Genomic DNA, 57,671 nt, shown 5'->3' with positions numbered 1-57,671 from the left:
TAGCCTCGCTCAACCGACGCTGCTGAGCTGTTTCGCGCTGCCGCCGCCCGACGCTGAGTGACGTCGCGCCTGAGCAGCAGCGCGATCGCCAGCATGACCAGCAGGCTGCCCGGCAGCCACGTCCAGTCCAGGCGCTGAGGTTCGCGGATGAACAGCAGCAGCATCGACACGAACGGCACCAGGTAGCTGTAGGCGGTTACCGCCCCCGGCGTCAGCACGGCGGTGGCGCGCTGCTGCAGCCAGAAGGTCAGGCCGCTGGAAAACAGCCCCAGATAGACCAGTATCAACGCGTCGCTGGGTGTCATCCGCGCCAGATCCGCACCACCGCCCCGAGCCAGCCCTGCAAGGGCAATCAGCGCCCCGCCCAGCGCCAGGCTCCAGAACGTTCTCACCCCGGCCGAGGTGGACAGCCAGCCACGTTCGAGCCCCCACTTGCTGAGCACCGGATACAGCGCCGAGGCGATGCAGCCGACGAAGAATACCGCCTCGCCGCGGCCGAAGCGCAGGGCCGCCCAGTCGCCGCCGGACTCCGCCCAGGCCAGCGCCAGGGCGCCCAGCGCACCGGTCAGCAGGATCGACGGCAATCGCCAGGCCAGGCGCTCGACGCGCAGCGCCAGGCCCAGGCAGTAAGCCAGCAGCGGCACGCTGACGAACAGCGTCGCCATCGACACCGCCGAGGCGCGATGCGCCGCCCAGAACATCGCCCCGAAGAAGCCGGTCAGGCATAGACCCATCAGCGCATACAGCAGCAACCCCGCGCGGCCGGGACGCAGCGACGGAGCACGGCGGACCAGCGGCCAGAGGGCCAGCGCGGCGATCGTGAAGCGGATCGCGGTCAGCAGCAGCGGCGGCAACCCCTCGCTCATCAGCCCCACGGCAGGAAACGACAGCCCCACCAGCAGCGCCCATAACAACAGGCCGGCGTGGGCACGTGCCGCGCTGCGATCAGACATCGTGGACAGCCTCTACCCGTTACACACAAAGACCCCGGCATGCCAGCACGCCAGGGGCCCAAGTCAGCCAACATCCAACGGGACGGTTACGGCTTCATGTCCTCGAAGAACTTCTTGACGCCATCGAAGAAACTCGACTTCTTGGGCGAGTGATGGCTGTTGCTGCCGTCCAGACTGTCCTGGAACTGGCGCAGCAGGTGCTTCTGCTCGTCGTTGAGCTTGACCGGGGTCTCCACCAGCACCTTGCACAGCAGGTCGCCCGCCGGGCCGCCACGCACCGGCTTGACCCCCCTGCCGCGCAGCCGGAACAGCTTGCCGGTCTGGGTCTCGGGGGGGATCTTGAGCTTGACCCGGCCGTCGAGGGTCGGCACCTCAAGCTCGCCGCCCAGCGCCGCGTCGACGAAGTTGATCGGCACCTCGCAATGCAGGTGACGACCGTCACGCTCGAAGATCGGGTGCGGCTTGATCGCCACCTGAACGTAGAGATCGCCCTCGGGGCCGCCATTGGCGCCAGCCTCGCCTTCGCTGTTGAGGCGGATGCGATCGCCGGTATCGACGCCGGCGGGGATCTTCACCGACAGCGTGCGGGTCTCGCGTACCCGGCCGTCGCCGTGACATTCGCGGCACGGCACCTTGATGCTCTTACCGGCGCCGTGACAGGTCGGGCAGGTCTGCTGCACGGCGAAGAAACCCTGCTGCATGCGCACCTGGCCCATGCCGTGACAGGTCGGGCAGGTCTCCTTGCTGGAGCCCGGCTCGGCGCCGCTGGCATTGCAATGCCCGCAGGGCACGTGCCGCGGCACGCGGATGTCGACGGTGGTGCCGGTGACCGCGTCCTCGAGATCGAGCTCGAGGTTGTAGCGCAGGTCGGCGCCACGCTGCGGCGCGTTGGGATTGCGCCGGCCACCGCCGCCACCGAAGATGTCGCCGAACACGTCGCCGAAGATGTCGCTGAAGCCGCCGGCCCCGGCACCACCGCCGAAGCCGCCGCCGGCCTGGCCGTCGACCCCGGCATGGCCGAACTGGTCGTAGGCGGCCCGCTTCTCGTCGTCGGTCAGCACTTCGTAGGCTTCGGAGACCTCGCGGAACTTCTCTTCCGCGGAATCGTCATCCGGATTGCGGTCCGGATGGTATTTCTGAGCGAGCCGTCGGTAGGCCTTCTTGATCTCTTTCTGATCGGCCCCGCGCTCGACGCCCAGTACCTCGTAATAATCGCGCTTGGACATGGATCTAGTCCGCCTCCGTGTCGGTCACGGAAACAGCAACGCGGGAGTCATGCCCCCGCGCCGCCGTGGTCCGTAGTGTCAGACGTGGTTACTGCTTCTTCTGATCGTCGTTGACTTCTTCATACTCGGCGTCGACCACGTCATCTTCCGGCTTCTTGGCGTCGCCTTCGGCCTGCTCGCCCTGGCCTGCTTCGGCCTGCTCGGCGTACATCTTCTGGGCCAGACCGCCGGAGGCTTCGGTGAGCGCGTCCAGCTTGGCCTGGATGGCCTCCTGGTCGTCGCCCTTGAGCGCCTCCTCAAGTTCGCTGATCGCGCTCTCGATCTTCTGCTTCTCCTCGCCGCTGGCCTTGTCGCCGGCCTCGTCGAGGGTCTTGCGCGCGGCGTGGATCATGCCGTCGGCCTGGTTGCGCAGCTGAACCAGTTCCTCGAACTTCTTGTCCTCGGCGGCGTGCGCCTCGGCGTCCTGGACCATCTTTTCGATCTCTTCATCGGTCAGGCCGCTGGAGGCCTTGATGACGATCGACTGCTCCTTGCCGGTGGCCTTGTCCTTGGCGGACACGTTGAGGATGCCGTTGGCGTCGAGATCGAAGGCGACCTCGATCTGCGGCACGCCGCGCGGCGCCGGCGGTATGTCGGCCAGGTCGAAACGGCCCAGCGACTTGTTCTGGCCGGACTGCTTGCGCTCGCCCTGCAGCACGTGAATGGTCACCGCCGTCTGGTTGTCATCCGCGGTCGAGAAGGTCTGGGTCTTCTTGGTCGGGATGGTGGTGTTCTTCTCGATCAGCGGGGTCATCACGCCACCCAGCGTCTCGATGCCCAGCGTCAGCGGAGTCACGTCGAGCAGCAGCACGTCCTTGACGTTACCGCCGAGCACGCCGCCCTGAATCGCCGCACCCACGGCCACGGCCTCGTCCGGGTTGACGTCCTTGCGAGCGTCCTTGCCGAAGAACTCGGCGACCTTGGCCTGGACCATCGGCATGCGCGTCTGGCCACCGACCAGGATCACGTCGTCGATCTCGGAATTGGACAGCCCGGCGTCGGCCAGCGCGGTCTTGCACGGCCCCAGCGACTGCTTGACCAGCTCCTCGACCAGCGACTCGAGCTTGGCCCGGGTGATCTTGACGTTGAGATGCTTGGGCCCGGTGTTGTCGGCGGTGATGTACGGCAGATTGACTTCGGTCTGCTGTGCGGCCGAAAGCTCGATCTTGGCTTTCTCGGCAGCTTCCTTGAGGCGCTGCATGGCCAGGTTGTCGCCGGACAGGTCGATGCCGCTGTCGGCCTTGAACTGATCGACCAGATAGTTGATCAGCTTGAGATCGAAATCCTCGCCGCCCAGGAAGGTGTCGCCGTTGGTGGCCAGCACCTCGAACTGGGTCTCGCCGTCGACATCGGCCACTTCGATAATCGAGATATCGAAGGTGCCGCCACCCAGGTCGTAGACGGCGATGGTCTTGTCGCCGCGCGCCTTGTCCATGCCGTAGGCCAGCGCGGCCGCGGTCGGCTCGTTGATGATGCGCTTGACCTCGAGCCCGGCGATGCGTCCGGCGTCCTTGGTCGCCTGGCGCTGGGAATCATTGAAGTAGGCCGGCACGGTGATCACCGCTTCGGTCACTTCCTCGCCGAGATAGTCCTCGGCGGTCTTCTTCATCTTCTTCAGCACCTCGGCGCTGACCTGCGGCGGTGCCAGCTTCTTGCCGTTGACCTCGACCCACGCATCGCCGTTGTCGGCTTCGGCGATCTTGTAGGGCACCATCTTGATGTCCTTCTGGACCACGTCGTCCTTGAAGCGACGACCGATCAAACGCTTGATGGCGTACAGCGTGTTGTTCGGGTTGGTGACCGCCTGGCGCTTGGCCGCCTGGCCGACCAGCGTTTCGCCGTCATCGGTATAGGCGATGATCGACGGCGTGGTACGTGCGCCTTCGGCGTTCTCGATGACTTTGGGCTTGTCGCCGTCGAGCACGGCGACACAAGAGTTGGTGGTCCCCAGGTCAATACCTATGATGCGTCCCATGTAAAACACCTCGAAGAATCGTTGCTTGCCAATCCGTGCGGCAGCGATGCCGCGTCTTTGTCGTCTATGTGGGGGCTCGACCGCGCCTTTCAAGGGCTAGCGGCGATTCATCCGCCGTTCGCCGCCTGGCTGACCACCACCATGGCCGGACGCACCAGGCGACCGTTGAGCAGATACCCCTTCTGCATCACGTCGATGACCGAGTTCGGCTCGACGTCGGGGTTGGGCACCATGGCCATGGCTTCGTGATACTGCGGATCGAACGGCTCGCCCTGCGGCTCGATCGCCTCGACGCCGAACTTGCCCAGCGTGTCGAGTTGCAGCTTGAGGGTCATCGAGACCCCTTCGCGATGCACTTCGCTGGCATCCTCGCCCATCGACTCGAGGGCCTTCTCCAGGCTGTCGACCACCGGCAGCAGTTCCTTGACGAACTTTTCTAGCGCGAACTTGCGCGCCTTGTCGATATCCTGCTCGGCGCGCCGACGCACGTTCTGCGCCTCGGCGGCCTCGCGCAGCGCCTGATCCTTGGCGTCGCTGAGCGCCTGCTCGAGTTCCTCGACCTTGGCCGCCAGCACATCGGCTTCGGGATCGGCCATGGCCTCGGCATCGACAGCCGCCTCGTCGTCCACGGCTAGCTCGCTGGCATCCGCTTCGTCGAGCTGGCCCTCGAGCGGCTCCTGCTGAGGTTCGGCGTCCCGCTCGGCGCGTTCGAGTTCTTCATCCAGCGGCGTCTGGGGATCTTTGGCCATGTCGCTCTCCTGAAATCGACCGCGGCACGCTGGCCGCGGCATTGTCGGTTTGCTCACCTATATGGGGATGTCGCGGACGATCTCAAGGCATGCGGGACACTCGGCCGAGGATTGCAGCTTCCTCGCAAGATACTGTATAAACACACAGACTCGTTCACCTACGCGGCGAACCCCATCCGGAGGTGGCCATGCTGGTACAACTCGCCATTCGCGACTTCGCCATCGTCGACACGCTCGATCTCGACCTGCACGCCGGCATGACCGCCATCACCGGCGAGACCGGCGCGGGCAAGTCGATCCTGCTCGATGCGCTGGGGCTGTGCCTCGGCGAACGCGCCGACGTCGGCAGCGTGCGCCACGGCGCCAAGCGCGCCGATCTCAGCGCGCGCTTCGATATCGCCCGCCTGCCCGAGGCGCAGGCCTGGCTCGAGGAGCGCGAGCTGCCCGGCGAAGACTGCCTGCTGCGTCGCGTGGTCACCGCCAGCGGCCGCTCCAAGGCGTGGATCAACGGCCAGCCCTGCACCATCGGCGATCTCAAGGCGCTCGGCGATCACCTGATCGAGATCCACGGCCAGCATGCCCATCAGGCGCTGTTGCGTGAGGACACGCATCGTCGTCTGCTTGACGACTTCGCCGGGCTGACCGACGCGGTCGGTGAACTGGGCGCCACCTATCGCCACTGGCAGGCCCTGCGCCGTCGGCTCAAGCGCCTGGCCGACACCAGCGACGAACTGCAGGCGCGTCGCCAGCTGTTGCGCTATCAGGTCGAAGAACTCGATCAGCTGGCGTTGGCAGAAGATGAGCTGCAAACCCTGGAGCGCGACCAGGAAGAACTCGCCCACGCCGAACAGACGCTGAGCGACACCCAGTTCGCCGTCGACTGCTGCGAAAACGACGAGGGCGGCGCCCTGCATCTGCTGCATCAGGCACTGGCGCGCCTCGATGTCCTGCCCGGCGCCGAGCGTGGCGCACTGGCCGAGGCCCGCGGCATGCTCGGTGAGGCACGCATCCAGATCGAGGAAGCCGCCCGCGAGTTGCGTCACTTCGCCGATAAGACCGAACTCGACCCCGAGCGCCTGGCGCATGTCGAGGGGCGTCTCGGCGAAGTTCATCGTATCGCTCGCAAGCACCACGCCATGCCTGATGAGTTGACTGCCCTGCACGCCCGTCTGCGCGACGAGCTGGCCGCCCTGGAAGGCGGCGATCACGACCTGGACGCCTTGACCGCCGACATGGCCGAGGTGCGCGAGCACTATCGCACCCAGGCTCGCACCATCGGCGAAGCCCGCCGCCAGGCGGCGACGGCCTTCGCCGAGGAAGTCCAGGCGCAGTTGGGCTTTCTGGCGATGGGCAAGGCGCGTTTCGAGGCCGAGGTCGATACCCGGGTGTCGCCGCAGCCCGACGGCATGGAGACGGTGCATTTCCTGATCAGCGCCAATCCCGGTCAGCCGCCGCGCCCGCTCACCAAGGTCGCCTCGGGGGGCGAGCTGTCACGCATCAGCCTGGCGATTCAGGTGGTCGCCGCCAGTCACAGCACCATCCCCTCGCTGGTCTTCGATGAGGTGGATGTCGGCGTATCGGGGGCCACCGCCGAAATCGTCGGCCAGTTGCTGCGTCGCCTTGGCGAGAACGGCCAGGTGATGACCGTCACCCACCTGCCGCAGGTCGCGGCCCAAGCGCATCATCACCTGCATATCGAGAAGCAGGCCGAGGAAGACACCACCCAGACCCAGATGGTGCTGCTCGACAGTGCCGGCCGGGTTCGCGAACTGGCGCGCATGCTGGGGGGCGTCAAGCTCTCCGATCGCACTCTCGCCCACGCCCGCGAAATGCTCGACGCCAGTCAGCAAGCCCGCCACTAGATTCACGATCCTGGATTTGCTTGTCTTGCTTCCATCGCGCGCCATGCCTGGCGCACCACAAAAAAAGCCGCTCCGAAGAGCGGCCTGAATGACGTGACGGCGGCTGGGCTCAAAGGCTCAGCACCTTGTCGCCGCGGGAGATGCCCGACACCCCGGTGCGCGCCACCTCGAGGATGCCGATCGGCGCCATCGCCTGCAAAAAAGCGTCGAGCTTGCCGGCATCGCCGGTGATCTGCACGGTGTACACGCTTGGCGTCACGTCGACGACCTGCGCGCGGAAGATATCCGCGGTGCGCTTGACCTCGTCGCGCGCCGCACCCAGCGCCTTGACCTTGACCAGCATCAGTTCGCGCTCGATGTGGTTGCCCTCGGTCAGATCGACCAGCTTGACCACGTCGATCAGCTTGTTGAGGTGCTTGGTGATCTGCTCGATCACCCGATCGTCGCCCACCGTGGTCACGGTCAGCCGCGATAGGGTGGCATCGTCGGTCGGCGCCACGTTCAGCGACTCGATGTTGAAGTTGCGCTGCGAGAACAGCCCCACCACGCGTGACAGGGCGCCGGGTTCGTTTTCCATCAGGATCGAGATGATATGGCGCATCAGGTCCGCTCCGTCTTCGAAAGCAGCATGTCACGCATGGAACCCAAGGGCACATGCATCGGATAGACGTGCTCGCGCGGGTCGACGTAGATGTCGAGGAACACCAGTTCATCCTTGTCGGCGAAGGCCCGCTCGAGCGCCGGCTCGAGATCCTCCTGACGCTCCACTTTGATCGCGGTGAAGCCGTAGGCACCGATCAGCTGCTGGAAATCGGGTAGCGACTCCATGTAGGAGTGCGCATGACGCGACTTGTAGTTCAAATCCTGCCACTGACGCACCATGCCCAGCGACCCGTTGTTGAGATTGACGATCTTGACGCCGATCCCGTACTGCTTACAGGTCGACAGCTCCTGCATCATCATCTGGAAGCTGCCCTCGCCGGTGATGCACACCACGTCGTCGTCGGGGTAGCTCTGCTTGATACCCATCGCCGCCGGGAAACCGAAGCCCATGGTGCCGAGCCCGCCTGAAGTAATGAAGCGGTTGGGCTTGTCGAACTTGTAGTACTGGGCGGCGAACATCTGGTGCTGGCCGACGTCGGTGGTCACGAAGGCCTCGCCGCGGGTCGCCCGACAGATCGCCTCGATCACCGTCTGCGGCTTGAGTGGCTCGCCCGAGGCGGCCGGGTCGAACAGCTTGCCGCGACGCTCGTCGCGCCAGCCGTCGATCTTCTGCCACCATTCCGCGAGCGCCTCGGGATTGGCCGGCTCGCGGCCCTGCACCAGGCTGATCATCTCGTTGATCACGCTGCCCGCCGGACCGACGATCGGCACGTCGGCGCGCACCGTCTTGGAGATCGAACTGGGGTCGATATCCACATGCACGATCTTGGCGGTGGGGCAGAACTTCGAGGTGTTGTTGGTCACCCGGTCGTCGAAGCGTGCACCGACGGCAACGATCAGATCGGCATGGTGCATCGCCATGTTCGACTCGAACGAGCCGTGCATGCCCAGCCAGCCGAGCGACTGACGATCGCTCTGCGGGTAGGCGCCGATCCCCATCAGGGTAGTGGTGATCGGGTAGCCCAGCCGCTGTACAAGGTCGGTCAACGCCTCGCTGGCCCGCCCGGTAACCACCCCGCCGCCGGTATAGAATACCGGGCGGCGCGCCTTGAGCATCATCTCCACGGCTTTCTTGATCTGGCCGGCATGGCCGCGTGTCACCGGGTTGTAGGAGCGCAGCTTGACCTTCTTGGGATAGACGTATTCGTAGCGCTCGGTGGGCGCGGTCATATCCTTGGGAATATCGATGACCACCGGCCCGGGGCGCCCGGACGAGGCCAGGTAATAGGCCTTCTTGAGCACCGTGGGGATCTCCGACGGGTGCTTGATCGTGAAGCTGTGCTTCACGATCGGCCGGGTCACGCCGATGATGTCGGTCTCCTGGAAGGCGTCCTCGCCGATCAGGTGGCTGGCGACCTGGCCGCACAGCACCACCATCGGAATCGAGTCCATGTAGGCGGTGGCGATCCCGGTCACGGCATTGGTCGCCCCCGGGCCGGAGGTGACCAGCACCGTGCCCGGCTTGCCCGAGGCCCGCGCGTAGCCGTCGGCGGCGTGGGTCGCGCCCTGTTCGTGACGCACGAGGATGTGTTTGACGGCATCCTGGCGGAACAGCGCATCGTAGATATGCAGCGCCGCGCCACCCGGATAGCCATAGATATATTCGACGCCCTCATCCTGAAGGAAGCGGGCGATCATATCGGCGCCGGAAAGCAGTTCCACTGTGTTTCTCCCCTGGAGGTCTCGAGTGCGGTCTCGCGGCCCGGCATGGATCGCGAAAGTCGAGTGCGGCGGTATGCCGCTGCCGGTCAAGCCGGCACCTGATGCCAAACCCTGGCGTTGTTCGGCCCGGATGGGGCCTGCACTCTTCATCGCGACGGATCGCCGCGTCGGGGGTTGGGCCAGGCCAGGCGGTTAGCCCGCGCCCGGAAATCCGTTCAAGGCGGGTAAAGGCCCTGCAGCCTACCCGTCACGCAGCGCTCGGGGATCACCCGTCGATGCCACGCCCATAAATCAGGAACCGACAAGATTCCAATAGCGCCACGGGGCTGTCAACCGTCAGCCGAGATGAGATAGGCGCCGCAAGGGGTTGCCAGCCACCGGGCGCGACCAAAGTTGAAGCCCGCGAGTCATCATGAGCCCACTCCAGAGGGCGTACTCGGGCTTGCCGGTGAGGTGATGATTGATGCCGGCGCGTGCCATGACGAAAACCGCCCATCAGGAAGCCTGATGGGCGGTTTGCCCGTCGAGCTGACGCTTGACACAGCCGGTGCAGGGCGGAACTTTTGCGTTTCAGGCTATAACTTCAGGACAACAGGTTCGGCAGCCACAGCGAGATCGCCGGCACATAGGTAATCAATATCAAAAAGCCGAGCAGCAGACCCAGCCACGGCAGGCAGGCCTTGATCACCCAGCCGATCGAGCGCCCGGTGATCCCCGCGGTGACGAACAGGTTGAGCCCCACCGGCGGGGTCAGCATGCCGATCTCCATGTTGACCACCATGATGATGCCCAGATGGATCGGATCGATGCCCAACTGCGTGGCGATGGGGAACAGGATCGGCGCCATGATCAGCAGGATCGCCGAGGGTTCCATGAAGTTGCCCGCCGCCAGCAGCAGCAGGTTCATGATGATCAGAAAGCCCCATGCCGGTAGCCCCCAGGAGACGATCGCCTCGGCGATGGCATGCGGAATACGCTCGGTGGTCAGCACGTGGGCAAACAGCATGGCGTTGGCGATGATGAACAGCAACATCATCGACACCTTGGCGCCATCCAACACCACACCGCGCACCTCGCGGTTGGTAAAGGATCCCACGATGGCCAGCGGCACCTGCCACAGACTGCGCGCCAGAGCGCTCCCCAGGCTCTCGCCGGGGCGTTTCCACGGGTCGTCCTTGAGCGGCCCCATGTCGCGGTAGCCGACCACGGCCACCAGCCAGGCATAGATCGCGGCAATCGCCGCCGCCTCGGTGGGACTGGCCACACCGCCATAGATCGTGCCCAGTACCAACAGGATCAGCAGCAGGCCGGCCAGGGCCTTGCCGCCCGAGCGGAACAGCTGCCCGAATCCCGGGAAAGGCTGCGCCGGCAGCTTCATGATCCGTGCCGAGATATAGATGGCGATCATCAGGATACCGCCCATCAGCAGCCCGGGGACCAGGCCGGCCATGAACATCTTGGCCGCCGAGACCTCGGTGGCCGCCGAGTAGACCAGCATCACGATCGACGGGGGAATCAGGATGCCCAGCGTACCGGCGTTGGCGATCGCCCCCGCGGCATAGGATTGCGGATAGCCCTGACGCACCATGCCGGCGATGGTGATCGAGCCGATCGCGGCGACGGTGGCTGGCGACGACCCGGAAACGGCGGCGAACAGCATGCAGGCCATCACCGAGGCCATCGCCAGCCCGCCCTTGACATGCCCCACGCTGTCGGTAGCGAAGTTGATCAGGCGACGCGCCACCCCGCCGGTCGACAGAAAGGCGCTGGACAGGATGAAGAAGGGTATCGCCAGCAGCGTATATTGACCGGACACCGCCTCGAACAGCTTGATGGCGATCGAGCCCAGCGAGTCGTCGGAGAACAACAGAACTGTCGTCACACTGGAAAAACCCAGCGCAAAGGCGATCGGCATGCCCAGGAAGATGCCGAGGAACAGCAGAATGAACAGGGTCGCGATGGTCACGGGCGGCCCTCCTTGTCGTAGTCTTCGGGATTGCGCTGTTCGGCAAGATGCATGCTTTCCTGGCCCTCGTCGGAGAAACCGAAACTATCGGCCTCGCCCTTGATCACGCGCCAACCCAGCTCGGCGAAGCGCAGGACCAGCAACGCCATGCCGATCGGCAGAATCAGCGTGGCCTGCCACTTAGGGATGGGGATGTCCTGCAACTCGATCCCGATCATGTAGGTCAGTGACAGATACTCGTAGCTGCCGACCAGGATCAGGGCGCAATAGGCCAGGCACACGGCCAGGGCGATCAGCGTGACGATACGCTGGCCGCGTTTCGGCAGTTTCTTGACCAGCACGTCGACGCCGATATGCACGCCGTGCTTGACGCCCCAGGATACCCCGAACAGCACGAACCAGCCCGCGAGATACAGCGAGCCCTCCTGCGCCCAGCTGATGCCCTCGGCGAGCACGAAGCGATAGAACACTTCGACGCACACCAGGAACACTATGGCGACCAGCAGCAGACAGAAGACCGTCTCTTCCAGCTTGTTGAGCCAGCGCACAATCATTGGTTTTTCCTCGCTCGATCACCAAGACGGCGAGCCCGGAGGCTCGCCGTCGTTCGCAAAAGCCGCTGCCTCAACCCTTGTTGGCGGCCTGGGCGGCGTCGATCACATCCTGGCCGATCTCGTCGGCGAATTCCTTCCACACCGGTTTCATGGCGTCGACCCACTGCTGACGCTGCTCGGGGGTCAGCTCGATGATCTCGGACTTGCCGGAATCGACAATCGCCTGCTTGGCCTCCTTGTTCTCCTGGGCGGAGATGGCATTGCCATAAGCGATCGCCTTCTGCAGCGCCTCTTCGACGACCGGGCGCACGTCGTCCGGCAGGCCGTTCCAGAAACGCGCGGAAGACACCACCATATAGTCGAGCAGCCCATGGTTGGACTCGGTGATGTACGGCTGCACCTCGTAGAACTTCTGCGAATAGATGTTCGAATAGGTGTTCTCCTGGCCGTCGATGGCCCCGGTCTGCAACAGGATGAACACCTCGGAGAACGGCTTCTTGAGCGGCGCGGCATCGACCGCCTCGAACTGCGCATCGAGCACGTCGGAGGTCATGATGCGAAACTTCTTGCCGGCGGCGTCCTCGGGCACGCGCAGCGGCTCGGAAGCCGACAGCTGCTTCATGCCATTGTGCAGATAGCCCAAGCCAACCAGGCCCTTGTCCTGCAGCGAGGTCAGCAACTGCTTGCCGGTCGCGCTGTTCTGGAAGCGCTCCACCGCGGCCATGTCCTCGAACAGAAACGGCAGGTCGAAGACCTGGAGCTGGTCGGTATACTTCTGGAACTTGGACAGCGCCGGCGCGGCGAGCTGGACGTCGCCCAGCAGCATGGCCTCGAGCACCTGATCGTCGCCGTAGAGTTGGGAATTGGGATAGATCTCCACCTCGACCTGATCGCCGACCGAGCTTTTCTCGACCAGTTCTTTGAACTTTTCGGCCATCTGGCCCTTGGGGGTGTTCTCGGCGACCACGTGGGAGAACTTGATGGTGATCGGGTCGGCGGCGAAGGCCGACCCGGCCAGCATGATGCCGGCGGCCAGTGAGGCGAGCGAAGCAAGTGTGAGCGTACGCATGTTGTTGGTTCCTTGCGGATGTTATGGCGGTGAAAGTTCTGGCGATCGTCCGGCTTGTTGTCTCGGCCGCTGGTTGGCCGCCTGCGATGGCACCGGTCGCCTCTTTGTCAGCAATAGCCGCCTTAGCAAAAGTTGTGCCAACAAATAAATGCATTATTTAAACAATTATTTGCCAAATCCAGAAGATAACCGCCGCCGCCCATGGCCAGCCCGCTGTGCGTATATCCACACAGACTTGCCGAGCCGGCGTGCGGAAATCCACACATAGTTGATTTCCGCTGTCGCCGCCCCGATATCCCATCTATGTTTGAAAGCAGAATTCTTATCATCAACACTGAGGACAAAACATCTACAACGGATTGGTCGGGGCGGCAGTCTCTTTTGGCATCGCCGTAACGACGATCGCATTATCCGAGCCAAGGTGCCAGGATGCGCCATCAAGCAACGACAGTGGAGGAGATGCATCATGCAACACGAGTTTCCCGACTTGCCCTACGCCTACGACGCGCTGGAACCGGTCATCGACGAAACCACCATGCGGGTTCACCACACCAAGCACCACAAGACCTATTTCGACAAGTTCGTCGATGCGATCTCGGGGACCGAACTGGAAAACCAGTCCCTCGAGCAGATCTTCGCCAACATCTCCCAGCACAAGCCGGTGGTGCGCAACAATGCCGGCGGTTTCTACAACCACACGCTGTTCTGGAAGATGATGTCGCCGAACGGCGGTGGCGAGCCGCAGGGTGCGCTGGGTGAAGCGATCAACGCCAAGTACGGCTCGCTGGACGAGTTCAAGAAGGCCTTCCTGGGCGCCGCGACCGGCCAGTTCGGTTCCGGCTGGGCCTGGCTGGTGGTCAAGCCCGACGGCGAGCTGGAAATCACCTCGACCGCCAACCAGGACAACACCCTGATGAATGTCGCCAGTGTCCAGGGCAAACCGGTACTGGGCCTGGACGTCTGGGAGCATGCCTACTATCTGACCTACCTGAACAAGCGCCCCGACTACGTCGACAACTGGTGGCGTGTGGTCAACTGGGAGTATGCCAACGAGCTCTACCAGGCGGCCAAGGCCTGAGCGATCGCCTGAAGGATCGATGACGCCTCCTGGACCCATTGCACAAGAGGCGAACTTCAAAAAAGCCCTACCGCATGCGGTAGGGCTTTTTGCTGGTGTTCCTCACCGAGGGCGCGAGCCGATCAGGCCAGATTGTCGAGAATGCGCAAGCTCGCCGCCGACTGGTTGAGGGTGTAGAAATGCAATCCCGGCGCACCGCCATCGAGCAGACGCTGACACAGCTTCGACACCACCTCCTCGCCGAACGCCCGGATGCTCTCGCTGTCGTCGCCGTAGGCTTCGAGCTGCTTGCGTATCCAGCGCGGAATGTCGGCGCCGCAGGCATCCGAGAAACGCGCCAGCTTGGTGTAGTTGGTGATCGGCATGATGCCGGGCACGATCGGCGCCTCGACGCCCAGCGCGCGGGCCCGCTCGACGAAATGGAAGTACGCGTCGGCGCTGAAGAAGTACTGGCTGATCGCCAGGTCGGCGCCGGCCTGCACCTTGCGCACGAAATTCTGCAGGTCGTGTTCGAAGCTCGGCGCCTGGGGATGCGCCTCGGGATAGGCAGCCACGGCGATCTCGAAATGATCGCCGGTCTCGGCGCGGATGAATTCGACCAGCTCGTTGGCATAGCGCAACTCGCCGATGCCGCCCATGCCCGACGGCAGGTCGCCGCGCAACGCCACCAGACTGTCGATGCCGTCGTCACGATAGTGGTTCAGCAACTCGCGCATCTGCGCCTTCTCGCTGCCGATGCATGACAGGTGCGGCGCGGTGGTGATGCCGCATTCACGGACCTGCCTGACCGTGTTGTGGGTACGCGCCTGAGTCGAGCCACCGGCGCCATAGGTCACCGAGAAGAAGCGCGGTCGGCGCTCGGCCAGGGCATCGCGGGCCAGCAAGAGTTTTTCCCGGCCGGCGTCGGTGTTGGGGGGAAAGAATTCGAAGCTGATGCCCAGCGGATACTCACGTGTGCTCATTGTCAACCCTTGTCCAGCGCTGGCGGCGTAATGGCATGGCGGGCCGCTCTGCGCGGCCACTCGATGCAATGCATTGTGCCCGCCAAGCCGGAAGCGGACCAATGAAAGTTTCGCGCCGCAACTTCAATGGCAGTCATGTTGCTGCTTTTTGCGCGCAAGCGCTCGGGCGACGGTTCAGCGCGCTGCCAATCGGCGCGGCGAGCAGGCATGATGGCGCTTTTGCCGCGGAATCATCGATGTCTTACGCCGATCTCTACCAACCGCTATGGATGCTGCTGGCGTTCGTCGCTCTGGGCTGGCTGTGCGCCCGCCGGCTGGCACTCGATCCGCGCCCCATCGCCACCCTGCTGGTCTACGTCATCGCCCCGCTGACCTTCTTTCGTGCCCTGGTGCTCGGCGATCCCGGTGCCGACGACCTGTTGCTCAGCGCCGCGCTGTTCCTGCTATCGAGCGCCATCGCCCTGCTGGTCGCGCGGCTGGCCCGGCCGTTCTTTGCCGCCGAGGAGAGCGCCTTGCTGGCGTTCTCCTCGGGCACCGGCAATACCGGCTACTTCGGCCTGCCGATCGCGATGGTGCTGCTGCCCCCGGAGGGGGTGACCCAGTACCTGTTCTGCCTGCTGGGAATCAACCTGTTCGAGTTCACCGTGGGTTTCTACCTGAGCGCCCGTGGGCGCTTCTCGGTGCGCCATAGCCTGTCGCGCATCGCCCGGCTGCCGTTGATCTATGCGTTTCTCGCCGCGCTGCTGGTCAGCAGGATCGATGTACCGCTGCCCGGGGCGCTGCTCGACGGGCTCGACTACTTCAAGTACTGCTACACCGTGCTGGGCATGATGATCATCGGCATGACGCTCGGCCGAGTGACCCTGCGCGAATTCGATACGCGCTTCATCGCCGCCTGCGTGACGTTGCGCTATATCGTCTGGCCGCTGCTCAGCGTCGCCGCGGTGGCACTGCTTCAGGCCAGCGTGGGCATCGACGCCACCCTCGCCACGGCACTGCTATTGCTCGGCGTGGTGCCGATGGCGTCCAACGTGGTGGTGGTCGCCATGGAGCTCAACATTCGCCCCGAGAAAGGCGCCATCGCGGTACTGCTGACGACCCTGGCGGCGCCGCTGCTGATCCCGCCCTACCTCGGCGCGCTGCTGGTGCTGGTCGGGCTGGAATAGAGGCGGCCGCCAGGGCCTGCAGCACCTACCTGCCCGTCTCGATGACCTCGATACCGATACGGTCGCCGGGAATCACGCCGATCTTGTGCTGACACATGCTGGATATTCTTTGTCATTGGGCCCCGCTCAAAGATGGGCATTGAAGACTTTCATGAGTTCGGCCTTGTCTTCGAAGCCGATACCCGGCCGGTCTGGAAGGGCGACGAGCCCGTCCTCGACCGGCGTGGAATCGGCAAAGCCGCCGAAGGGCGCGAAGACGCGCGGGTAGGACTCGTTGCCGCCCAGCCTGAGGCCCGCGGCGATATTCAAGGCGAACTGGTGCCCCCCGTGGGGAATGCACTGGCGGGTCGACCAGCCGCGGATACGCAGTTCGTCGAGCATCCGCAGGTATTCGACCAGCCCGTAGGAAAGCACCGGGTCCATCTGCAGGATGTCGCGATCGGGGCGCATGCCGCCATGACGCAACAGGTTGCGCACGTCCTGGTGGGAGAACAGGTTCTCGCCCGTGGCGGTCGGGCCGGCATAGTGCTCGCACAGCTGGCGCTGCAGGGCATAATCGAGCGGATCGCCGGCCTCCTCGTACCAGCGCACCCCGTAGGGGGCCAGGCCATCGGCGAAGCCCAGCGTGGTCTTAAGGTCGAAACGTCCGTTGGCGTCCACCGCCAGGCGCGACGCCTCGCCCACCACCTCGAGTGCCGCCTCGACCCGGGGCAGGTCCTCGTCCAGCGGTACCCCGCCGATCTTCATCTTGGTGGCCAGGTAGCCCATGTCCAGGTAGTCGCGCATCTCCTCCTGAAGGCCGCGAATCTCCTTGCCGGGATGGTAGTAGCCGCCGGCGGCATAGACCGAAACGCGACGATCCGCCTCGCCGTCGCCGAAGCGCCCGGCCAGTAGCTGCGCCAACGGCTGGTTCTCGACCTTGGCCACGATGTCCCAGATCGCCATGTCGATGATCCCCACCGCCACCGAGCGCTCGCCATGGCCCCCCGGCTTCTCGTTGGCCATCACCGTCGCCCAGACCTTGAACGGATCGAGGTTGCGGCTGCTGTCGTCCAGCAGCGAGGCGGGATCGGCTTCCTCGAGGCGGGGCAAAAAGCGCTCACGCAGCAGGCCGCTCTGGGCATAGCGCCCGTTCGAGTTGAAGCCGTATCCCACCACCTGCCGGCCGTCGACCTTGGCGTCGGTGTAGATCGCCAGGATCGAGACATCCATCCTGGCGAAGGAAATGTAGGCATTGGCGATATCGGAGGCGATCGAGACCCGCGCTTCCTTGATGTCGGTAATTCGCATGCGTGCTCCTTGTCTTGAGGCCGATGTTGTTATTGAGCGATCATCACCAGATGCCGGACGGCAACCTGACACTCAGCACCTGCGTGAAGACCCGACAGAATGACCCGATCAGCGCCGCGACAATCGGCACTCCCGACGGGACGGCCCGGATGCGCACCTCAGAGGCTGAAGGAAGAAAGCCCGGAGTCGGGGGAATTATCGTGAATCATGAGCGGCCGATAACAAAACATAGGCTCCCAACATACCCCATTTCACCAGCAGTGCTAGCAGTCTGTCGGGTTTGGCCGATCGTCATGCGAAGCACGGGTTTCGAGTCAAATTGATCGATCGATTGGCGAATAGCGCGCTATGTAACGAAACGGACCGATGGCGTGGGCCGATCGCAGTAGGTCAGCGTCAAGTCCGACAGGCTGCTAAGCCACGAAGGCGATCCCCATCAACGGCGCCAGCAGGGCCTGGACCGCGACGCTGACGACGACCAGCAGCGCCGCCGTCATCGCCAGCGTCCAGCCGGACGCCCGGCCCAGCACGGCGATCTCGCCCGAGGGCGAGTGGAACAGCAGCGTGGCGGCGACGCGCAGGTAGTAATAGAGCGATATCACGGTATTGATCACAGCGAGCACGGCCAGCCAGGTATAGCCGCCATCGATCGTCACCTCGAACAGCAACAGCTTGCCGACGAAGCCCACCAACGGCGGAATCCCCACCAGCGACAGCAGCGCGACGATCAACACCGCACTGGCCAGCGGCCGGCTGTGAGCGAGCCCGCGGCAGTCGTCGAGCGCGGTGCGTCCGCGCCAATGGGTGACCACCGCGAAGGCGGCCAGATTGGCCAATGAATAAGCAACAAGAAACGCCAGCAGCGCCGGTAGGGCACGCGGCGCGGCGTCGAGCACCACGATCGCCATCAATGCATAGCCGGACTGCGACACCGACGACCAGCCGAGCAGCCGGCGCAGATCGCGCTGGCGCAGCGCCGCCAGGTTGCCCAGCGTCATGGTCGCGGCGGCGATCAGCGCGACGATCGCCGGCCAGGCCACGGCATCGGGCAGCAGCGCGACGAAGCGCGCCAGCGCCAGCGCCGCGCCAATCTTGGGGACCACTGTCAGCAGCGCCGCCGCCGGCGCCGGGGCGGCCTGGGCGACATCCGGCAACCAGGCGTGACCGGGAAACGCCGCCAGCTTGAAGCTCAGGCCGATGACCATGCAGGCCACTGCCAACACCAGCCCCCAAGGATCGACCCCGGCCGCCAGCGCCGCCGCGGTGGCCGCATAGCCAGTGTCACCGACCAGCCCGAACAGCAGCACCACGCCGAGTACCAACAGCGCGTTGGCCAGCGCGCCGATCAGATAGTACTTCATCGCCGCCTCGAGGGCCGGCGCCCAGCCGCGGTGAAAGGCCGCCAGCGGATAGCTGGCCACCGAGGTCAGCAGCACCCCGACCACCAGTTCCATGGTGTCGTGGGCCGCGGCCATCATCAGCGCACCGAGCAGCATGAACAGGCACAGCGCGTAATATTCGCCGTGACGCCGATCGCCGCGCAGCCAATCCGGCGACAGCCCGACGCACACCGCCCCGCTGACCAGGATCAGCAGCTTCGCGACGATCGCCGGGCGATCCAGCGCCCACACGCCGGCGAAGCTCAACTGCGGCGCCTGCCCCCACTGCGCCACGCTGGCCACGCCCGCCGCCGCCAGCGCGACCAGCGCCAGCCCGGCGGCCCAGGCTTGATGACGCTGCGCGGCGAAGGACGCAAACAGCATGATCGCTACCGCCGCCAGCAGTAAGATGAGCTCGGGAATCAGATCGCCGACCGACATCAGCGCCCCCCGACCAGTGCAGCCGAGGCCGCCTCGAGCAGCTCAAGCACGAAGCTCGGGTAGACGCCGATCGCCACGATGCCCAGCGACAGCACGCCCAGCACCAGCCACTCGGCACGACCCAGGTCGCTGAAGCTGGCCAGTGAGGCCGGCAGGTGGCCGAAAAACAGCCGCCGCAGCATGTCCAGGTACAGCGCTGCGGTGATCAGGATGCCGACGATCGCCAGTACCGCCAGCCAGGGATACACGGCCAAGGTGCCGGCGAACACCTGGATCTCGGCGACGAACCCGGCCAGCCCCGGCATGCCCAGGCTGGCGAAGGCCGCCAGCACTGTGAAGCCGGTGAGCAGCGGCGCCTGATACGCCAGCCCGCCGTAGTGCGCCAGTTGGTAGTCGCCGGTACGTTGCCACAACGAGCCGCTGATCAAGAACAGCGAGCCGGTGATCAACCCATGCACGACCATCTGCAGCGAAGCCCCGGCCAACGCCAGCTGCCGCGCGGCCGGCTCGCCCACCCAGGCGGCCGCCGCGGCAATGCCCAGCACGCTATAGCCCATGTGGTTGATCGAGGTGTAGGCGATGCGCCGCTTGAGGTCTTGCTGGCCCAGCGCCACCAGCGCTCCGTAGAGGATCGACAGCAGCGCCAGCGCCCCGATCCAGGGCGCGTAGCGAGCGAAGGTCTCGGCCATCATCGCCAGCGGCAAGCGGATCATGCCGTAGACGCCCATCTTGAGCAGCACCCCGGCGAGAATCGCCGAGACCGGCCCCGGGGCGTCAACATGGGCCTGCGGCAGCCAGGTGTGCAGCGGCACCAGCGGGGTCTTGATCGCCAGGCCCAGCATCAGCGCCAGAAATACCAATCCGGCGTAGAGCCCGCCGCCGGCCAACGGCTGCTGCTCGATCAGCTGGCGCATGTCGAAGCTGCGCGGCTCGAGCGAGAGATACAGGCCGATGATTGCCAGCAGCAGCAAGAGCGACCCGGCGAAGGTGTAGAGGAAGAACTTGAGCGCCGAGAGCTGCGGCTGGCCATGCCCCCAGCGGCCGATCAGGAAAAACATCCCCACCAGGCTGAGATCGAAGAACACGTAGAACAGCAGCAGGTCGAGGGTCAGGAACACCCCCAGCGACACGCCCTGCATGAACAGCAGCCAGGCATAGTAGCTCCTCGGCTCGCCGCGGGTATCGACGGGGTAGATCGCCGCCGCGCTGAACAGCAGCGCGCTCATGGTTGCCACCGCCAGCGCGATGCCGTCGACCCCGAGCCGGTAGGCCACCCCCAGCGACGGCACCCAGGGCAGCTCGACGACGTACTGGAACTGCGGCCCCCGCGGGTCAAAGCCCAGCCAGGCGACGATCAGCGCCGCGAGCGAGGCGCCGGCGGCGCCCATGGCGATGCGCCGCGCCTGGGCGGCACTCCAGCGCGGGTAACCGGCCAACGCGAGCGCCCCCAACAAGGGCACGGCCAGGGCGAGGGTCAGGATCACAGCAGGCCTCCTATCACCAGCAAGCTCAGGATCAGCACGACACCGATGACGATGGTGCTGTAGTAGTGGTGGGTCTGGCCGCTCTGGGCACGGCGCGCCCACGCGCCGCCCCAGTCGGTCAACCGGCCCAGGCCGCCGGGCAGGCCGTCGGCGAACGCCTCGCCACGCTGCGCATTGAGCCGTGCCAGGCCCTCGGCGACACGCGCCGAAGCGTGCAGGCCGGCATCGACCCCGGCGTCATCGAAGCGCGCCAGGTGTCGGGCGAGCGCGGCCACCGCGACCGCCACGCGCTCGAGCAGCGCGCTCAGGCCGAACCACTCGGCGATGACCGCCTGGCCGGCCGTGGCCGGCTCGACCCGATGGCCGGGGCGAGTCATCCACCAGCCGGCGGCGATCCCTGCCAGCACCAGCGCCAGCGACACCAGCAGCAACCACGTGTGGCTGGGCGGCCACTGGGTCGCCAGCCAGCCGGCAACGACCTGGCGCGCCGGCGGCCACCACAATACCGACAGCAACAGCGTGCCGATCGCCAGGCTGTGCAACGCGGCGAGCTCGCCGCGGGTGGGAGACGTCGACGACGGCAGGCGATCGCGTGTCCGGCGATCGGCACGGCCATAGGCCAGGCGCTGGAAACGGGTCGCGTAGAGCGCGCCCAGCCCGCCGACCAGGGCCACCGCCAGAGCCAGCCAGAGCGCTTGCTGACCCGCCGCCGAGGCGATCTGCTCCTTGCTCCAGGCCGAGCCCAGCGGAATCATCCCGGCCAGCGCCAGACTCAGGATCAGCGTGGTCGCGGCGACGCCCGGCAGCCGGCGGCCAAGGCGCATGTCGGCCAACGCATAGCCGCCGGACTCCTTGGCGGCGAGCCCGGCGGACAGAAACAACCCGGCTTTCATGAAGGCATGGGCGACGAAGTGCACCAGCGCGACCGCCGGAAAGCCGGCACCGATCGCCAGCCACATCAGCCCGTACTGCGACGAGGTCGAGGCCGCCAGCAGCTTCTTGGCATGGCCCTGATGCATCGCCGTCACGGCGCCCGCCAGCGCGGTGGCCAGACCGATCGCAACGACCAGCGGAGCGAACCAGGCCACGCCGTCGAGGGTCGGCTGCAAACGCGCCAGCAGGAAGGTACCGGCGGCCAACAGGGTCGCTGCGTGCAGCAGCGCCGAAACCGGCACCGGCCCGGCCATGGCGGCGAACAGCCAGGCCGAAAACGGCAGCTGCGCCGACTTGGCGGCCGCTGCCAGCACGATCCCCGCCACCGCAACGTTCAGCAGCGGACCGTCGAGCGTGGCAAGGTCCGCGTAGCCGAAGCCGCCGCTGCCGGCGAACACCGCCATGGCGGCCAGGTACAGTCCCAGATCGCCGAAGCGCGTGGTCACGAAGGCCGTCAGCGCCTTGCGAGTCACTCCCGCCTCGCCCCAGCGGTGACCGATCAGCGCCCACGAACAGGCACCGATCAGCTCCCAGGCGATCAGCAGCGTCAGCAGATCATCAGCCAGTACCAGCCATTGCATGGTGCCGACGAAGGCAATGATCAGCGTCATCAGCCGGGTACCGTCACGGCCGGCCTTACCCGGCGGAAGCTCGTGGCAACCCGCGTAGACGATGATCGGCAATGCAATCAGCGGTACCGCCAGGGTGAACACCGCCGCGGCGCGCGACGGCGCCAGGGTCAGCATCAGCGCCTCGCTCCAGCGATAGCTCGTCTCGCCCCAGTCGCCGGCCAGGGCGAGCGCCGCCAGCCCCAGCGTGGCCAGCATGGTCAGCGCCGCCGCGGATGTCAGCGCGCCGCGCCCCAGCCGCGCGCCACTCAGATAAAGCAGCGCCGCCGCACCTATCGGCAATCCTCCCAGCGACCACAACATCAGTGCTTGAGCTCGCCGAGCGCTTCGGTCATGTCGGCCTGATTGGTGCGGAACACCGCCACCACCAGGGCGAAGCCTATGGCCATCTCGATCGCCATTACCGCCATGACGACGATCGTCAGTAACTGACCCTCCGGGACGCCGGCAGCGCTCAGCGCCCAGAACGCCACCGCGGCGAGCATCACCCCATTGAGCATCAGCTCCAGGCCCATCATCAGCATCACGAACGACTGCTGCGACAGCGCGCCGTACAGGCCGATGCCGATCAGCGCGGCGGCTACCAGCAAGAGGCTAACCAAGGTCATTCCACGTCTCCCTGTGTCGGTTGCTCGCGAATACTAAAATACTAATGGCAGTGCTGGTGCCCCGCCGTTTCCCCCGAGTCCTGCTGCGGGCCGGCCGGCTCGCCGCCCGGCTCGAGCCCCGGCGGCAACGAACCCTGGTTGGCAGCGCCGAAGCGTCCATGATGGCTCGACAGCACCACCACGCCGATCATCGTCGTCAGCAGCACGATGCCCGCCGACTCGAACACCAGCATCGAATCGCCGAGCAACTCGCGGCCCAGCGAGGCCACCGGGTCGAGCCCCGCCGGCAGCGACCGGTCGGGAAACTCGACGAACAGCGCCAGCGCCCCCAGCACCGCAAAGGCCAGGCCGCCCGCGACGATCGACAGGCGATGCTGATGAACCATCATCATCGGGTTGAGCCCCGCCGGGTTCATCATGAACATCACCATGAACAGCGCCATGATCATCATCTCGACGGCCATCATGAAGAACACTGCCACCCCCAGGTAAACCGCCGCCAGCAACAGCATGATCGCACCCACGGCGATGAACGAGGCGAGCAGGAAGAACGACGCGCGAACCATCGAATCGGTGCAAAACACCCGCCAGCCGCTGACCACGGCAAGCGCGGCCAGCACCCAGAAGATCACATCGGCGAGCAGGCTCGTTTGCATTACAACGCCTCCAGTCCAGCCCAGATCAGGTCCACGAACGACAGCGGCAGCAATACCACCCACATCAAGGTGACGCAGCGCTCCGGCGCCAGCCGCGGCAATACCCGGCCCAGCCACACAAGCGCCAGCAGCACCGCCAGCATCTTGAGCGCCAGCCACAGCGGCCCGGGCAGCCACGGCCCCAGCCAGCCGCCCAGGAAGGCAGTTGCCGCGATGCCGCTGAAGGCCACCAGCATCGCCACCCGGGCGATCTCCCAGGCCAGCCGCGGCGGCCCCGAGACCTCGCTGGCGGTGCCTCCGGCCAGGTCCGTCGAGTCGGCCAGGTTAAGCGGCCCCCAGAAGGTCAGCCCCAGCCCGACGATCAGCAACAGCGGCAGACCCAGCGGCTGGCGCACCACATTCCACAGCTCGTCCTGCGCGGCCACCACCTGGGCGAACCGCAACGACTCGGCGGGCAGCACCACACCGATCAGCACGAACATGCTGATCAGGATGTAGGAAAGTCCTAGCGCCACGTAGCGATAGCCGCCGATCAGCGCCAGCGGCGCGTTGGCCGACCAGCCGTGCAGGAAGATCACCACCGTGGCCAAGGACTCGAAACTGCCCCACAGCACCACGCCGGTGGCCAGGTCCGCGGCGATCAGGGTCGGCGACCAGGGCACCAGCGCCAGACCCAAGGCGGCCAGCGCCAGGTAGAGCGCCGGGGCCAGCCGCCAGGCGCGCCGATCGGGCGCCTCGGTGACGTTGGCGTGCTGACGATACAGCCAGGCACCGCGCGCCAGCGGGGCCAGCCAGGCGTTGCCCTGGCGGGGCCAGCCGCAGGCCGCGGCGATCAGCCGGTCGACGAGAGCCACCGCGTAGCCACCCACCGCCAAGACCAGGAAGGTCAGTAACAACGCTGCCCATGCCGTCATTCCGGACCCTCCGCACTTGCCTCGCCGAGTGGTGGCGAGGCGCTGGCCTCGGCAAGCTCGAGGCTGGCGATCGTCGCCAGCGCGCCGTCCCACTCCATGCCGGGCAGCAGCGCTTCGAGACAGCCAGCGGCGTCCTGCGCGGACCGCTCGCGCCATGGGCCGCCCGGGGGCTCGGCGTTGCCGGGGGCGGCGGTGGTCAAATCGCCTTCAGCGACGGCGCGCCCGGCCAGCGCCAGCGACTGCTCGATCTCGGCGAGCGTCTGATGCCAGCGCGCCCGGGTATCGCCATCCCGGCCCAGCACCGGGCGAAAGCCGAGCCGCCGATAATGCGCATCGTCGCGGCGCCGGTCGGCGTCGATGCCCGCGGCGCGGGCCGTCGGACCGCCGAGACAACGTGCCGTCTCGGCGTCCACCACGCCGCCGTCGAGCGCCGCCAGACGGAAGAATCCCGAGCGCAGCAATTGCCGGCGCAGGCCGTCCAGGCGGCTCGCCGGGGTCAGTTCACGGGCCAGACGCAGCGCCTTCAGGCCGAGCCCCTCGAGGCCGGCCAGACGCAGCGCCTGATAGAGATGACGGAGGTGGTGCCGGGCACGCGCCAGCTCGAGCTCGGCGATCGCCACCGGTTGCTCGCGGGCCCGCTGGAAGACTGCATCGAGAGTCCGGGGATAGCCAGGCGACTGGCTCGTCCAGGTCTGGATCACGTCGCCCTGCAAGGTGATCTCCGCAGCCAGGCCGGGCGGCAGCAGCGGGTAGAACGGACCCAATCGGAAGGTCAGCGAGTCGAGTGTCAGGCCGTCGCGGATATCGTCCTGCATGTTCATCGCCATCGGCCGGCCATAGGGCGTACCGCCCATCATGCCCTCGCCGCCGTGACCGTCATCGCCCAGCCCTTCCCAGGGGTTGGGCGGTTCATCGGGCAGCAGCCGCGGCGAGCTGCCGCGCTGACCACTCTGCAACTCGTGGTGCAGGGCGACCAGTTCGTCGGGCAGTCTCGCGGGGTCGTCGAGGCGCCGGGCGCTCTCCAATCCCGGCAACGCCTGGCTGCGAAACCACAGCGTGGCGAACGGTCGCGGCAATTGGTCGTGGACGCGCTTGAGCGCTTCGTGGTGGTGCGCCGGCACGTGGCCGGCGACCAGCAGCACGCTGGCATGACGCGGCGAATCGACTCGCGTGACGCGCTCGGCCAGCGCCAGTTGATACAGCGCCCGCTCGCCGCCGATCCCCAGCAGCGGATAGACCGGGACCGGCGCACGGGCCGCGAGTCGTGCCAGCCAGTTCACTGCCACTTGAACACCCCCTCGCGCCAGGCGTAGACGATACCCACCGACAGGATGGCCAGGAACATGCCCATCTCCATCACCGCCACCAGCCCCTCCTCGACGAACACCACCGCCCAGGGGTACATGAACATCATCTCCATCTCGAAGGCGATCAGCAGCAGGGTCATCGGGTAATAGCGGATGTGATAACGGTTCCAGGCGTGGCTATCCGGGGTGCCGCCGCCCAGGAATGGCGCGCGTTGGGAGTAGCCCGGCAGTGGCTGACGGCGTAGCGCCGGCCACTGCAGCGCCAGACCGACGCCTAGTGCAACCAGCAGTACCACCAGCAATCTCAGCAGCTCCATGCTAACCCCTCGTCCCTGACATCAGCGCATGATCGTGATCCTGTGCCGAACTCTTAAGGCTCGGAAAATCCAGCTAAGATTCGGGCGATCCAGCGCATTTCAATGAATTATCTTCAGTATAGAACCTCTACCCTGCACATAGGCAAGCCTACTCACCGCGCCCTTGATCTCAGCCGCGATGCTTGCCTCATGTCTCGCTCAACAGGCGCTTGACGACACGACCGATCGACAGCCCCTGGACGAGGATCGAGAACATCACGATCAGATAGGTCACGGTGAGCAACACATCGCGATTCTCGCCATCGGGCAGCGACAACGCCAGGGCCACCGAGATGCCGCCGCGCAGGCCGCCCCAGGTGAGGATACGCACCGCCCCGCGGCGAAATCCCAACCGCTCGCGCAGCAGCATGACCGGCACGCCGATGGTCACCAGGCGCACCGCGAGCAGCACTATCAGCACGCCCAGGCCGACCCAGAAATAGCCGGCCTCGAAGGGAATCAGCAGCACCTCGAGGCCGATCAGCACGAACAGCAGCGTATTGACAATCTCGTCGATCAGCTCCCAGAAGGCGTCGAGATATTGCCGCGTGGTATCCGATATTGCGCTTTCACGAGCCTTGTTGCCGATCAGCAGGCCGGCCGCGACCATCGCCAGCGGCCCCGAGAACTGCAGCCGCAGAGCCAGAGCGTAGCCGCCCAGCACCACCGCCAGCGAGATCAGCACTTCGATACGATAGGCGTCGATGCTGCGCATCAGGCCATACGCCAACCCGCCGACGACCAGCCCCAGCAGGATGCCGCCGCCGGCCTCCTGCAGGAACAGCATGCTGGCGTTCGAGAGCGTGAGCGCTTCCTGGCCGCTCGCCGCGCCCAACAACAGCGTGAACACCACCACCGCGACGCCGTCGTTGAACAGCGATTCGCCGACGATGCGCAGCTCCAGGTCCTTGGGCGCCCCGGCGTTACGCAGGATGCCCAGCACGGCGATCGGGTCGGTCGGCGAGATCAGCGCGCCGAAGGTCAGGCAGTACAGCCAGGAGACATTGAAGCCAAACAGCGTAATCAGCGCATAGGTGGCACTGCCGACCGCCAGTGTCGAGATCACCACCCCCGCCGTGGCAAGGAAGCCGACCGACCAGCGAAAGCGGCGCAGCCGATCGAGATCGACGTGCAATGCCCCGGCGAACAGAATCAGCGAAAGCAAGCCGTCCATCAGCAGCGCATTGAAATCGATCTGGTTGAGCCAGGCCTCGGCCTGGCCTTCGAGTGCCGTCCAGCCCAGCGCGGTGAGCCCGTGCATGACGCCCGACAGCAGCAGGGCGATGACCATCACGCCGATCGCCAGCGGTAGGCCGAGAAAGCGGTGGTTGAACCACGCCAGCAAGGCGGTCAGGGTGATGATGATGGCGACGAGATCGAGCATGAGGCCCTCCCTGGCCTGCTTGCGACGGATTGTCCGCGGATCACGCTCCGACGCGACAACGCCGCCTGCGGGCGGCGTTGTCGGCTAACCTGTAAAGCGGTCTCAGTAACGATACTCGTCCGGCTTGTAGGGCCCCTCGGCGGGCACGCCGGTGTACTCGGCCTGCTCCGGGGTCATCCGCGTGACGACCCCGCCGAAGCCTTCGACCATGTAGCGCGCGACCTCTTCGTCGAGCTGCTTGGGCAGCACCGTCACGCTCAGGCCGCCGGCCTTGTCGTCGTCGGCAAGATCGGCAAACTTGCGCTCGAACAGGTGGAGCTGGGCCAGCACCTGATTGGCGAAGGAGCCGTCCATGATCCGCGACGGATGACCGGTGGCGTTGCCCAGGTTCACCAGCCGGCCCTCCGAGAGCAGGATCAGGTAATCGCGACTCTGCGGATCGAAGTCGCCCGGGTCGCTGTCGCGATAGACCTTGTGGACCTGCGGCTTGACCTCCTCCCAGTGCCATTGGCGACGCATGTAGGCGGTGTCGATCTCGCTGTCGAAGTGGCCGATGTTGCAGACCACCGCGCCGGACTTGAGCGCCTTGAGCATCGGCGCGTCGCAGGCATCGACGTTGCCGGTACAGGTCACCACCAGGTCGATCCTGCCGAGCAGCTCGCGATCGATGCTATCGACGCCGTTGTTGACGCCGCCGACATAGGGTGAGACGACTTCGTAGCCGTCCATGCACGCCTGCATGGCGCAGATCGGATCGATCTCGCTGATCTTGACGATCATGCCCTCCTGACGCAGCGAGGCCGCCGAGCCCTTGCCGACGTCGCCGTAGCCGACCACCAGCGCCTGCTTGCCGGCCATCAGGTGATCGAGGCCGCGCTTGATGGCGTCGTTGAGACTGTGACGGCAGCCGTACTTGTTGTCGTTCTTGGATTTGGTGACGGCGTCGTTGACGTTGATCGCCGGGACCTTGAGGGTCCGGTCGCGCAGCATCTCCTGCAGGCGATGCACGCCGGTGGTGGTCTCCTCGGAAATGCCGTGGATGGCGTCGAGCAACTCCGGGCGCTTGTCGTGCAGCAGCGCGGTCAGATCGCCGCCGTCGTCGAGCACCATGTTCGGGGTCCAGCCGCCGGGGCCTTCCACGGTCTGTTCGATGCACCACCAGAACTCCTCCTCGCTTTCGCCCTTCCAGGCGAACACCGGAATGCCCGCGGCGGCGATCGCCGCGGCGGCATGATCCTGGGTCGAGAAGATATTGCAGGAGGACCAGCGTACCGAGGCGCCGAGCTCGATCAGCGTCTCGATCAGCACCGCGGTCTGAATGGTCATGTGAATGCAGCCGGCAATCCGCGCGCCGGCCAGCGGCTGTTGGTCTCGATACTTGGCGCGGATCTTCATCAGCGCCGGCATTTCGGTTTCGGCGATCCGGATCTCGCGCCGACCCCAGTCGGCCAGCGCGATATCGGCGACCTGGTAGTCTTCGGCGAGGTTGGCTTGGGCATTCGCCATGGCTGTCATCGTCGTCTTACTCCATTCCTAGGGAATGGGCGCCGTTGCTTGCTTGCGGCAAGCCGCTCGAGCCTCGCACACCGACGCTTGGCGTCGGTGTGCTGCAGCGCCCCTCGAGCGGCGGCAACGCGACCGGGGTCAACGACCCTGTTCTGGCAGTTCACTACAGGCGCAGCACTTTTTCAATCGACTTGCGCGCTGACGACAAGGCGGCCCACGTGGGCCGCCTGCTTCGCTCGATTCATCGATGGCCGGCGATTACTGCGAAGATTGCTGCTCCTCGTCCTGCTGCTGGCCGCTCTGGCCATCCTGGGTAGCGCTTTGGTCGTCCGCCATGTCGCCATTGGTGGCGTCCGACGAACCGCCGCTGGCCTGATCCTCGCTCATGCCCAGATCACTGGAGGCGTCGCCGGTTGCAGTGGAGCCTGACGAGCCCCCCCCGTCCGTAGCGGTTGCCGAACCGCCGCCAGAACCCGTCGTTGAACCGGAGGTCGAGCCGCTGCTCGAACCGGACGTGCCACCACTGGTGGTTTCCGAACTGGTAGCCGATTCATCGCCACCGCCGGGCTGCTGTTCTTCGCCATCGTCACTACAGCCAGCCAACAGCACACCGGACAGTGCCATTGCGGCGAACCAAGCAAGTTTGCGGTTTTCCATGTTCACGTTCCTCATCCATTGATTAGCGAAATCCAGTTCCCACAAACAGCGTAGAAGGCTCGACGGCAAGCCACAAACGACGACGCCCCGCCGTTGTGGCGGGGCGTCGCACTGGCCTGGCAGTACGCTAGAGCCCGGCAGCGCCGCGCAGGGCTTCGGCCTTGTCGACCTTCTCCCACGGGAAGGCGGTGAAGGTCTCGGTCTGCGCCTCGCCGTTGACGTCGGTCCAGGTGTAGCTCGTTTCGAACGGCTCGCGACCGAAGTGGCCGTAGGCGGCGGTCAACTGATACATCGGATGCTGCAGATCGAGCATGCGGGTGATCGCGTAGGGGCGCAGGTCGAAATGCTCGCGGACCATCTCGATGATCTTGGCATCGCTGACCTTGCCGGTACCGAAGGTATCGATCGACACCGAGGTCGGCTCGGCTACGCCGATGGCGTAGGAGAGCTGGATCTCGCACTTGTCGGCGAGCCCCGCGGCGACGATGTTCTTGGCCACGTAGCGCCCGGCGTAGGCGGCGCTGCGATCGACCTTGGACGGGTCCTTGCCGGAGAACGCGCCGCCACCGTGGCGCGCCATGCCGCCGTAGGTATCGACGATGATCTTGCGCCCGGTCAGCCCGCAGTCGCCCACCGGACCGCCGATCACGAACTTGCCGGTCGGATTGATGTGATACTTGGTGGATGCAGTCAGCCACTCGGCGGGCAGCACCTGCTCGATGATCTCGCGCTTGACCATCTTGCGCAGGTCGTCCTGGTCGATCTCCGGGTCGTGCTGGGTCGACAGCACCACCGCTTCCACCGCCAGCGGCTTGCCGTTGTCGTCATAGCGAAAGGTCACCTGGCTCTTGGCGTCCGGGCGCAGCCATGGCAGCATGCCGTTCTTGCGCAGCTCCGACTGACGCTCGACCAGGCGATGCGCATAGTGGATCGGCGCCGGCATGTAGGAGGCGGTCTCGTTGGTCGCGTAGCCGAACATCAGGCCCTGGTCGCCGGCGCCCTGATCCTCGGGCTTCGAGCGGTCGACGCCCTGGGCGATGTCGACGCTCTGCTTGCCGATCAGGTTGAGCACGCCACAAGTCTCGCCGTCGAAGCCGACATCCGAGGAGCTGTAGCCGATATTCAGGATCACCTTGCGCACCAGCTCCTCGAGATCGATCCAGGCGCTGGTGGTGATCTCGCCGGCGACGATCGCCACGCCGGTCTTGACCAGCGTCTCGCAGGCCACCCGCGCCTGCTTGTCGCGGGCGATGATCGCGTCCAGCACCGCATCGGAGATCTGGTCGGCGATCTTGTCCGGGTGACCCTCGGATACGGATTCGGAAGTGAACAGGGAGTATTCGCTCATGGCGTCCTCGACCCTCTCTGGTAGGCGTTCCGATGCTTCGGAGAAAAGGGGAAAACAGCGCCGCGACCGCCACAACGGCAAGGACGACGCACGATGAGCCAGCATAGCTGGTGGAGTCCGGCTCGGGGGTCAAGAGTTTACACGCTGCCCGCTTAGCTGCCTATGTTTTACCCACTTCGGCATGACCATCCGCGTGGGACTTGTCCTCCCGGGTCCGGCGCTCCTCGATCGCGTATTCCACTGGACCGGGCCAGCAGCGTGTGATCGAACGCCACCATGCAGCTCAAGTGCGTCCCGCATCGATCGCAGCCGTCGGCACGAACCCACTGGAGGAATCGACCGTCGTCATGACGTGATCTGCCGGGTCGCAGTCGGCGAATGCTCATCGATTGGCGCGAGCGAGACGCCATGCCCGCGCATGGCGACGTCACGAACCTGCTCGATCTCTGACCGCCGGCGCGCCAGCGACCATCCCGACGCCGCGCTGCAAAGCGTGGCGACCTCATCGATCACCGCGCTATCGAGCTGCCCGGAGAGCGCGATCGGCAGACGCCGGAACAGCACGTCAGCCAGATGCTCGACGCGCTCGAAGCGGCAGACGAAGTCGATTTCCCCCACGCAGTAGTCGGCAAGGGATTCGAGCGGGCGCTGGCCCGCTTCGCCATTCGTGGCATCCTGGGAACAATGATGCGCCACCGCCTCGCCGCGGGTGCCGTAGCGATCCAGCAGGGCGATAGCCCGCCGCCGATCGCCCCCGCAGATCGCAGTCACCCGAGCAAGCCAGGCCTCACGCGCCAACGCGTCGCAGGGGTAATCCCGACCGCCGCCGATCGCCAGCCGGTGGGTATCGATCTCCCGTCGACGACCGAGCCTCGCGAGCACGTCGTCGGCCACCTCCTCGGCAAAGCCCCGAAAAGTGGTCCATTTGCCGCCGACCAGCGACAGTACCGGCCACTCGTGGATGCGATCCTCGACGATGGCATGATCGCGGCTGATCTGGCCCGGATCGGCAGCATCGCTGCGCGGCAGCGGTCGCACCCCGCTGTAGCGGTAGCGCACCTGCGCGGGGCCGACCGTCACCCCGGGGAACAGGTAGCGTACCGTCTCGAGCATGTAGTCGCGCTCGGCATCGTCGCAGACGGCCTGATCCGGATCGGTGCAGCGAATATCCGTGGCGCCGACCAGCACGTGGTTCATGAACGGATAGATCAGGCAGATGCGCCCATCCGGGGTTCCGAAGTAGATCATGCGGCCGTCGAGCTGACGCCGAATGACCGGCGCATCGACGATTAGATGCCCGCCCTTGGTGCCGCCGATATGCCGGGTTTCACGCCCCAGTTGACGATTGATCTCGTCGATCCAGGCGCCGCCGGCGTTGACGATGATCTGCGGGCGGACCGTGAAGGCGTGCCCTTCCTCGTCCTCGAAATTCACCGCTCCGCCGTCGGCACCGGTCAGGGTGACATGGTTGAGTGCCATCGCTTCGCGATGGGTTCGGCAGCCATCATCGATCAGCTCGAATCCCAGCCGCTCGGCCTGACTGATCGCCGCATCGTAGTAGGTGTGCAACGCCCGCACATCGTGTCGAATGTCCGGCAGCGACTGGTGCACCTTGCGCCCCAGCACCAGCGAGTGGCGAGGCATGCTGCGAAAATGCCGCCCAAAGAAGTCGTAGAGCGTCAGCCCCAATTCACTGATCAGGATGCCGCGGTCGTCGATCTTCGCCGGGCGCCGAAAGAACCGCTGGATTGACGGCCAGATGCCGCCCCACCAGCTGTGCGTCGGCATCGCCGTGCGCAGCGGATGCACCACGTGCGGGGCATTGCGCAGCAGCAGATTGCGCTCGCGAGTCGACTGTACCACCAACCTAAACTCACCGGTTTCCAGATACTTGAGCCCGCCATGAATCAAGCGCGACGGCGCGGCGCTGGCGCCGGCGCAGAAGTCCTGCTTGTCGACGATCAGGGTATCGACGCCCTGCAACGCCAAATCGCGAAACAGTCCGGCACCATTGATACCGGCACCGATGATCAGTACCGAGACCGAGGGATCGGCCCGCAACCGTTCCAGCGTCTGCCGACGAGTCAGCGGTGGTGAACCCAAGGGTTCCGTCATTGTGCGGCCCCCGCTAGCGGCATGGACTCGGATTGGGCGTCGGGCGGCTGCGAAGGCGACGCACCGACATCGAGCGCCGCCCATAGCGGTCGTAACCCCTCGATCAGCCGTTGATAGCGCTCGAAAGCCTGTTGACACTCGGCCTGGCGACGGGCCTCCGGTGTATAGCGGTGGTCGATCTCGCAAAGCCGGGTGGCCGACTCGATCGATGGAAACACCTCGGCGGCCACGCCCGCACAGATCGCGCCGCCCCAGGCGGCGGCCTCCTGAATTCGCGAGGTCTCCAGCGGTCGGTCGAGCGAATCGGCGAACAGCTGGGCCAGCCGCGGCGAGTGACTGCCGCCGCCGGTGATGCGCACGCGGTCGATGGTGAAGGTCGACGCCAACGCATCGACATGCACGCGATGATTGAACACCACCCCTTCGAGAATCGCGCGCAGCACATGGCCACGTTCATGCCAGCCCTGCAGCCCGAACAGCCCGGCGCTGGCAGGTTCGTCGTAGGGCGAGCCATAAAGGAACGGATGATAGACCAATCGCGACGGACTCCTGAACGCGGCGTCCAGAGCCGATTCCATGTCGGCGAGAAAGGCCCCGGCGCCGCCATCGCCCGGCCGGCCCCACTGGCGGTGAAACCATTCGAGATTGCTCGATGAGGCCGGCGAAATCGCCATGTTGAGCCACTGTCCGGGGCGCAGCCCATTGCGCGTGGCCCAGCGCGGATCGGGCTTCGGTGCGTCGGAGAAGACCTCGTTGATACTGAAGGTGCCGGCCGCGATGGTCAGCGTATCCGACTCGACGTTCCCCACCCCCACCACGCTGGCCGTGACGTCGTGAAGCCCCGTCGCCACCGGAGTGCCGGCTCTCAGGCCGGTGGCGCGGGCCGCCGTCTCGCAGACATGTCCTGCGATCTCGTCGGGCATGCGGATCTCCGGCAGCGTCTCGAAGACGCTATCGATACCCAGCAACGACAGCGCCTCACGGCTGTAGCGCTGCGTGTTCACGTCGGTGTAGCCGGTGCTGGCCTCGGTGAAGTCGGTGGCCACCGCGCCGGTCAGCTTGAAACGCAGCCAGTCCTTGCAGGTCAGCACGTGGCCGAGCGCGGAAAATCGCTCGAGTTGATGTTCCTGCATCCACGCCAGCAAGGCCACCGGCGAAAAGGCGAAAGGCATCTGCCCGATGCGTGCCAGCACTTCGTCGCGCACGCCCTCCCGAGACCAGCGTTCGACGATCCCCGCCGCGCGGCTATCGAGTGAGGTGATGGCATGGCCGAGCGGTTCGCCCTTCCGATCGAGTGGATAGAGCCCATCGCCGTGGGCCGTGACGCCGATCGCCAGAATATCGCCACCATCCACGTCGGCGGCCGTCAACGCAGCGTGTATCGCCTGAGTGGCACTAGCCCAGGCGGCATGCATGTCACGTTCGACCCAGTGCGCCAGAGGATGCTCGAGCCGAGACGTTTCCCGCCCGATGCCCATGACGTTGCCGTCGGTATCGAAGATCACCGCCTTGGTGGAACTCGAACCGCCATCGAGCCCCAGCAGATAACCACGTGACATGGCTGCCTCCTGTTGATCGTGCTCGCCGAATCATTCGGTGATCCTTGGGACGAATCGGCAGGCGCTGGCCCGTGCCGCCCCCGAAGAGATTGCATCTGGTGAGGCCGTCATGCTCGGCAGACACACCCGTACAGGGAACGCCGCGAACCCTGGCTCGCGACGTTCTCGTACGAAGGGAAGTCCGCTCCCCGCGCGGTCCTGCTACCCTTATTGCTCGAGTACAAAGGGTGATACGTACTGATCGACGTTGTCGGGGGTAATCAGGATACAGTCGTAAAGTTTCTTCTCACTGTCGAGCCCGGTCTCACCCGTGCGGATGAATCGGTCCGCCATGCGTACGGCATCCTCGGCGAAAACTGCCACCGGCTGCAGCACGGTATAGGCGAGCTCGCCGGACTTGACCGCCTCGACCGCATCGGGCGAACCGTCGAAGCCACCGACAACTACGTCGTCCAGCCTGCCGGCTTCCTTGAGGGCAGCGATCGCACCCAGCGCCATCTCGTCGTTGCCACTGATCACCCCTTGGATATTCGGATTGGCCTGCAGCAGGCTCTGCATCTTGTTGAAGCCCTGGGTGCGGTCCCAATTGGCCACATCTTCGCCGACTTTCTTGAGATCGGGATACTGGCTCAGCACCGTCTCATAGCCGTTGGAGCGGGTCGCGGCGTTGTTGTCGGAAGGCGCGCCCTTCAGCTCGACGTAGTTGGCTGAATCTCCGACCGTCTGGACCCACTGCTGCGCGCCCATTGCCGCGCCTTGCGCGTTGTTGGACACCAGCTGCGCCTTGGCCAGCCCCTGTTCGTTGATTTCGGCGTTGACCAGAAAGACCGGGATACCGGCGTCGACGGCCTTGCGCACCGCCCCGATGGAACCGTCGGCATTGGCCGGATCGAGAATGATCGCCTTGGCCTGATTGGTGATCGCGGTGTCGATCTGACGGCTTTCGGCGTTGGTATCCCCCTTGTGGGCACTGACGTTGGCTTGGTAACCCAGCTCTTCGGCGGTCTCGCGAGCTACCTTGCCTTCCGTGAACCAGTAAGGGTTGGAGGTATCGTTGACGATGATCGAGATCAGCCCCTTGTCCTGCGCCATGGCAGTGCCGGCGAGCAACGGCGCGCTCACGGCGAGGGCGGCGATCAGCAAGCGTTTTCCTGTCTTGAACATGATGGATTCACCCTTCTTTTGCGGTTGTGTTTCTAACCCGTGTCAATCGACACGTACGGGTTAATGCTGCGTTGCCGGCTTGCCGGCGCTACTTTCCGCCCCGGGCGTCTCGCGGGATGCGTCGTCGCTCGAGGATGGAGAAGTGGGCGAAGCGGGCGCCTTGGGTTCAGGCGATTCGGGCTCGGACGACTGGGTCGCGCGTTTCCTGCGCCCGCTGTACTGAATGCTGTTGAGCAGGACCGCCAGCACAATCACGGCACCGGTGAACACGGTCTGCCAGTAGGAAGAGACGCCGATGATGACGAGGCCGTCGGACAGGAAGCCGATCACGAAAGCGCCGAGCAAGGTGCCGCGCACGTTACCGCGGCCGCCGGTCAACGCGGCGCCACCGATGACCACGCCAGCGATGGCGGTCAGCTCATAGGTAGTACCGGCCGTCGGGCCGGCGGAGGTCAACTGGGACGACAGCACCAGCCCGGCGATCGCCGCGCAGATACCGGAGAGCACATAGACCGAGACCTGCACTCGCTTGACCGGCACGCCGGAGAGCTCGGCCGCCCGCGCGTTGCCCCCGGTCGAGTAAACCCAGCGGCCGAACGGCGTACGCGCCAACGTCAGAATGGTGACGACTGCAACCGCCGCCAGAATCAGCACGCCCACCGGCACGCCGAACAGCCGGTTGAAGCCGAGCCAGTCGAAGCCGGTGTTGCCCAGTTCCGGGCTGCCGCCGAGATTGTTGTAGGTCAGACCGTCGGTCATCAGCAGCGCGACGCCGCGGGCGACATAGAGCAGCCCCAGGGTGGCGACGAAGGCCGGCACCTTGAAGTAGGCGATCAGTACGCCGTTGATGGCACCGACGAACGCGCCCAGCGCGCAGGTGAGAATGACCACGACCCACACCGGCGGATAGAGCGTCACGCCGAACATGTCGAAGGTCACGCCCTGCATCAGAAAGCCGGCCACGACCCCCGCCAGGCCCAGGGTCGAGCCTACCGACAGATCGATACCACCGGTCAGGACCACCAGCAGCATGCCGATCGACAGCAGGCCGAAGATCGCCACGTGGGACGACATGGTCAGGAAGTTGTTGGTCGAGAAATAGACCGGCGACAACGCCGAGAAGATGATGATGATCGCGATCAGGGCGAAGAAGGCGCGCCCTTCCAGCAGCATTCGTCCCAGATCGAAGCCACCCCCTCGACGCGCTGGCGCTTGGCTGTGCTTGGACATAATCAAAACTCCCTTCGAGAGAAAGCGCTAACGTGTTCTTTTAAGCGACCACGGCTTCGCCGGAAGCCGCCATGATCTGTTCCTTGGAGGCGTCGGCGCCGAATTCGGCCGCGATGCGCCCGCGACTCATCACCACGATTCGGTGGGCGATGCTCAGGCATTCGCCGACCTCGGAGGTGGAGAAGATCACCGCCAGCCCCTGCTTGGCAGCCCCTTCCGCCAGCAGTTTGAACACTTCGGCCTTGGCCCCGATATCGATACCACGGCTCGGCTCGTCGAGCACCACCACCCGGGGGTGGGTCGCCAGCATCTTGCCGATGACCACCTTCTGTTGGTTGCCACCGGAGAGCGAACCGATCTCGGCTCGGGGACCATCGGTCTTGATATGGACGCTGGCGATCGACTCGTCGACCACGCTGCGCTCACGCTGGCCCGAGGTCAGCAACCAGCGGGTAAACGCCTTGATGCTGGCCAGCGACAGGTTCTCACCCACCGACATGGTCTGCACCAGGCCGTCGCGCTGGCGATCTTCGGGTACCAGCACCAGCCCCTTGGCAATGCGTTCGGCGATGCCCAGGTGCGAGACGTCCTCGCCTTCCAGCACCACCCGCCCACCGCTCAGCGGCACGCGACCGGCCACGCACTCGAGCAGTTCGGTGCGCCCGGCGCCCATCAGGCCGTAGATGCAGACGATCTCGCCGGCGCGAACCTCCAGCGACAGATGATCGACGACCGAGCGCTCCGGCACGGCGGTGTCGGCGACGCTGACGTCGTCGAGCGACAGCGCCACCTCGCCCATGGCGTGGCCGGTGGGCGGCGAGCCGAGATCGAAGTTCTCGCCGACCATGTTGCGCACGATCCACTCCAGATCGATATCCGCTCGCCTGGCGTAGGCCGTCATCACGCCATCGCGCAGCACCACCGCGTGATCGGTGATGAGCAGCGCCTCCTCCAGATGGTGGGAGATATAGACGATCGACACCCCGCGGCTCTTGAGGTCGCGAATCACCCGGAACAACACTTCGACTTCGGTCGCCGACAGTGCCGACGTCGGCTCGTCCATGATCAGGATGCGCGAATCGACCGACAGCGCGCGGGCGATCTCGACGACCTGCTGTTGCCCCAGGCGCAGGTCCTCCACCGGCGTCAGCGGATCGATCGGCTCATCGAGCTCCGCCATCAACGCCCGGGTCTGACGCGCCTCCTCGGCATAGTCGATACCGGTCGTCCCCTTCAACTCGCGCCCCATGAAGATGTTGTCGCGAACGCTGAGATTGGGCGCCAGGCTGAGTTCCTGGTGGATGATCGAGATCCCCAGGCGTTGAGCATCGGTGGTCGAAGCAAAGCGCACCGGATCGCCTTCCAGCAGGATCTCGCCGGAGGTCGGTTGCATCACGCCGGAGAGAATTTTCATCAGCGTCGATTTGCCGGCGCCGTTCTCGCCGAACAGCGTGGTCACCTGCCCCCGATAGACATCGAAATTGACGGTCTTGAGCGCATGCACGCTACCGAATGACTTGGCGACATCCCGCGCCGAGAGCACGATGTCATCGGCTGGTTCGCTTGCAGGCGCCGGCCGAACCGAAGGGGAAGCCATCACTGCACCTCCAGGCTGACGGGCGTCACCAGCCAGTTCTTGGGATTGATCAACTTGAACACGCCGGTCACGCTGACGCGCTTGCCGCTCAGGTTGGCCGTGTCCACATCCGCCAGCACCGCCTGCTTCATGGCGTCATTGATCGACGCGCCCGCGTTCTGGTATTCGATCTGATTGGTGAACTCGCCAAACGAGATCTCGCCGGTGGCATCGCGTAGATCGGTGCCGTTGATGGCCGGGCCGGTCTGTACGCGAATCGTGATGTCGTCGGGTACGCCGTCCACCGTGACCGGATAGATGCCTGAACGGGCCTCGCCGAAAGTGCCAGTGAACGTGACCGGCACCACCGGCCCGAAACCTTCGCCAACGCCGTACTTCTGCCCCGCCGCAGTCGAGTCGTCGAGTACCGCAGACGCCAGTTCGCTTGCCTCGACGGCACGCTCCTCGACGCTGGCCTGGATATCCGGGAAATGCTCGACGCCGTATGTGGCGGCCGAAAAGCCGCCTTCGAGCGCCGCTTCCGAGCCGATCTTCACCACCGTGGTGTCCCAGGCCATCACGGCCAGCAACGCGACCACGCAGGCACCAATGACGAGGCGTCCCTTGAGCTTATTCGGCGCCGCTGGCCGACTGGCAACTGTTGCACTCATGACTTCAGCCCTTTTCTGCGAAACCTCTGCTTCTCTCGTCTACGCCAACCGACGAAAAACCGCCAGTCGGCCGGCCAGGCACGTCACGGAATCAGCACGATTTTCAGTGACTTCGATCCGCTCTTCATCAGCTCGAAGCCCTCCTCGTATTTCTCCAGCGGCAGCTTGTGAGTCACCACCCCTTCGGTCGGGAAGTCACCGTTGCGGATCCCCTCGATGACCAGCGGATAACAGTACGGGCCGAGGTGGGAGCCGAGCACGTCGAGTTCCTTGCGGTCGGAGATGATGCTCCAGTCGACGCTGACCGGATCCTTGAACACGCTGAACTCGACGAAACGGCCCAGCTTGCGGATCATCGCCAGCCCCTGCTCCACCGACTTGGGATGGCCGGTCGCCTCGATGTAGACGTCGCAGCCGTAGCCCTCGGTCATCTCCTTGATGATCGAAACCACGTCGTCGCGCTTGGGATTGAGGGTCAGATCGGCGCCAAACTTCCTGGCCAGCTCCAGGCGCTCGTCGAACAGGTCGAGCACGATCAGCTTCTCGGCGCCCGCTTTCTTGGCCGCACCGACCATGCCGAGCCCCAGCGTGCCGGCACCGGAGAGCACCACCACATCGCCCAGTTCGATCCTGGCGCGCTGCACCGCATGCAGCGAGCAGGCGTAGGGCTCGATCAGAACCGCCTTCTCCAGCGGCAGCTCCTCGGGGACGTGATAGTTGATCGCCTCCTTGGTGAACTTCATGTACTCGGCCATGCCGCCATTGACGTTGTTCTGAAAGCCGTACAGGTCGTGCTTCTCGCACATCCAGTACTGCCCCCGGCCGCAGAAGCGGCACTGCCAGCACGGCACGATCTGCTCGGAAATCACGCGATCGCCGACGGCGTAACCTTCGACCTGGGCGCCAACCTTCACCACCCGGCCGATGAACTCATGCCCCGGGATCATCGGTGCCTTGATATAGGCCGGCTGTGTCTCGTCGCCCCAGAAGCTGGGTGCGCCATCATAGGACTTGATATCACCGGCACAGATACCGCACCCCTCGACCTTGATCAGAATTTCCTTCTCATCGATCTCGGGGACCGGCACTTCCTCATAGCGGTAATCGCCGGGCGCATAAGCAACCACCGCTTTCATCGTCTTGGGAATATCCCCACTGGAAGCCGGCTGGATGGATGCTGCGGTGGATTCACTCATGGAAGATCTCCCGTGCACAAAACACATGATCGTTATTTGGTCATATGTTTGTAGCCTAGCCAGCCAATAAACATCAATGCATTCATCTCAAAAATTCCATAAGACTTTAGGCAAAGCACAATAGACATTTGTCTATAAAGAATAATATAGCAACGATGGCGGGAGCCTACGACTAAAGTTATTTCGATAAAAGCCCAACTCGAGCCTCGGTTGGCCTCAAAATTGGCGCAAGAATAGGATCTATGCAAGATCATATGCTCATTGTCTGAGAGATGGCTCGATCACCGACATCCTGTACCACCGAGCGGCCACAGTCATGCAGACACGCACGAAACACCGCGCTCGACGTGTCGCGCAGCCACTCGACACCCGGCATCAATTGCTTCGCACGATCAGCAATGGTCGCGCTCGTACGCCGCTATGCGGTCCACCTTGACCTGGGACCCCCCGCCGGAGAAGTCGCTGGCGAGAAAGGCGCTAACAATGCTCTTGGCCAGCTCGATGCCGATGACCCGCGCCCCCATGGTGACTATCTGAGCGTCATTGCTCTTGCGCGCACGCTCGGCCGAGTAGGTATCGTGCGCCTGGGCCGCACGAATGCCCGCCACCTTGTTGGCCGAGATCGCCACCCCGATCCCCGTACCACACATCAGGACTCCACGATCGCAACGCCCTCCCGCAATGGCTTGCGCCACTTCGAAGGCAACATCCGGATAGAGCACCGGCTGCGCATCATGCGTACCGAAGTCCTCGACCTCATGCCCCAGCGACCGCACGTGCTCGATCATGACCTGCTTCATCTCGTAGGCCGCCTCGTCACACCCCAGCGCCACTCGCCATTTCTGAGCCATCGCTCACCTCCCATTCGATCAACGGCGTCATAGTCGACGGCGATATCATACCCCCGCTCCGATCATATGAACAAATTTATTTCATATGAACATCAAGGTGCGATAAAAAAGCATATCCTGAAGCCACATCAGTGGCATGACCGGAAAAAGCGAGGGTTCAGAAAGCGCTGCCGATAGCCGCCATGGCGCCGAAATCTCTACCAAAGTCGCATATCCGCATGCTTGATCACCGCTATGATGGTCATCACATAGTGCATAAACCAAATGTACAGCATAAGATCAATTAATCAATCGGCTGTGAGCCGCAGCTCTGCGAGATTCTCAGCGCGACAATCACCAACCTGCGGGAGCGTCGGCCATGACACGCCTTTACAACGACCCAGTGAATTTCGTCGATGAAGCGACCGAGGGGTTCGTCGCGGCTCATGCGCAACGCGTCCGTCAGGTGCCGGGCGGCGTGATCCGAAGCACTCGCAGCGAACCCGGTACCGTTGCCGTCGTTATCGGCGGAGGGTCGGGCCACTATCCGGCCTTCGCCGGCCTGGTCGGCCAGGGGCTGGCTCACGGCGCAGTAATGGGCAACCTGTTCGCCTCGCCTTCCGCCCAACAGGTCTACAGCGTCTGCAAGGCAGCCAACAACGGCGCCGGCGTGCTCTTGAGCTTCGGCAATTACGCCGGCGACGTATTGCACTTCGGCAAGGCCCGGGAGCGGTTGATTGGCGAGGGGATCCCGTGCGAGATCGTGGCGGTCGTCGACGATGTCTCAAGCGCCAGCCGCGAAGAACTGCACAAGCGCCGCGGCATAGCCGGGGACCTGACGGTGTTCAAGGTCGCCGCTGCCGCCGCCGAAGCCGGCCACTCACTGGAGGAAGTCACGCGCGTGGCTCGCGCTGCCAATCTGCGCACGCGCTCGATGGGCGTGGCGTTCGATGGCTGTACGCTGCCGGGCGCCCAGGATGCGCTGTTCCATGTACCCTCGGGCAAGATGGCGGTCGGCTTGGGCATCCACGGCGAACCGGGCATCAGCGAACAGGACGTGCCCACGGCCGACGGCCTGGCGGAACTGCTCGTCTCGCACCTGATGGAAGAGATTCCCGATGGCATCGACAGCACCAAAGGCGCCAAGGTTTCAGTGCTGCTCAACGGCCTGGGCTCGATCAAGTACGAAGAACTGTTCGTGGTCTATCGACGGGTCAATCAATTGCTTACAGATGCCGGACTGGAGATCGTCGAACCAGAGGTCGGCGAACTGGTCACCAGTCTCGACATGGCAGGCGCTTCGCTGACGCTATTCTGGCTCGACGATGAACTGGAGGGCCTTTGGAAGGCGCCAGCGGATGCACCGGCCTATCGCAAGGGCAGTCTCGAGGCTGCTCCCCCGATCGATGCGTCCCAGCTCGACATCCCCGATGCCGATGCCATTCCTCCGGCGAGCGAGACCTCGATCGCCGCCGCCCGTTGCGTCTATCAGGCATTGAGCGCCACGCGCAAGATCATCGACCAGAAGGCTGAAGAGCTGGGGCGACTCGACGCCATCGCGGGGGACGGCGATCACGGTATCGGCATGCAGAGGGGGGCTGTCGCGGCGGAACTGGCAGCCGAGGATGCCGTGAGCCGCAACGCCGGCGCCGGCACCGTGCTACGCCTGGCGGCAGAAGCCTGGGCGGATCGCGCGGGCGGCACCTCCGGCGCCATCTGGGGCGTCATGCTCAACGCCCTGAGCGTGACGCTCGGCGATGACGAAGAGCCGACTCCTGTGCGCTACGCACGAGGCATCACCAAGGCCAAGGACGACGTCATGGCGTTCGGCAAGGCCAAACTGGGAGACAAGACGCTGGTCGATGCACTGGTGCCGTTCAGTGAAACCCTCGAACGCGCCCTCGAGGCCGGTGACGCTTTCCCGGTCGCCTGGGGCAGGGCCGTCGAGGCAGCGTCCGACGCCGCCAAGACCACGTCCGCGCTGAAGCCGAAGCTGGGCCGCGCTCGTCCGCTGGCGGAAAAGAGCCTCGGCACGCCCGATCCGGGTGCAATATCGCTTTCCATGATCGTCGGCAACATCCAGGCCGTCATCAAGCGGTGACGACCGGACAGTGACGAATCGAGCAACGGCGAATCACCGGGCACCACGGGAACATCATGGCAAAGCTTCCGATCACGCTGGGTATCAGCTTCAAGATGTACTTCGGCTACACTCAGACACTGGCTTGGTGTCGCCAAATCGCGCAGCGCATCAATCAATACCCGACCGTCATCGACGGCCGGGTGTCACTATTTGTACTTCCCAGTTTTCCCGCGATCGCACCGGCGATTGATATCTTTACCGATACGCCCATCGATGTTGGCGGCCAAAACCTGTATCAGTCGCCATACGGTGCTTATACTGGCGAGGTGAGTGGCGCCATGCTGGCCGATATGGGGTGCCGCTACGTCGAGGTCGGACACGCTGAACGCCGTCGGCTGTTTGGCGAAGATTCCGATGTCGTCGCGGCCAAGACCCAGGTGGCGCTGGCGCATGGGTTGATTCCGGTTCTCTGTATCGGCGAAGCCGATCGCGGCGACCCGGCCAGCGCCATTGACGACTGTCGCGCCCAGATCGACTCGGCCCTGTCGTTGGCGTCTACCGAGCAGCGCAGACAGCCGCTGGTGGTCGCCTATGAACCGCACTGGGCGATCGGCGCCTCGGAGTCGGCACCGCTCACCCACATCGCGGCAGTTTGCCAGGGGTTGCGTGAACAATTGCACGCCTCCCCTGCAGCCAGTGTCATTTATGGCGGCAGCGCTGGCCCGGGCCTGTTGACTCGGCTGGCAGGACAAGTCGACGGGTTGTTTCTGGGCCGTTTCGCTCACGATTCGGTCGCGTTCGAGGCCATCGTCGAGGAGGCCTCGATGCTTGCCGCGTCGCGCTGAGCCAAGATCGCGCCTTGCTCCATCATCCATTTACGATCTAAGGGATCCGAAAGCCAATGCCATCTCGTCGTCAGTTAGCCAACTCCATCCGCGCACTGTCCATGGATGCCGTACAAAAGGCCAAGTCCGGTCACCCCGGCGCCCCAATGGGCATGGCCGACATCGCCGAGGTGCTGTGGAACGACTACCTCAAGCACAACCCGGCCAATCCGCACTGGGCCGACCGCGACCGCTTCGTGCTGTCCAACGGTCACGGCTCGATGCTGCTCTATTCGCTGCTTCACCTGACCGGCTACGAGCTCACCCTCGAGGATCTGCAGAACTTCCGCCAACTGCACTCCAAGACGCCCGGCCACCCCGAGTTGGGCTATACCCCTGGCGTCGAGACCACCACCGGCCCGCTCGGCCAGGGCCTGGCCAACGCGGTGGGCATGGCGATCGCCGAACGCACCCTGGCCGCCCATTTCAATCAGCCGGGCCATAACATTGTCGATCACTACACCTATGTGTTCGTCGGTGACGGCTGCCTGATGGAGGGCATCTCCCACGAGGTCTGCTCGCTTGCCGGCACCCAGGGCCTGGGCAAGCTGGTGGCCTTCTACGACTCCAACGGCATCTCGATCGACGGCGAGATAGAGGGCTGGTTCACCGACGACACCGCCAAGCGCTTCGAGGCCTACGGCTGGCATGTGGTGCCCAACGTCGATGGCCACAACCCCGAAGAGGTCAAGGCGGCGATCGAGCTGGCCCGTCAGCACGACGACCGGCCCAGCCTGATCATCTGCACCACGGTCATCGGCTTCGGCGCCCCCAACAAGCAGGGCAAGGAAGAGGCCCACGGCGCACCGCTGGGCGACGACGAGATCGCCGCGGCGCGCCGCCAGCTGGGCTGGCCCCACGCGCCCTTCCACGTGCCCGAGGAAGTCTACCAGGACTGGGACGCCGCCGAGCGCGGCGCCCAGGCCGAGAACGACTGGAACGCGCGCTTCGAGCGCTACCAGGCCGACCACCCCGAACTCGCCAAGGAACTGCAGCGGCGTCTCAAGGGCCAGTTGCCCAGCACCCTGAAGAGCGAGAAGCTGATCGAGGAGGCCCAGGAGAAGGGCGAGACGCTGGCCACCCGCAAGGCCTCGCTGGCATGCCTCAACGAACTCGGCCCGGACCTGCCCGAACTGTTCGGCGGCAGCGCCGACCTGGCGCCCTCCAACCTGACCTTCTGGAAGGGCTCGCGAGCGATCAATCGCGATCACTTCGAGGGCAACTACCTGCATTACGGGGTGCGCGAGTTCGGCATGGGCGGGATCATGAACGGCATCAGCGCGCATGGCGGGTTCATCCCCTACGGTGCGACCTTCCTGACCTTCATGGAGTACATGCACAACGCGGTGCGCATGGCCGCGCTGATGAATCGTCAGGCGATCTTCGTGTATACCCACGATTCGATCGGTCTCGGCGAGGATGGCCCGACCCACCAGCCCATCGAGCAGCTCAGTGCCCTGCGCTCGACGCCCAACCTGTCGACCTGGCGCCCGTGCGATGCCACCGAGACGGCCGCCGCCTGGCATGCCGCCATCCATCGTCGCGGCGCGCCCACCGCGCTGGTGCTGTCGCGTCAGAACCTGGCGCCGCAACAGCGCGACAAGCACCAGCTGGCCGACATCCAGCGCGGCGGCTACGTGCTCAAGGACAGCGACGACCCGGCCCAGGCGATCCTGATCGCCACCGGCTCCGAGGTCGACCTGGCGATACAGGCCGCCGATGCGCTGGAAGCCGAGGGCAAGGCGGTGCGCGTGGTGTCGATGCCGTCCACCGACGTGTTCGACGCCCAGCCGCAGAGCTATCGCGACGCGGTGCTGCTGCCGAACGTTCGCCAGCGCGTGGCGATCGAGGCCAGCCATCGCGTCTACTGGCACAAGTACGTGGGCCTGGACGGGCGCATCGTCGGCATGGACAGCTTCGGCGAGTCGGCGCCGGCCGGCGACCTGTTCAAGTACTACAACTTCACCGTCGAGAACGTCGTCGCCCAGGTCGAGGAACTGCTGAGCGGCGCCGACTGAGCGACAGCGCTGGTCCCTTCGAAATCGGCCTCGGCATATCTTAAATCAGTGTCTTGATTTCGGGGTCCATTATACCACGAGCAACAGGCGGCGCCCCGTTGGGAATCGCCTGCTGCTTCGCTATCGGGGCATGCTGCATATCACTCATGCGCCCTCATCGAGGGAGATGTGATAGCGCAACCCGTCTCGCCTCAAGGGAAATTGTCCCCTCGACGGGTCGCCTCATCGAGGCGAATGATGGTGTGTGCGTTGGTGACGCTAGTGGCGAGAGTATCGATCACGCCGGTACGCAGGGCGCCGAGGATACCCACTGCCTTGGTATTCTCGCTGGCGATGGCGATGACATCGGGAATCCGGATCAAATCCTGAATATTAAGACCGATCACCCGGCCCTGCATGGGGGTGGCCGAGGGGCGACCATGAATGTCGATAAAGTCGTAGCCCATCATATCGCCTACCGTTCCGGAGAGCCGTGCCTCGGCGATCTCCTGGGCCGTGAACCACCCCATACGCACCATGTTACTGTTTTCACTCACATCCCCCACACCGATCAGGGCGATATCCGCTCGACGCGCTCTGTCCAAGGTCTGGCGCACGGTAGGATTATCATAGAGGGCATCGCGCAGTTCGCTATTCTGCACCAGCGCAGGCGCGTAGAGCGTTTCACTCTCGCCGCCGAACTTGCCTGCCATGCGGCGGCAAATATGATCGGGGTTCATGTATTCGCCGGCCCGCAGCGAGCCACCAATGGCACAGACAAAGGACACACTCAAGGATTCGGCGCCGAAGACGTTGTCGGCAACTGCCCCGACGTTACGCCCCATGCCCACGGCGACAATCTGACCATCGGCCAGGCTCCGGGAAAGATGATCCGCCACCAGACTGGCCACCGCTGAACGCTGCACGTCCTGATCGGCGTTATCCAGAGCGATCAGCGCCCGCTTGAGCCCGAAGCGACGCTTGAGTTCCTGCTCGATCTCGGCACTGACCGCCGGGTGCTGGCGCACCCTGACATCCACGATACCTTCCGCCTGGGCCCGCTTGAGCAAGCGCCCGACCCGGACCCGGGACAGCCCCAGCCGATTGGCAATGACTTCCTGAGTCTCGCCCTGCACATAGTAGAGAGTGGCAATCTCGGTCATCAAATCGATATCGGCGGAATCCTGACGCTCATTCATCCTGTTCTTCCCGGTGCTCTGCGTGACGGGCACTAGCATATCCCATAAAGCGAGGCTCCCGCACAAGCGGGCGCCTCTGCCCTCCCATGCAGGGCCCGCTTACTCATGGCGCTTCAACCGTCACCAGCATGTAGTCAAGCAAGGACATGCCATCAAAACCTAGAATGCCCAGTCCTCGTCCTCGGTACGCACCGTCTTGCCGATCACATAGGACGAGCCCGCCCCGGAGAAGAAGTCGTGGTTCTCGTCGGCCCCCGGCGAGAGCGCGGCGAGGATCGCCGGGTTGACCTGCTCCACGGCACCGGGGAACAACGGTTCGTAGCCCAGGTTCATCAGCGCCTTGTTGGCGTTGTAATGCAAAAACGCCTTGACCTCTTCGGTCAGCCCCACCTCGTCGTAGAGCGACTCGGTATAGTGCACTTCGTTGTCGTAGAGCTCGAGCAGCAGGTCGAAGGTGTACTCCTTGACCTGGCGCTGACGCTGTGCCGACTCGGCCTCCAGCGCGCGCTGGAACTTGTAGCCGATGTAGTAGCCGTGCACCGCCTCGTCGCGGATGATCAGCCGAATCAGATCGGCGGTGTTGGTCAGCTTGCCGCGGCTCGAGAAGTACATCGGCAAATAGAAACCCGAGTAGAACAAAAACGACTCCAGGAACACGCTGGCGACCTTGCGCATCAGCGGGTCCTCGGCGCGATAGCGCTCGAGAATCAGCTCGGCCTTGCTCTGCAGGTGACCGTTTTCCTCGCTCCAGCGATAGGCGGCGTCGACGTCGCGGGTCGCGCACAGCGTCGAGAAGATCGAGCTGTAGGAGCGCGCATGCACCGATTCCATGAAGCCGATGTTGGTGAACACCGCCTCCTCGTGGGGGGTGACGGCGTCCTCGATCAGCACCGGCGCGCCGACCGTGCCCTGGATGGTGTCGAGCAACGTCAGTCCGGTGAACACGCGGATGGTCAGCTGCTGCTCGAGCTCGGTCAGGGTGTTCCACGAGGTAATGTCGTTGGACAGCGGGATCTTCTCGGGCAACCAGAAGTTGCTGGTGAGGCGATTCCACACCTCGAGATCCTTGTCGTCCTGCAGCCGGTTCCAGTTGATGGCATCGACGCGCCGCAGGCGTGGGGTAGAGACAGTGGCAGTCATGGACGGGACTCTCACTCGCAAATAGGGTTGCTCGGCCCCGCCGCGGCGGGGCGTCGTTTCAAAGCGCTAGAGCGTGCAGGAGACGCAGCCTTCGACCTCCGTGCCTTCCAGCGCCGACTGGCGCAGCCGCACGTAGTAGATCGTCTTGATGCCCTTGCGCCAGGCATAGATCTGCGCGCGGTTGATGTCGCGGGTGGTCGCGCTGTCGCGAAAATACAGCGTCAGCGACAGGCCCTGGTCGACGTGCTGAGTGGCCTCGGCATAGGTATCGATGATCTTCTCGGGACCGATCTCGTAGGCGTCGCGGTAGTATTCCTGGTTGGCGTCGTCGAGAAACGGCGCCGGGTAGTAGACGCGCCCCAGCTTGCCTTCCTTGCGGATCTCGACCTTGGACACCACCGGGTGGATGCTCGAGGTCGCGTTGTTGATGTAGGAGATCGAGCCGGTCGGCGGAATCGCCTGCAGGTTGCGGTTGAAAAGCCCGTGCGCCATCACCGATTCCTTCAGCGCGCGCCAGTCGGCCTGGGTCGGAATCTCGATGCCACTGTGCTCGAACAAGCCGCGCACCTTCTCGGTCCTGGGCGCCCACGCCTGCTCGGTGTACTTGTCGAAATACTCGCCGCTGGCGTACTGCGATTTTTCGAAGCCGGCGAACGCGGTGCCACGCTCGATGGCCAGGCGATTGGACGCGCGCAGCGCGTGGAAGGTCACCGTGTAGAAATACAGATTGGTGAAATCCAGGCCCTCCTCGCTGCCGTAATGGATGTGCTCGCGGGCCAGGTAGCCGTGCAGGTTCATCTGGCCCAGGCCGATGGCATGGGAGCGCTGGTTGGCCTCGGCGATCGACGGCACCGAGCGAATGTCGCTCATCTCGGACACCGCGGTCAGCCCGCGGATCGCGGTCTCGACGCTGGCGGCGAAGTCCGGCGAGTCCATCATCTTGGCGATGTTCAGCGAGCCCAGGTTGCAGGAGATGTCCTCGCCGATGCGCCGATAGCCCAGGTCGTCGTGGTACTCGGTCGGCGAGTTGACCTGCAGGATCTCCGAGCACAGGTTGCTCATGTTGATGCGCCCGGCCACCGGGTTGGCGCGGTTCGCGGTGTCCTCGAACAGGATGTAGGGGTAGCCGGATTCGAACTGCAGCTCGGCGATCGCCTGGAACAGCTCGCGGGCGTTGATCTTGGTCTTGCGGATGCGCCCGTCGTCGACCATCTCCTGGTATTTCTCGGTGACGCTGATGTCGCCGAACGGCACGCCGTAGATGCGCTCCACATCGTAGGGCGAGAACAGATACATCGCCTCGTTGCGCTTGGCCAGTTCGAAGGTGATGTCGGGAATCACCACGCCCAGCGACAGCGTCTTGATGCGGATCTTCTCGTCGGCGTTCTCGCGCTTGGTGTCGAGGAACCGCAGGATGTCCGGGTGATGGGCGTTGAGATACACCGCGCCGGCGCCCTGGCGCGCGCCCAGCTGGTTGGCGTAGGAGAACGCGTCCTCGAGCAGCTTCATGATCGGGATGATGCCCGACGACTGATTCTCGATGCGCTTGATCGGCGCTCCGGCCTCGCGAATGTTGCTCAGCAAAAAGGCCACCCCGCCGCCGCGCTTGGAGAGCTGCAGCGCCGAATTGATCGCCCGGCCGATCGACTCCATGTTGTCCTCGATACGCAACAGAAAGCACGACACCAGCTCGCCGCGCTGCTGTTTGCCGCAGTTGAGGAAGGTCGGCGTGGCCGGCTGGAAACGCCCATGGAGGATCTCGTCGGCAAGCTGGCGGGCAAGCCGCTCGTCGCCGCGCGCCAGGTTCAGCGCGACCATGCACACGCGATCCTCGAAACGCTCCAGGTAGCGCTTGCCGTCGAAGGTCTTGAGCGTATAGCTGGTGTAGTACTTGAAGGCGCCGAGAAAGCTCTGGAAGCGAAACTTGACCGCGTAGGCCTGATCGAACAGCGCGCTGACGAAGGCAAAATCGTACTGTTCGAGCACCGCGCGCTCGTAGTAGCCCTCTTCGATCAGGTAACCGAGCTTCTCCTCGAGGGTGTGGAAGAACACGGTGTTCTGATTGACGTGCTGCAGGAAGTACTGACGCGCGGCCTCGCGGTCCTTGTCGAGCTGTAGATGGCCTTCGGCGTCGTACAGGTTGAGCATGGCGTTGAGCGCATGGTAATCCAGCGACTGCCTGGGCCGGACCGTCTCGTCTGCCACGCCGGGTTCGTGGGTCTGCATCGTCGTTTCATCCAACATGAGAGAGCTCGGTTTGCAAAAGCGGCGCCAGGCGCCGGCGAACCGCGACGACATCCTCGGGGGTGCCCGTCAGTTCGAAGCGGTAGAGCATCGGCACCTGGCATTTATGGGCGACGACCCGACCGGCCAGGCCGTAGGCGGCACCGAAGTTGGTGTTGCCAGCGGCGATCACGCCGCGGATCAGCGAGCGGTTGTGTTCGTCATTGAGAAAGCGGATCACCGGGCCCGGCACCGCCGTGCGCGGATCGCCGTCGCCGTAGGTCGGCACCACCAGCACATAGGGTTGCTCGACCCGCAGCGCGCCCTCGTCACGACTCGACGGGATGCGCGCGGCGGGCACGCCCAGCTTCTCCACGAAGCGGCGGGTATTGCCCGACTTGGTCGAAAAATAGACCAGTTCGCTCACGTCGCTCTCCCGCTGCTTTCGGTCGGCGACCGAAGACTCGCCATCAAGCGGCGACCGAAGACTCGCCATCAAGCGGCGACCGAGGACTCGCCATGGCTCACGCCAGGCTGCGGATCTTCTCGGGACGAAACCCCGACCAGTGCTCGCCCGCGGCGACCACCACCGGCAGCTGGCGATAGCCCAACGACTGAACGGTCTCGACCGCCCCCTGGTCTTCAGTCAGGTCGACGACGGTATAATCGAGCCCCTGCTTGTCGAGCGCCCGGTAGGTCGCGTGGCACTGCATGCAGTCCGGCTTGCTGTAGATTTTAATGCTCATGACAATGATTCCGCTTTAGTTTAAGACAGCGAAGCATCGCTCGACGATGACTCGATCCTACCGCTTGGCTAGGTGACCCGCCAATGCATTTTAACTATATATAGTAGCGAATCTCTGATTCACGTCAAACATATGGTAGCGGGCGCTAAAACACTCCCATGTGGCATGGGTGTCACGCGTGCCGCGGATACCATGCGGCAACCCGCCCCGGGGTCACCAACAGCGCTCCAGCAACAAGAAGGCCCGGCAATAGCCGGGCCTCGAGACCAGCCGGGTCGTCGACCCGGCGAATGCCAACGACACCTATCAAGCCACGGTGACGTCCTTGGCCAGGTAGACGTCCTGAATCGCGTTGAGCAGCTCGACGCCCTCGGCCATCGGCTTCTGGAAGGCCTTGCGCCCGGAGATCAGCCCCATGCCGCCGGCACGCTTGTTGATCACCGCGGTGCGCACCGCTTCGCCGAGATCGCTGTGACCCTTGGAGCCGCCGCCGGAGTTGATCAGCCCGATGCGTCCCATATAGCAGTTGGCGACCTGATAGCGGGCCAGGTCGATGGGATTGTCGGAGGTCAGCTCGTCATAGACCTTGTCGTGGGTATGCCCGAAGCCGATCGCCCGGTAGCCGCCATTGTTCTCGGGCAGCTTCTGCTTGACGATGTCGGCCTTGATGGTCGCCGCCATGTGGATCGCCTGGCCGGTCAGGTCCGAGGCGACGTGATAGTCGGTGCCGTCCTTCTTGAACTCGGGGTTGCGCAGGTACGACCACAGCACGGTGACCATGCCCAGCTGGTGGGCGTGCTCGAAGGCCTCGCTGATCTCGGTGATCTGGCGGCGGCAATCGGGCGAGCCGTAGTAGATGGTCGCGCCCACCGCCACGCAGCCCATGGCGTGGGCCTGCTCGACCTGGGCGAACAACGTCTGATCGTAGATCGCCGGATAGGTCAGCGACTCGTTGTGGTTGAGCTTGAGCATCATCGGAATCTTGTGGGCATAACGCCGCGCCACCGAGGACAGCACGCCGAGCGTCGAGGCCACGCAGTTGCAGCCGCCCTCGATCGCCAGCTCGACGATGTTCTTGGGGTCGAAATACTGCGGATTGGGGGCGAACGAGGCGCCGGCGGAGTGCTCGATGCCCTGGTCGACGGGCAGGATGCTCACGTAGCCAGTGCCGCCCAGGCGGCCGTGATCGTAGATCGCCTGCAGGTTGCGCAGCACGTTCGGGCCACGGTCGGTGTCGCTCATCACCCGGTCGACGAAGTCCGGCCCGGGCAGGTAGAGGCTTTGCTTGTCGAAACCGCGACAGGTGTGATTGAGCAGGCTGTCGGCCTCGTCGCCCAGCAGTTTGGCAATATCGGTCATTGTCCAATTTCCTCCCTCGTTGGAATGGGCATTGCTTCCCGCAATTTTCGCTCTTACGCCCCATCTTGAAGATAACTGGCGCTGCTTTCCACCTTATGACCGCAGGCCTACAGGTACGAGAACTGTCCCTCCTCTGCATGAAATAACCTCATAGGTTTCTACAGCCAAGCATAAAAGCAGCGGCTTGGGCTGAGTTATCCCTTGCAGTATCTTACAGTCATGGACTTCGATCATCTGCGTTATCTGCACCGCTCCCATCCCGCCTGGACACTACTGCGCGCCGAGCATGCGCCCATGGTGATCGGCTTCTTGCACCGCACTTTCATCATCCCCCAATGTACGCAGCCATCCCGAGCAGGCCCTGGCCGCCCTGCTCGACGATTGGCTATTTCACCTGCGCCAGCGTCTCGACGACGCCTCCTTACCCCCAGCCGCCTGACCGAGGATGAGTTCGCCCTGTTCACTGCCCTGCGCGGCGATGCCTGGGGCGAGCGGGTGCGTCTGGAGCAGGAGCGCGTCGGCTTCGCTTGTTTGGAGCGAGCGCTGACGACGCTGATGCAGCAGACTCAACATACGGCTTGAGCCCTGACCAAAAAAAGACTAAATTCGGTCATATTCACCTTGGCGAATCCACCTTATGAAATACTCCGAGCACATCAAGCCGATCAGCTATCTCAAGGCCCATGCCTCCGATGTCGCCAGGTCGCTCAACGAACTGCGCGAGCCCATGGTCATCACCCAGAACGGCGAAGCCAAAATGGTGGTGCAGGACATCAGAAGTTACGAACAGACCCAGGAGACCCTGGCGCTGCTGAAGATTCTGGCAATGGGCAATCGCGAGGTGGAGCGCGACGAGACCATCGACGCCGAAGACGCTTTCGCGGCGATCCAGTCGCGGGACGACGAGCATTGAGCCACCACGTACAACTGACGCGCTCGGCAGCCGCTGACCTGCGCGAACTGTACGACTTCATCGCCGACACCGATTCACCCGCCGCCGCCGATGGCGTGCTCGATCGCTTGCAGGCGCGCATGCAATCGCTATCCGAGTTTCCCGTGCGCGGCGGCCACCCCAAGGAACTGCTCGAACTCGGCATTCGCGACTATCGCCAGTTGGTCGAGCCTCCCGCACGCATCCTCTATCGCCTGCATGGTAACCGGGTCGTGATCTACCTCATCGCCGACAGCCGACGCGATATGCAGCGCCTGCTTGCACGCCGCCTGCTCGGCGGTTAATCCTCGGCCAGCGCCGGCAGCAATACCTTGAGCTTGCAGGCCCTTGTAAAGAGCGCGTATTGCGCCCCCAGCCCAGCAGTTCCGCCGCTTCGGAGCATTTTCACTCCTCGGCCAGCGCCGGCAGCAACACCTTGAGCTTGCGCGTCAGCGTGTTGCGCCCCCAGCCCAGCAGTTCAGCCGCTTCGCCCTTGCGCCCGCCGGTGTGCTTGAGCGCGGTCTCGATCAGGATGCGCTCGAAATCCGGCACCGCCTCCTCCAGCAGGTGGGTATGCCCGGCAGCCAGCGCCCGATCGGCCCATTCGCGGAAGGCGCCGCGCCAATCGCCGCTGGCCGCCTCGGTGCCCTCGACGTCGCGCAGCTCCGGCGGCAGGTCGTCGATCAGCACCTCGCGGCCCGAGGCCATCACCGTCAGCCAGCGACAGGTGTTCTCGAGCTGGCGCACGTTGCCCGGCCAGGGCAGCCTGGTGAGGTGCAGCTCGGCGTCGCGGGTCAGCACCTTGGGCTCGGTGGACAACTCCTTGGCGGCCTCGGCGAGAAAGTGCTGGGCCAGCCGCGGAATGTCCTCGCGGCGCTCGGCGAGCCTGGGCAGGTGCACGCGAATCACGTTGAGGCGGTGGAACAGGTCCTCGCGAAAGCGCCCGTCCTTGACCAGCGCCTCGAGGTTCTGATGGGTCGCGGCGATGATCCGCACGTCGGCCTTGACCGAGAGATGGCCGCCGACCCGATAGAACTCGCCGTCGGCCAGCACCCGCAGCAGCCGGGTCTGGGTGTCCGGCGGCATGTCGCCGATCTCGTCGAGGAACAGCGTGCCGCCGTCGGCCTGTTCGAAACGCCCGCGACGCTGGGCGGTGGCGCCGGTGAACGCGCCCTTCTCGTGGCCGAACAGCTCGGACTCCATCAGGTCCTTGGGAATCGCCGCCATGTTCAGGGCGATGAACGGCTGCGCCCTGCGCGGACTGTGCTGGTGCAGGGCCTCGGCGACGCGCTCCTTGCCGGTCCCCGACTCGCCGTTGATGAGCACGGTGATGTGCGATTGCGACAGCCGACCGATGGCCCGGAAGACCTCCTGCATCGCCGGCGCCTCGCCGATGATATCCGCCGAGAAGCCCTCGGGCACCACCACCGGCGAGGCGCGCTCGCGGGCGTGGGCCACCGCGCGACGCACCAGCGCCAGGGCGTCGTCGACATCGAACGGCTTGGGCAGGTACTCGAAGGCGCCGCCCTGATAGGAGGCCACCGCACTGTCCAGGTCGGAATGCGCGGTCATCACGATCACCGGCAGGTCCGGGCACGCCTCGCGCACCTGCGCCATCAGGTCGAGGCCATCGAGCCCCGGCATGCGGATGTCGGTGAGCAGTACCTCGGGGGGATAGCTGAGGATCGCCTCGAGCGCGGTATCGGCCCGGTCAAAGCTGGTCACGTCCAGATCCGGCTGGGCCAGGGCGCGCTCCAGCACCCAGCGTATGGCTCGGTCGTCGTCGACGATGACGATACGGGCGGGATCATTCATAAAGCCCTCCAGCGGGTCGCATGGTTTCGCCTTCGGCGATGGTCGCAGTCTCGGCACGTCCGGCGCTCTGGCAATGTTCCGCCCCGGTCACTGATGGGCATCCAGCGGCATCAGCAGGCGAAACTCGGTACAGCCGGGATGCGAGTCGCACTCGACCAGCCCCTGATGCTGATGCAGGATCGACTGGGCGATCGACAGCCCCAGGCCGCTGCCCTCGGCACGCCCCGAGACCATCGGATAGAACAGCGTGTCGCGCAGCGCCGCGGGAATCCCCGGGCCGTTGTCGACGATCGCCACCTCGCAGACCAGGCGGTGGCGCTCGGCGCCCAGTGTGAACTGCCGCCGGGCCCGGGTGCGCAGCGTCAGCCGCGGGGTTGGCGTGCCGCTTTCATCCATCGCCTGGACGGCGTTGCGTGCCACGTTGAGCACCGCCTGGATCAACTGCGACTCGTCGCCGTGCAGCTCGGGCAGGCTGGGGTCGTAGTCACGCACGTAGGCGACTCGGGGGTGCTCGGCCTCGAGCAGCGCGCGTACCCGTTCGAGCACTCGGTGCACGTTGAGCGGCTCGTGGCGGACCAGGTGGTTGGGGCCGAGCATGCGATCGACCAGGTCGCGCAGCCGGTCGGCTTCCTCGACGATCACCCGGGTGAACTCGGCCAACTGCGGGTCGGGCAGGTCGCGCTCGAGCAGTTGCGCCGCGCCGCGAATCCCGCCCAGCGGATTCTTGATCTCGTGGGCCAGGCCCCGCGACAGCACCTTGATGGTCTCCTGACGGGTGACCAGCGCTTCCTCGCGGGAGATGCGCAGCAGCCGGTCGCGGGGTTCGATCTCGAGCAGCAACTCGGCGTCCGACAACGGCGTGACGGTGAAGTCGACGGTGATCGCCTCGCCGCCGGCCAGCAGCAATATGGCCTCGCGCTGAGTGAAAGGGTGGTTTTCCTCGAGCGCCTTGCGCAACACCTCGGCGATCGCCCCGCCTTCGCCTTCCAGGCATTCCAGACGCGTCCCCTCGACCCGACTGCGGCTCACCGCCAGCAACGCTTCGGCGGCCGGGTTCAGCCAGCGTGCGCGTAACGCCCCGTCGAGCAGCACGACCGCCGTGGTCAGGTTTTCCAGCAAGCGTTGGTACATGGCGCGTCTCGACATCCTGAGATCCGTTAGCTTGGTGTTTGCAAGATACGCGCCAGTCTGGCCAGGCCCGCAACGAGCGGGATGGCGGACAGGGCGTCGGGGCGCACTGCACTATTATGGTGCATCGAGACGAGGAAAGCTGCTTGATGGCGCGGCACACACAACGCGGCGTGCAGAAATGAAGGGAGCGACACCCGTTAATTGCCGGTGCGGCTCGGTGGCAGGCCGGCGGGGTTGTTGGGATTGGCCGGCAGATTGACGCTGGCGCGCTGCACGTAGAGGGTGACCGGCGCACTGCGGTGGCGCACCTGGCCGGCGGCATCGAGCAATTCGGCGACCAGGGTATATTCGCCGCGGTCCAGGTTGGTGAGCATGAACGCGCTGCTGTTCAGGGCCGACTGGCTTACCACGCCATCGACCAGCAAGCGTACCTGGTTATCCTCGCGCAGCGTCGGCTCGATGGTCAGTCGTACCTGAACGTTCCCGGCGGCGCCGGTGGGCAGGGTCTGCCCATCCTCGGGCGCGGCGATACGGAAGGTGGAATAGGGCATGAACGGCTGCCCGGCGCGCGAGGCAGCCGGCTCGGCACGCTGCGTGGGCGGCGGCGCGACATCGACTCCCACGGCGGGCACCACGGTCAACGGCTCGAGATCGACCCGTTCGGCGTTGTCGACCGACTTGTCGGTAAATACCACGTTGCCTTGCGCATCGGTCGTACGGTAGACGCTGGCCGCCTCGGCACTCTCTATTCCCCCTATTCCCTCTATTCCCAGCGCAATGGCGCACGGCAGCACAACCGTGAAAACGCGCTTGATCATGCCCCTTCACTCCTTTGCCTAGCGCCGCGTCGCCACCACTTGCGCGATTGGCGATATCCGCCAGTGTAATCGGGTAGGGTCCGGGGTCACCCCCGGAGCCCTCCCACACCACCGGGCATACGGTTCCGTACCACGGCGGTTCGCGAAGAACGGCTGAGCCACCTTACCGTATCAAGTACCGAGATCAG

General features: G+C 64.8%; 49 protein-coding genes and 1 riboswitch (1 of these 50 running past the window's edge). Of the genes, 9 read left to right on the top strand and 40 right to left on the bottom strand.

The window, feature by feature from the left end:
* The 4 genes from K7I12_RS09300 to grpE all read right to left on the bottom strand — a co-directional run.
* Positions 1-953: the 5' portion of a DMT family transporter gene (locus K7I12_RS09300; RefSeq protein ID WP_051907574.1), read on the bottom strand. Its footprint begins 1 nt before the window's first position; 953 of the gene's 954 nt are visible here — the first part of the coding sequence; it begins with the start codon at positions 951-953; its stop codon straddles the left edge of the window (only 2 of its three bases are visible, at positions 1-2).
* Positions 954-1,039: 86 nt separating this feature from the next.
* A complete protein-coding gene (gene dnaJ, locus K7I12_RS09295) occupies positions 1,040-2,179 on the bottom strand; it encodes a molecular chaperone DnaJ (protein WP_031385253.1) in 1,140 nt (379 codons plus the stop codon).
* Between the two features lie 88 nt (positions 2,180-2,267).
* Positions 2,268-4,193, bottom strand: a complete 1,926-nt coding sequence (gene dnaK / locus K7I12_RS09290; RefSeq protein WP_231663994.1) for a molecular chaperone DnaK — start codon at positions 4,191-4,193, stop codon at positions 2,268-2,270.
* A 107-nt stretch (positions 4,194-4,300) separates the two neighbouring features.
* Positions 4,301-4,942: a nucleotide exchange factor GrpE gene (gene grpE / locus K7I12_RS09285; protein ID WP_231663992.1), complete on the bottom strand. Its 642-nt coding sequence runs from the start codon at positions 4,940-4,942 to the stop codon at positions 4,301-4,303.
* Between the two features lie 188 nt (positions 4,943-5,130).
* On the opposite strand from grpE, the gene recN reads away from it, so the two are divergent.
* Positions 5,131-6,804, top strand: a complete 1,674-nt coding sequence (recN, locus tag K7I12_RS09280; RefSeq protein ID WP_231663991.1) for a DNA repair protein RecN — start codon at positions 5,131-5,133, stop codon at positions 6,802-6,804.
* Positions 6,805-6,913: 109 nt separating this feature from the next.
* On the opposite strand, the gene ilvN is transcribed toward recN, so the two are convergent.
* The 5 genes from ilvN to K7I12_RS09255 all read right to left on the bottom strand — a co-directional run bounded on the left by ilvN (position 6,914) and on the right by K7I12_RS09255 (position 12,718).
* Entirely contained in the window at positions 6,914-7,405 is a 492-nt protein-coding gene (ilvN, locus tag K7I12_RS09275; protein ID WP_031385249.1) for an acetolactate synthase small subunit, read from the bottom strand.
* A complete protein-coding gene (locus K7I12_RS09270; RefSeq protein WP_031385248.1) occupies positions 7,405-9,129 on the bottom strand; it encodes an acetolactate synthase 3 large subunit in 1,725 nt (574 codons plus the stop codon). Before K7I12_RS09270 ends, ilvN begins: the two co-directional genes overlap by 1 nt.
* Before the next feature lie 583 nt (positions 9,130-9,712).
* Positions 9,713-11,095: a TRAP transporter large permease gene (locus K7I12_RS09265; protein WP_031385247.1), complete on the bottom strand. Its 1,383-nt coding sequence runs from the start codon at positions 11,093-11,095 to the stop codon at positions 9,713-9,715.
* Positions 11,092-11,649 (bottom strand): TRAP transporter small permease, encoded by a 558-nt coding sequence (locus tag K7I12_RS09260; protein WP_201448215.1) that lies wholly within the window; start codon positions 11,647-11,649, stop codon positions 11,092-11,094. Before K7I12_RS09260 ends, K7I12_RS09265 begins: the two co-directional genes overlap by 4 nt.
* A gap of 70 nt (positions 11,650-11,719) precedes the next feature.
* The gene (locus K7I12_RS09255; RefSeq protein WP_031385245.1) at positions 11,720-12,718 is read right to left on the bottom strand and encodes a TRAP transporter substrate-binding protein; all 999 of its coding nucleotides are present in this window, start codon (positions 12,716-12,718) and stop codon (positions 11,720-11,722) included.
* A 466-nt stretch (positions 12,719-13,184) separates the two neighbouring features.
* On the opposite strand from K7I12_RS09255, the gene K7I12_RS09250 reads away from it, so the two are divergent.
* Positions 13,185-13,796 carry a superoxide dismutase gene (locus tag K7I12_RS09250; RefSeq protein ID WP_231663990.1) on the top strand — a complete coding sequence of 204 codons (612 nt, stop codon included), beginning with the start codon at positions 13,185-13,187 and terminating at the stop codon, positions 13,794-13,796.
* Between the two features lie 122 nt (positions 13,797-13,918).
* On the opposite strand, the gene metF is transcribed toward K7I12_RS09250, so the two are convergent.
* Positions 13,919-14,758 (bottom strand): methylenetetrahydrofolate reductase [NAD(P)H], encoded by an 840-nt coding sequence (gene metF / locus K7I12_RS09245; protein WP_231663989.1) that lies wholly within the window; start codon positions 14,756-14,758, stop codon positions 13,919-13,921.
* Between the two features lie 236 nt (positions 14,759-14,994).
* Between metF and K7I12_RS09240 the strand changes: the two genes are divergently transcribed.
* Positions 14,995-15,924 carry an AEC family transporter gene (locus K7I12_RS09240; RefSeq protein WP_031385242.1) on the top strand — a complete coding sequence of 310 codons (930 nt, stop codon included), beginning with the start codon at positions 14,995-14,997 and terminating at the stop codon, positions 15,922-15,924.
* 126 nt (positions 15,925-16,050) lie between these two features.
* Here the strand turns inward: K7I12_RS09240 and K7I12_RS09235 are convergent, their stop codons facing one another.
* From K7I12_RS09235 to rpiB, 21 genes are all read right to left on the bottom strand, one after another.
* Positions 16,051-17,214, bottom strand: a complete 1,164-nt coding sequence (locus tag K7I12_RS09235) for a mandelate racemase/muconate lactonizing enzyme family protein (protein ID WP_031385241.1) — start codon at positions 17,212-17,214, stop codon at positions 16,051-16,053.
* A gap of 413 nt (positions 17,215-17,627) precedes the next feature.
* Positions 17,628-19,034, bottom strand: a complete 1,407-nt coding sequence (locus K7I12_RS09230) for an NADH-quinone oxidoreductase subunit N (RefSeq protein ID WP_231663988.1) — start codon at positions 19,032-19,034, stop codon at positions 17,628-17,630.
* Positions 19,034-20,518: a complex I subunit 4 family protein gene (locus K7I12_RS09225; protein WP_084173648.1), complete on the bottom strand. Its 1,485-nt coding sequence runs from the start codon at positions 20,516-20,518 to the stop codon at positions 19,034-19,036. The genes K7I12_RS09230 and K7I12_RS09225 overlap by 1 nt, the downstream gene beginning before the upstream one ends.
* Positions 20,515-22,383, bottom strand: coding sequence for an NADH-quinone oxidoreductase subunit 5 family protein (locus K7I12_RS09220; protein ID WP_031385238.1), 1,869 nt, complete (start codon positions 22,381-22,383; stop codon positions 20,515-20,517). The genes K7I12_RS09225 and K7I12_RS09220 overlap by 4 nt, the downstream gene beginning before the upstream one ends.
* Positions 22,383-22,688: an NADH-quinone oxidoreductase subunit NuoK gene (nuoK, locus tag K7I12_RS09215; protein ID WP_031385237.1), complete on the bottom strand. Its 306-nt coding sequence runs from the start codon at positions 22,686-22,688 to the stop codon at positions 22,383-22,385. The genes K7I12_RS09220 and nuoK overlap by 1 nt, the downstream gene beginning before the upstream one ends.
* 41 nt (positions 22,689-22,729) lie before the next feature.
* On the bottom strand, positions 22,730-23,344 hold the full coding sequence (locus tag K7I12_RS09210) for an NADH-quinone oxidoreductase subunit J (protein ID WP_031385236.1): 615 nt from the start codon (positions 23,342-23,344) through the stop codon (positions 22,730-22,732).
* Positions 23,344-24,258: a complex I subunit 1 family protein gene (locus tag K7I12_RS09205; protein ID WP_031385235.1), complete on the bottom strand. Its 915-nt coding sequence runs from the start codon at positions 24,256-24,258 to the stop codon at positions 23,344-23,346. The genes K7I12_RS09210 and K7I12_RS09205 overlap by 1 nt, the downstream gene beginning before the upstream one ends.
* A complete protein-coding gene (locus tag K7I12_RS17610; RefSeq protein ID WP_150113137.1) occupies positions 24,255-25,544 on the bottom strand; it encodes a hypothetical protein in 1,290 nt (429 codons plus the stop codon). Before K7I12_RS17610 ends, K7I12_RS09205 begins: the two co-directional genes overlap by 4 nt.
* Positions 25,535-25,882, bottom strand: coding sequence for an NADH-quinone oxidoreductase subunit A (locus tag K7I12_RS09195; RefSeq protein WP_031385233.1), 348 nt, complete (start codon positions 25,880-25,882; stop codon positions 25,535-25,537). The genes K7I12_RS17610 and K7I12_RS09195 overlap by 10 nt, the downstream gene beginning before the upstream one ends.
* A gap of 187 nt (positions 25,883-26,069) precedes the next feature.
* Positions 26,070-27,305: a cation:proton antiporter gene (locus K7I12_RS09190; protein WP_031385232.1), complete on the bottom strand. Its 1,236-nt coding sequence runs from the start codon at positions 27,303-27,305 to the stop codon at positions 26,070-26,072.
* 102 nt (positions 27,306-27,407) lie between these two features.
* On the bottom strand, positions 27,408-28,820 hold the full coding sequence (gene ahcY / locus K7I12_RS09185; RefSeq protein ID WP_031385231.1) for an adenosylhomocysteinase: 1,413 nt from the start codon (positions 28,818-28,820) through the stop codon (positions 27,408-27,410).
* Between the two features lie 20 nt (positions 28,821-28,840).
* A riboswitch (S-adenosyl-L-homocysteine riboswitch) is annotated at positions 28,841-28,932 on the bottom strand.
* A 137-nt stretch (positions 28,933-29,069) separates the two neighbouring features.
* On the bottom strand, positions 29,070-29,468 hold the full coding sequence (locus tag K7I12_RS09180; RefSeq protein WP_231663987.1) for a hypothetical protein: 399 nt from the start codon (positions 29,466-29,468) through the stop codon (positions 29,070-29,072).
* Between the two features lie 127 nt (positions 29,469-29,595).
* A complete protein-coding gene (metK, locus tag K7I12_RS09175) occupies positions 29,596-30,816 on the bottom strand; it encodes a methionine adenosyltransferase (protein WP_031385229.1) in 1,221 nt (406 codons plus the stop codon).
* A 345-nt stretch (positions 30,817-31,161) separates the two neighbouring features.
* A complete protein-coding gene (locus tag K7I12_RS09170) occupies positions 31,162-32,931 on the bottom strand; it encodes a glycerol-3-phosphate dehydrogenase/oxidase (RefSeq protein ID WP_231663986.1) in 1,770 nt (589 codons plus the stop codon).
* Entirely contained in the window at positions 32,928-34,490 is a 1,563-nt protein-coding gene (locus tag K7I12_RS09165; protein WP_231663984.1) for an FGGY-family carbohydrate kinase, read from the bottom strand. The genes K7I12_RS09170 and K7I12_RS09165 overlap by 4 nt, the downstream gene beginning before the upstream one ends.
* Before the next feature lie 207 nt (positions 34,491-34,697).
* A complete protein-coding gene (locus K7I12_RS09160) occupies positions 34,698-35,654 on the bottom strand; it encodes a D-ribose ABC transporter substrate-binding protein (protein WP_231663982.1) in 957 nt (318 codons plus the stop codon).
* A 60-nt stretch (positions 35,655-35,714) separates the two neighbouring features.
* On the bottom strand, positions 35,715-36,884 hold the full coding sequence (locus tag K7I12_RS09155; RefSeq protein WP_231663981.1) for an ABC transporter permease: 1,170 nt from the start codon (positions 36,882-36,884) through the stop codon (positions 35,715-35,717).
* Positions 36,885-36,924: 40 nt separating this feature from the next.
* On the bottom strand, positions 36,925-38,481 hold the full coding sequence (locus tag K7I12_RS09150; protein ID WP_231663980.1) for a sugar ABC transporter ATP-binding protein: 1,557 nt from the start codon (positions 38,479-38,481) through the stop codon (positions 36,925-36,927).
* Positions 38,481-39,131, bottom strand: coding sequence for a DUF2291 family protein (locus tag K7I12_RS09145; protein ID WP_231663979.1), 651 nt, complete (start codon positions 39,129-39,131; stop codon positions 38,481-38,483). The genes K7I12_RS09150 and K7I12_RS09145 overlap by 1 nt, the downstream gene beginning before the upstream one ends.
* A gap of 83 nt (positions 39,132-39,214) precedes the next feature.
* Positions 39,215-40,327: an MDR/zinc-dependent alcohol dehydrogenase-like family protein gene (locus K7I12_RS09140; RefSeq protein WP_231663978.1), complete on the bottom strand. Its 1,113-nt coding sequence runs from the start codon at positions 40,325-40,327 to the stop codon at positions 39,215-39,217.
* 392 nt (positions 40,328-40,719) lie between these two features.
* Positions 40,720-41,178: a ribose 5-phosphate isomerase B gene (gene rpiB / locus K7I12_RS09135; RefSeq protein WP_231663977.1), complete on the bottom strand. Its 459-nt coding sequence runs from the start codon at positions 41,176-41,178 to the stop codon at positions 40,720-40,722.
* Between the two features lie 358 nt (positions 41,179-41,536).
* On the opposite strand from rpiB, the gene K7I12_RS09130 reads away from it, so the two are divergent.
* From K7I12_RS09130 to tkt, 3 genes are read left to right on the top strand one after another with little or no spacing between them, the layout of a single operon-like run.
* The gene (locus K7I12_RS09130) at positions 41,537-43,258 is read left to right on the top strand and encodes a dihydroxyacetone kinase family protein (protein ID WP_231663976.1); all 1,722 of its coding nucleotides are present in this window, start codon (positions 41,537-41,539) and stop codon (positions 43,256-43,258) included.
* Positions 43,259-43,314: 56 nt separating this feature from the next.
* Positions 43,315-44,085: a triose-phosphate isomerase family protein gene (locus K7I12_RS09125; RefSeq protein WP_231663975.1), complete on the top strand. Its 771-nt coding sequence runs from the start codon at positions 43,315-43,317 to the stop codon at positions 44,083-44,085.
* A gap of 56 nt (positions 44,086-44,141) precedes the next feature.
* Complete coding sequence (tkt, locus tag K7I12_RS09120; protein ID WP_231663974.1) at positions 44,142-46,142, top strand: transketolase; 2,001 nt, start codon at positions 44,142-44,144, stop codon at positions 46,140-46,142.
* 191 nt (positions 46,143-46,333) lie between these two features.
* Here the strand turns inward: tkt and K7I12_RS09115 are convergent, their stop codons facing one another.
* The 6 genes from K7I12_RS09115 to K7I12_RS09090 form a co-directional block, all read right to left on the bottom strand.
* Positions 46,334-47,320 carry a sugar-binding transcriptional regulator gene (locus K7I12_RS09115; protein ID WP_231663972.1) on the bottom strand — a complete coding sequence of 329 codons (987 nt, stop codon included), beginning with the start codon at positions 47,318-47,320 and terminating at the stop codon, positions 46,334-46,336.
* A gap of 159 nt (positions 47,321-47,479) precedes the next feature.
* Positions 47,480-48,460: a class 1b ribonucleoside-diphosphate reductase subunit beta gene (gene nrdF, locus K7I12_RS09110; protein ID WP_231663970.1), complete on the bottom strand. Its 981-nt coding sequence runs from the start codon at positions 48,458-48,460 to the stop codon at positions 47,480-47,482.
* 66 nt (positions 48,461-48,526) lie between these two features.
* Complete coding sequence (gene nrdE / locus K7I12_RS09105; RefSeq protein WP_084173732.1) at positions 48,527-50,686, bottom strand: class 1b ribonucleoside-diphosphate reductase subunit alpha; 2,160 nt, start codon at positions 50,684-50,686, stop codon at positions 48,527-48,529.
* Between the two features lie 7 nt (positions 50,687-50,693).
* A complete protein-coding gene (nrdI, locus tag K7I12_RS09100) occupies positions 50,694-51,110 on the bottom strand; it encodes a class Ib ribonucleoside-diphosphate reductase assembly flavoprotein NrdI (protein ID WP_031385225.1) in 417 nt (138 codons plus the stop codon).
* A gap of 97 nt (positions 51,111-51,207) precedes the next feature.
* Positions 51,208-51,429 (bottom strand): glutaredoxin-like protein NrdH, encoded by a 222-nt coding sequence (gene nrdH / locus K7I12_RS09095; RefSeq protein ID WP_231663969.1) that lies wholly within the window; start codon positions 51,427-51,429, stop codon positions 51,208-51,210.
* Between the two features lie 306 nt (positions 51,430-51,735).
* Positions 51,736-52,788 carry a class I fructose-bisphosphate aldolase gene (locus K7I12_RS09090; protein ID WP_031385223.1) on the bottom strand — a complete coding sequence of 351 codons (1,053 nt, stop codon included), beginning with the start codon at positions 52,786-52,788 and terminating at the stop codon, positions 51,736-51,738.
* A 201-nt stretch (positions 52,789-52,989) separates the two neighbouring features.
* Between K7I12_RS09090 and K7I12_RS09085 the strand changes: the two genes are divergently transcribed.
* From K7I12_RS09085 to K7I12_RS09075, 3 genes are read left to right on the top strand one after another with little or no spacing between them, the layout of a single operon-like run.
* Complete coding sequence (locus K7I12_RS09085; protein WP_084173646.1) at positions 52,990-53,370, top strand: Wadjet anti-phage system protein JetD domain-containing protein; 381 nt, start codon at positions 52,990-52,992, stop codon at positions 53,368-53,370.
* A gap of 55 nt (positions 53,371-53,425) precedes the next feature.
* Entirely contained in the window at positions 53,426-53,701 is a 276-nt protein-coding gene (locus K7I12_RS09080; RefSeq protein WP_031385221.1) for a type II toxin-antitoxin system Phd/YefM family antitoxin, read from the top strand.
* Positions 53,698-54,024, top strand: coding sequence for a type II toxin-antitoxin system RelE/ParE family toxin (locus K7I12_RS09075; protein ID WP_031385220.1), 327 nt, complete (start codon positions 53,698-53,700; stop codon positions 54,022-54,024). The genes K7I12_RS09080 and K7I12_RS09075 overlap by 4 nt, the downstream gene beginning before the upstream one ends.
* Positions 54,025-54,124: 100 nt before the next feature.
* On the opposite strand, the gene glnG is transcribed toward K7I12_RS09075, so the two are convergent.
* The 3 genes from glnG to K7I12_RS09060 form a co-directional block, all read right to left on the bottom strand.
* The gene (glnG, locus tag K7I12_RS09070; RefSeq protein WP_031385219.1) at positions 54,125-55,534 is read right to left on the bottom strand and encodes a nitrogen regulation protein NR(I); all 1,410 of its coding nucleotides are present in this window, start codon (positions 55,532-55,534) and stop codon (positions 54,125-54,127) included.
* 87 nt (positions 55,535-55,621) lie between these two features.
* A complete protein-coding gene (gene glnL / locus K7I12_RS09065) occupies positions 55,622-56,665 on the bottom strand; it encodes a nitrogen regulation protein NR(II) (RefSeq protein WP_031385218.1) in 1,044 nt (347 codons plus the stop codon).
* Between the two features lie 197 nt (positions 56,666-56,862).
* Complete coding sequence (locus K7I12_RS09060) at positions 56,863-57,483, bottom strand: DUF4124 domain-containing protein (protein WP_031385217.1); 621 nt, start codon at positions 57,481-57,483, stop codon at positions 56,863-56,865.
* Positions 57,484-57,671 lie beyond the last annotated feature (188 nt).

Source organism: Halomonas sp. IOP_31, from assembly GCF_021151495.1.
Classification (GTDB): Bacteria; Pseudomonadota; Gammaproteobacteria; order Pseudomonadales; family Halomonadaceae; genus Modicisalibacter; species Modicisalibacter zincidurans.
The sequence above is the reverse complement of the archived record's forward strand: the minus strand, read 5'-3'. Positions and strand labels throughout refer to the sequence as shown.

What these genes read in the sequence shown, in the direction of transcription:
- K7I12_RS09060 (WP_031385217.1), bottom strand. Translation starts at nt 57,483, where the DNA reads ATGATCAAGCGCGTTTTCACGGTTGTGCTGCCGTGCGCCATTGCGCTG.
- K7I12_RS09125 (WP_231663975.1), top strand. Translation starts at nt 43,315, where the DNA reads ATGGCAAAGCTTCCGATCACGCTGGGTATCAGCTTCAAGATGTACTTC.
- recN (WP_231663991.1), top strand. Translation starts at nt 5,131, where the DNA reads ATGCTGGTACAACTCGCCATTCGCGACTTCGCCATCGTCGACACGCTC.
- K7I12_RS09140 (WP_231663978.1), bottom strand. Translation starts at nt 40,327, where the DNA reads ATGAGTGAATCCACCGCAGCATCCATCCAGCCGGCTTCCAGTGGGGAT.
- K7I12_RS09130 (WP_231663976.1), top strand. Translation starts at nt 41,537, where the DNA reads ATGACACGCCTTTACAACGACCCAGTGAATTTCGTCGATGAAGCGACC.
- K7I12_RS09150 (WP_231663980.1), bottom strand. Translation starts at nt 38,481, where the DNA reads ATGGCTTCCCCTTCGGTTCGGCCGGCGCCTGCAAGCGAACCAGCCGAT.
- metK (WP_031385229.1), bottom strand. Translation starts at nt 30,816, where the DNA reads ATGAGCGAATACTCCCTGTTCACTTCCGAATCCGTATCCGAGGGTCAC.
- K7I12_RS09145 (WP_231663979.1), bottom strand. Translation starts at nt 39,131, where the DNA reads ATGAGTGCAACAGTTGCCAGTCGGCCAGCGGCGCCGAATAAGCTCAAG.
- K7I12_RS09180 (WP_231663987.1), bottom strand. Translation starts at nt 29,468, where the DNA reads ATGGAAAACCGCAAACTTGCTTGGTTCGCCGCAATGGCACTGTCCGGT.
- K7I12_RS09255 (WP_031385245.1), bottom strand. Translation starts at nt 12,718, where the DNA reads ATGCGTACGCTCACACTTGCTTCGCTCGCCTCACTGGCCGCCGGCATC.
- K7I12_RS09205 (WP_031385235.1), bottom strand. Translation starts at nt 24,258, where the DNA reads ATGACGGCATGGGCAGCGTTGTTACTGACCTTCCTGGTCTTGGCGGTG.
- K7I12_RS09250 (WP_231663990.1), top strand. Translation starts at nt 13,185, where the DNA reads ATGCAACACGAGTTTCCCGACTTGCCCTACGCCTACGACGCGCTGGAA.
- K7I12_RS09165 (WP_231663984.1), bottom strand. Translation starts at nt 34,490, where the DNA reads ATGTCACGTGGTTATCTGCTGGGGCTCGATGGCGGTTCGAGTTCCACC.
- K7I12_RS09155 (WP_231663981.1), bottom strand. Translation starts at nt 36,884, where the DNA reads ATGTCCAAGCACAGCCAAGCGCCAGCGCGTCGAGGGGGTGGCTTCGAT.
- glnL (WP_031385218.1), bottom strand. Translation starts at nt 56,665, where the DNA reads ATGTACCAACGCTTGCTGGAAAACCTGACCACGGCGGTCGTGCTGCTC.
- glnG (WP_031385219.1), bottom strand. Translation starts at nt 55,534, where the DNA reads ATGAATGATCCCGCCCGTATCGTCATCGTCGACGACGACCGAGCCATA.
- dnaK (WP_231663994.1), bottom strand. Translation starts at nt 4,193, where the DNA reads ATGGGACGCATCATAGGTATTGACCTGGGGACCACCAACTCTTGTGTC.
- nrdF (WP_231663970.1), bottom strand. Translation starts at nt 48,460, where the DNA reads ATGACTGCCACTGTCTCTACCCCACGCCTGCGGCGCGTCGATGCCATC.
- K7I12_RS09260 (WP_201448215.1), bottom strand. Translation starts at nt 11,649, where the DNA reads ATGATTGTGCGCTGGCTCAACAAGCTGGAAGAGACGGTCTTCTGTCTG.
- K7I12_RS09080 (WP_031385221.1), top strand. Translation starts at nt 53,426, where the DNA reads ATGAAATACTCCGAGCACATCAAGCCGATCAGCTATCTCAAGGCCCAT.
- grpE (WP_231663992.1), bottom strand. Translation starts at nt 4,942, where the DNA reads ATGGCCAAAGATCCCCAGACGCCGCTGGATGAAGAACTCGAACGCGCC.
- K7I12_RS09220 (WP_031385238.1), bottom strand. Translation starts at nt 22,383, where the DNA reads ATGTTGTGGTCGCTGGGAGGATTGCCGATAGGTGCGGCGGCGCTGCTT.
- K7I12_RS09115 (WP_231663972.1), bottom strand. Translation starts at nt 47,320, where the DNA reads ATGAATGAGCGTCAGGATTCCGCCGATATCGATTTGATGACCGAGATT.
- K7I12_RS09195 (WP_031385233.1), bottom strand. Translation starts at nt 25,882, where the DNA reads ATGGAGCTGCTGAGATTGCTGGTGGTACTGCTGGTTGCACTAGGCGTC.
- K7I12_RS09235 (WP_031385241.1), bottom strand. Translation starts at nt 17,214, where the DNA reads ATGCGAATTACCGACATCAAGGAAGCGCGGGTCTCGATCGCCTCCGAT.
- K7I12_RS09240 (WP_031385242.1), top strand. Translation starts at nt 14,995, where the DNA reads ATGTCTTACGCCGATCTCTACCAACCGCTATGGATGCTGCTGGCGTTC.
- ahcY (WP_031385231.1), bottom strand. Translation starts at nt 28,820, where the DNA reads ATGACAGCCATGGCGAATGCCCAAGCCAACCTCGCCGAAGACTACCAG.
- dnaJ (WP_031385253.1), bottom strand. Translation starts at nt 2,179, where the DNA reads ATGTCCAAGCGCGATTATTACGAGGTACTGGGCGTCGAGCGCGGGGCC.
- rpiB (WP_231663977.1), bottom strand. Translation starts at nt 41,178, where the DNA reads ATGGCTCAGAAATGGCGAGTGGCGCTGGGGTGTGACGAGGCGGCCTAC.
- K7I12_RS09160 (WP_231663982.1), bottom strand. Translation starts at nt 35,654, where the DNA reads ATGTTCAAGACAGGAAAACGCTTGCTGATCGCCGCCCTCGCCGTGAGC.
- tkt (WP_231663974.1), top strand. Translation starts at nt 44,142, where the DNA reads ATGCCATCTCGTCGTCAGTTAGCCAACTCCATCCGCGCACTGTCCATG.
- nuoK (WP_031385237.1), bottom strand. Translation starts at nt 22,688, where the DNA reads ATGACCTTGGTTAGCCTCTTGCTGGTAGCCGCCGCGCTGATCGGCATC.
- K7I12_RS09210 (WP_031385236.1), bottom strand. Translation starts at nt 23,344, where the DNA reads ATGCAAACGAGCCTGCTCGCCGATGTGATCTTCTGGGTGCTGGCCGCG.
- K7I12_RS09230 (WP_231663988.1), bottom strand. Translation starts at nt 19,034, where the DNA reads ATGTCGGTCGGCGATCTGATTCCCGAGCTCATCTTACTGCTGGCGGCG.
- K7I12_RS09090 (WP_031385223.1), bottom strand. Translation starts at nt 52,788, where the DNA reads ATGACCGATATTGCCAAACTGCTGGGCGACGAGGCCGACAGCCTGCTC.
- K7I12_RS09170 (WP_231663986.1), bottom strand. Translation starts at nt 32,931, where the DNA reads ATGACGGAACCCTTGGGTTCACCACCGCTGACTCGTCGGCAGACGCTG.
- ilvN (WP_031385249.1), bottom strand. Translation starts at nt 7,405, where the DNA reads ATGCGCCATATCATCTCGATCCTGATGGAAAACGAACCCGGCGCCCTG.
- nrdH (WP_231663969.1), bottom strand. Translation starts at nt 51,429, where the DNA reads ATGAGCATTAAAATCTACAGCAAGCCGGACTGCATGCAGTGCCACGCG.
- metF (WP_231663989.1), bottom strand. Translation starts at nt 14,758, where the DNA reads ATGAGCACACGTGAGTATCCGCTGGGCATCAGCTTCGAATTCTTTCCC.
- K7I12_RS09190 (WP_031385232.1), bottom strand. Translation starts at nt 27,305, where the DNA reads ATGCTCGATCTCGTCGCCATCATCATCACCCTGACCGCCTTGCTGGCG.
- nrdE (WP_084173732.1), bottom strand. Translation starts at nt 50,686, where the DNA reads ATGCAGACCCACGAACCCGGCGTGGCAGACGAGACGGTCCGGCCCAGG.